This is a genomic window from Planomonospora parontospora, assembly GCA_014647935.1.
Lineage (GTDB): Bacteria > Actinomycetota > Actinomycetes > Streptosporangiales > Streptosporangiaceae > Planomonospora > Planomonospora parontospora.
Map to the genome: position 1 here is coordinate 112,300 of BMQD01000014.1, position 57,065 is coordinate 169,364.

General features: G+C 73.2%; 48 protein-coding genes and 1 tRNA gene (1 of these 49 running past the window's edge). 22 read left to right on the plus strand and 27 right to left on the minus strand.

Going from position 1 to position 57,065, the window contains the following annotated elements:
• The 4 genes from IEZ07_RS22020 to sp36 form a co-directional block, all read right to left on the minus strand.
• Positions 1-526, minus strand: partial view of an MBL fold metallo-hydrolase gene (locus IEZ07_RS22020; protein WP_191896455.1) — the 5' portion only. 266 nt of this gene lie to the left of the window's left edge; 526 of the gene's 792 nt are visible here — the first part of the coding sequence; it begins with the start codon at positions 524-526; the stop codon falls past the left edge of the window.
• A 76-nt stretch (positions 527-602) separates the two neighbouring features.
• A complete protein-coding gene (locus IEZ07_RS22025; RefSeq protein ID WP_191896456.1) occupies positions 603-1,430 on the minus strand; it encodes an NUDIX hydrolase in 828 nt (275 codons plus the stop codon).
• 148 nt (positions 1,431-1,578) lie between these two features.
• A complete protein-coding gene (locus IEZ07_RS22030) occupies positions 1,579-2,037 on the minus strand; it encodes a RidA family protein (RefSeq protein WP_191896457.1) in 459 nt (152 codons plus the stop codon).
• Positions 2,038-2,042: 5 nt separating this feature from the next.
• Positions 2,043-2,198, minus strand: a complete 156-nt coding sequence (gene sp36, locus IEZ07_RS22035) for a Sp36 family protein (protein ID WP_141703503.1) — start codon at positions 2,196-2,198, stop codon at positions 2,043-2,045.
• Between the two features lie 141 nt (positions 2,199-2,339).
• On the opposite strand from sp36, the gene bagA reads away from it, so the two are divergent.
• Positions 2,340-3,341 carry an ATPase BagA gene (gene bagA / locus IEZ07_RS22040; protein ID WP_191896458.1) on the plus strand — a complete coding sequence of 334 codons (1,002 nt, stop codon included), beginning with the start codon at positions 2,340-2,342 and terminating at the stop codon, positions 3,339-3,341.
• A complete protein-coding gene (gene bagB, locus IEZ07_RS22045) occupies positions 3,338-4,501 on the plus strand; it encodes an ATPase BagB (protein ID WP_068898051.1) in 1,164 nt (387 codons plus the stop codon). The genes bagA and bagB overlap by 4 nt, the downstream gene beginning before the upstream one ends.
• A gap of 175 nt (positions 4,502-4,676) precedes the next feature.
• Here bagB and IEZ07_RS22050 read toward each other — a convergent pair whose 3' ends face one another.
• Positions 4,677-4,973, minus strand: a complete 297-nt coding sequence (locus IEZ07_RS22050) for a WhiB family transcriptional regulator (RefSeq protein WP_068898049.1) — start codon at positions 4,971-4,973, stop codon at positions 4,677-4,679.
• Between the two features lie 299 nt (positions 4,974-5,272).
• On the opposite strand from IEZ07_RS22050, the gene IEZ07_RS22055 reads away from it, so the two are divergent.
• Positions 5,273-7,459, plus strand: coding sequence for a transglycosylase domain-containing protein (locus IEZ07_RS22055; RefSeq protein ID WP_307729033.1), 2,187 nt, complete (start codon positions 5,273-5,275; stop codon positions 7,457-7,459).
• Between the two features lie 207 nt (positions 7,460-7,666).
• Here the strand turns inward: IEZ07_RS22055 and IEZ07_RS22060 are convergent, their stop codons facing one another.
• Positions 7,667-8,122, minus strand: coding sequence for a GatB/YqeY domain-containing protein (locus IEZ07_RS22060; protein ID WP_191896460.1), 456 nt, complete (start codon positions 8,120-8,122; stop codon positions 7,667-7,669).
• Between the two features lie 92 nt (positions 8,123-8,214).
• Here IEZ07_RS22060 and IEZ07_RS22065 point away from each other — a divergent pair, with 92 nt between their 5' ends.
• A complete protein-coding gene (locus tag IEZ07_RS22065) occupies positions 8,215-9,138 on the plus strand; it encodes a metallophosphoesterase (RefSeq protein ID WP_068898045.1) in 924 nt (307 codons plus the stop codon).
• 32 nt (positions 9,139-9,170) lie between these two features.
• Positions 9,171-9,244, plus strand: a tRNA-Pro gene (locus tag IEZ07_RS22070).
• Positions 9,245-9,384: 140 nt separating this feature from the next.
• Here IEZ07_RS22070 and IEZ07_RS22075 read toward each other — a convergent pair.
• The gene (locus tag IEZ07_RS22075; protein ID WP_191896461.1) at positions 9,385-10,800 is read right to left on the minus strand and encodes an MBL fold metallo-hydrolase; all 1,416 of its coding nucleotides are present in this window, start codon (positions 10,798-10,800) and stop codon (positions 9,385-9,387) included.
• 51 nt (positions 10,801-10,851) lie between these two features.
• Positions 10,852-11,376: a DUF6789 family protein gene (locus IEZ07_RS22080; protein WP_204054598.1), complete on the minus strand. Its 525-nt coding sequence runs from the start codon at positions 11,374-11,376 to the stop codon at positions 10,852-10,854.
• A 202-nt stretch (positions 11,377-11,578) separates the two neighbouring features.
• On the opposite strand from IEZ07_RS22080, the gene IEZ07_RS22085 reads away from it, so the two are divergent.
• From IEZ07_RS22085 to IEZ07_RS22100, 4 genes are all read left to right on the plus strand, one after another.
• Complete coding sequence (locus tag IEZ07_RS22085; protein ID WP_191896462.1) at positions 11,579-12,778, plus strand: cytochrome P450; 1,200 nt, start codon at positions 11,579-11,581, stop codon at positions 12,776-12,778.
• A gap of 375 nt (positions 12,779-13,153) precedes the next feature.
• Positions 13,154-13,807 carry a hypothetical protein gene (locus IEZ07_RS22090; RefSeq protein ID WP_191896463.1) on the plus strand — a complete coding sequence of 218 codons (654 nt, stop codon included), beginning with the start codon at positions 13,154-13,156 and terminating at the stop codon, positions 13,805-13,807.
• A gap of 55 nt (positions 13,808-13,862) precedes the next feature.
• The gene (locus IEZ07_RS22095; protein ID WP_191896464.1) at positions 13,863-15,449 is read left to right on the plus strand and encodes an N-6 DNA methylase; all 1,587 of its coding nucleotides are present in this window, start codon (positions 13,863-13,865) and stop codon (positions 15,447-15,449) included.
• A 17-nt stretch (positions 15,450-15,466) separates the two neighbouring features.
• The gene (locus IEZ07_RS22100) at positions 15,467-16,078 is read left to right on the plus strand and encodes a restriction endonuclease subunit S (protein WP_239320608.1); all 612 of its coding nucleotides are present in this window, start codon (positions 15,467-15,469) and stop codon (positions 16,076-16,078) included.
• A 9-nt stretch (positions 16,079-16,087) separates the two neighbouring features.
• Here the strand turns inward: IEZ07_RS22100 and IEZ07_RS22105 are convergent, their stop codons facing one another.
• The 6 genes from IEZ07_RS22105 to IEZ07_RS22130 form a co-directional block, all read right to left on the minus strand.
• The gene (locus IEZ07_RS22105; protein ID WP_191896466.1) at positions 16,088-16,798 is read right to left on the minus strand and encodes a VOC family protein; all 711 of its coding nucleotides are present in this window, start codon (positions 16,796-16,798) and stop codon (positions 16,088-16,090) included.
• A gap of 162 nt (positions 16,799-16,960) precedes the next feature.
• Entirely contained in the window at positions 16,961-17,419 is a 459-nt protein-coding gene (locus tag IEZ07_RS22110; protein ID WP_191896467.1) for a carboxymuconolactone decarboxylase family protein, read from the minus strand.
• Positions 17,416-18,285 carry an RNA polymerase sigma factor SigJ gene (gene sigJ, locus IEZ07_RS22115; RefSeq protein ID WP_239320596.1) on the minus strand — a complete coding sequence of 290 codons (870 nt, stop codon included), beginning with the start codon at positions 18,283-18,285 and terminating at the stop codon, positions 17,416-17,418. The genes IEZ07_RS22110 and sigJ overlap by 4 nt, the downstream gene beginning before the upstream one ends.
• 152 nt (positions 18,286-18,437) lie before the next feature.
• Complete coding sequence (locus IEZ07_RS22120) at positions 18,438-19,667, minus strand: PucR family transcriptional regulator (RefSeq protein ID WP_239320598.1); 1,230 nt, start codon at positions 19,665-19,667, stop codon at positions 18,438-18,440.
• 264 nt (positions 19,668-19,931) lie between these two features.
• Positions 19,932-20,777 (minus strand): hypothetical protein, encoded by an 846-nt coding sequence (locus IEZ07_RS22125; RefSeq protein ID WP_191896469.1) that lies wholly within the window; start codon positions 20,775-20,777, stop codon positions 19,932-19,934.
• Between the two features lie 259 nt (positions 20,778-21,036).
• A complete protein-coding gene (locus tag IEZ07_RS22130) occupies positions 21,037-22,347 on the minus strand; it encodes an aspartate aminotransferase type Ic (protein ID WP_239320600.1) in 1,311 nt (436 codons plus the stop codon).
• Positions 22,348-22,496: 149 nt separating this feature from the next.
• On the opposite strand from IEZ07_RS22130, the gene IEZ07_RS22135 reads away from it, so the two are divergent.
• Complete coding sequence (locus IEZ07_RS22135; protein ID WP_191896470.1) at positions 22,497-23,426, plus strand: DUF4429 domain-containing protein; 930 nt, start codon at positions 22,497-22,499, stop codon at positions 23,424-23,426.
• A gap of 116 nt (positions 23,427-23,542) precedes the next feature.
• Here the strand turns inward: IEZ07_RS22135 and IEZ07_RS22140 are convergent, their stop codons facing one another.
• The 3 genes from IEZ07_RS22140 to IEZ07_RS22150 form a co-directional block, all read right to left on the minus strand.
• The gene (locus IEZ07_RS22140; protein WP_204054599.1) at positions 23,543-24,274 is read right to left on the minus strand and encodes an HNH endonuclease family protein; all 732 of its coding nucleotides are present in this window, start codon (positions 24,272-24,274) and stop codon (positions 23,543-23,545) included.
• A gap of 273 nt (positions 24,275-24,547) precedes the next feature.
• Positions 24,548-25,516, minus strand: coding sequence for a magnesium transporter CorA family protein (locus tag IEZ07_RS22145; RefSeq protein ID WP_153054310.1), 969 nt, complete (start codon positions 25,514-25,516; stop codon positions 24,548-24,550).
• Positions 25,517-25,602: 86 nt separating this feature from the next.
• The gene (locus tag IEZ07_RS22150; protein WP_191896471.1) at positions 25,603-26,655 is read right to left on the minus strand and encodes an NAD(P)-binding domain-containing protein; all 1,053 of its coding nucleotides are present in this window, start codon (positions 26,653-26,655) and stop codon (positions 25,603-25,605) included.
• Between the two features lie 91 nt (positions 26,656-26,746).
• Between IEZ07_RS22150 and IEZ07_RS22155 the strand changes: the two genes are divergently transcribed.
• Both IEZ07_RS22155 and IEZ07_RS22160 read left to right on the plus strand, forming a co-directional pair.
• Positions 26,747-27,262: a hypothetical protein gene (locus tag IEZ07_RS22155; RefSeq protein WP_191896472.1), complete on the plus strand. Its 516-nt coding sequence runs from the start codon at positions 26,747-26,749 to the stop codon at positions 27,260-27,262.
• Between the two features lie 406 nt (positions 27,263-27,668).
• Entirely contained in the window at positions 27,669-30,029 is a 2,361-nt protein-coding gene (locus IEZ07_RS22160; RefSeq protein WP_204054600.1) for an MMPL family transporter, read from the plus strand.
• On the opposite strand, the gene IEZ07_RS22165 is transcribed toward IEZ07_RS22160, so the two are convergent.
• Entirely contained in the window at positions 30,016-31,236 is a 1,221-nt protein-coding gene (locus IEZ07_RS22165) for a benzoate/H(+) symporter BenE family transporter (RefSeq protein WP_191896474.1), read from the minus strand. The genes IEZ07_RS22160 and IEZ07_RS22165 overlap by 14 nt on opposite strands.
• 120 nt (positions 31,237-31,356) lie before the next feature.
• Between IEZ07_RS22165 and IEZ07_RS22170 the strand changes: the two genes are divergently transcribed.
• Positions 31,357-31,917 (plus strand): helix-turn-helix domain-containing protein, encoded by a 561-nt coding sequence (locus tag IEZ07_RS22170; protein WP_239320602.1) that lies wholly within the window; start codon positions 31,357-31,359, stop codon positions 31,915-31,917.
• 70 nt (positions 31,918-31,987) lie between these two features.
• Here IEZ07_RS22170 and IEZ07_RS22175 read toward each other — a convergent pair whose 3' ends face one another.
• Positions 31,988-32,815 (minus strand): DUF4287 domain-containing protein, encoded by an 828-nt coding sequence (locus IEZ07_RS22175; protein WP_191896476.1) that lies wholly within the window; start codon positions 32,813-32,815, stop codon positions 31,988-31,990.
• Between the two features lie 243 nt (positions 32,816-33,058).
• Here IEZ07_RS22175 and IEZ07_RS22180 point away from each other — a divergent pair, with 243 nt between their 5' ends.
• Complete coding sequence (locus IEZ07_RS22180; protein WP_239320604.1) at positions 33,059-34,276, plus strand: MFS transporter; 1,218 nt, start codon at positions 33,059-33,061, stop codon at positions 34,274-34,276.
• Between the two features lie 147 nt (positions 34,277-34,423).
• On the opposite strand, the gene IEZ07_RS22185 is transcribed toward IEZ07_RS22180, so the two are convergent.
• The 4 genes from IEZ07_RS22185 to IEZ07_RS22200 all read right to left on the minus strand — a co-directional run bounded on the left by IEZ07_RS22185 (position 34,424) and on the right by IEZ07_RS22200 (position 38,927).
• Positions 34,424-35,521, minus strand: a complete 1,098-nt coding sequence (locus tag IEZ07_RS22185) for a winged helix DNA-binding domain-containing protein (protein WP_191896477.1) — start codon at positions 35,519-35,521, stop codon at positions 34,424-34,426.
• Positions 35,522-36,043: 522 nt separating this feature from the next.
• Positions 36,044-36,787: an MBL fold metallo-hydrolase gene (locus IEZ07_RS22190; protein ID WP_191896478.1), complete on the minus strand. Its 744-nt coding sequence runs from the start codon at positions 36,785-36,787 to the stop codon at positions 36,044-36,046.
• Positions 36,788-36,934: 147 nt separating this feature from the next.
• Positions 36,935-37,972, minus strand: a complete 1,038-nt coding sequence (locus tag IEZ07_RS22195) for a hypothetical protein (RefSeq protein WP_191896479.1) — start codon at positions 37,970-37,972, stop codon at positions 36,935-36,937.
• Positions 37,973-38,474: 502 nt separating this feature from the next.
• The gene (locus IEZ07_RS22200) at positions 38,475-38,927 is read right to left on the minus strand and encodes a hypothetical protein (protein WP_191896480.1); all 453 of its coding nucleotides are present in this window, start codon (positions 38,925-38,927) and stop codon (positions 38,475-38,477) included.
• 140 nt (positions 38,928-39,067) lie between these two features.
• On the opposite strand from IEZ07_RS22200, the gene IEZ07_RS22205 reads away from it, so the two are divergent.
• Both IEZ07_RS22205 and IEZ07_RS22210 read left to right on the plus strand, forming a co-directional pair.
• Positions 39,068-40,018, plus strand: coding sequence for a putative RNA methyltransferase (locus tag IEZ07_RS22205; RefSeq protein WP_191896481.1), 951 nt, complete (start codon positions 39,068-39,070; stop codon positions 40,016-40,018).
• A gap of 176 nt (positions 40,019-40,194) precedes the next feature.
• Positions 40,195-41,961, plus strand: coding sequence for a S9 family peptidase (locus tag IEZ07_RS22210; protein ID WP_191896482.1), 1,767 nt, complete (start codon positions 40,195-40,197; stop codon positions 41,959-41,961).
• A gap of 141 nt (positions 41,962-42,102) precedes the next feature.
• On the opposite strand, the gene IEZ07_RS22215 is transcribed toward IEZ07_RS22210, so the two are convergent.
• The gene (locus IEZ07_RS22215) at positions 42,103-43,644 is read right to left on the minus strand and encodes a PP2C family protein-serine/threonine phosphatase (protein WP_191896483.1); all 1,542 of its coding nucleotides are present in this window, start codon (positions 43,642-43,644) and stop codon (positions 42,103-42,105) included.
• 121 nt (positions 43,645-43,765) lie between these two features.
• On the opposite strand from IEZ07_RS22215, the gene IEZ07_RS22220 reads away from it, so the two are divergent.
• The 5 genes from IEZ07_RS22220 to IEZ07_RS22240 all read left to right on the plus strand — a co-directional run bounded on the left by IEZ07_RS22220 (position 43,766) and on the right by IEZ07_RS22240 (position 51,072).
• Complete coding sequence (locus IEZ07_RS22220; protein ID WP_191896484.1) at positions 43,766-47,395, plus strand: HAMP domain-containing protein; 3,630 nt, start codon at positions 43,766-43,768, stop codon at positions 47,393-47,395.
• 3 nt (positions 47,396-47,398) lie between these two features.
• The gene (locus IEZ07_RS22225; protein WP_191896485.1) at positions 47,399-48,031 is read left to right on the plus strand and encodes a response regulator; all 633 of its coding nucleotides are present in this window, start codon (positions 47,399-47,401) and stop codon (positions 48,029-48,031) included.
• A 250-nt stretch (positions 48,032-48,281) separates the two neighbouring features.
• Positions 48,282-49,970, plus strand: a complete 1,689-nt coding sequence (locus IEZ07_RS22230; protein ID WP_191896486.1) for an ABC-F family ATP-binding cassette domain-containing protein — start codon at positions 48,282-48,284, stop codon at positions 49,968-49,970.
• 83 nt (positions 49,971-50,053) lie between these two features.
• On the plus strand, positions 50,054-50,479 hold the full coding sequence (locus IEZ07_RS22235; protein ID WP_191896487.1) for a VOC family protein: 426 nt from the start codon (positions 50,054-50,056) through the stop codon (positions 50,477-50,479).
• Between the two features lie 11 nt (positions 50,480-50,490).
• Entirely contained in the window at positions 50,491-51,072 is a 582-nt protein-coding gene (locus IEZ07_RS22240; RefSeq protein WP_191896488.1) for a TetR/AcrR family transcriptional regulator, read from the plus strand.
• Positions 51,073-51,482: 410 nt separating this feature from the next.
• Here the strand turns inward: IEZ07_RS22240 and IEZ07_RS22245 are convergent, their stop codons facing one another.
• Positions 51,483-53,057, minus strand: a complete 1,575-nt coding sequence (locus IEZ07_RS22245; RefSeq protein WP_191896489.1) for an NYN domain-containing protein — start codon at positions 53,055-53,057, stop codon at positions 51,483-51,485.
• A gap of 205 nt (positions 53,058-53,262) precedes the next feature.
• Positions 53,263-55,821, minus strand: a complete 2,559-nt coding sequence (locus IEZ07_RS22250) for a sigma factor (protein WP_191896490.1) — start codon at positions 55,819-55,821, stop codon at positions 53,263-53,265.
• A 131-nt stretch (positions 55,822-55,952) separates the two neighbouring features.
• On the opposite strand from IEZ07_RS22250, the gene pyrE reads away from it, so the two are divergent.
• Complete coding sequence (gene pyrE, locus IEZ07_RS22255) at positions 55,953-56,489, plus strand: orotate phosphoribosyltransferase (RefSeq protein WP_191896491.1); 537 nt, start codon at positions 55,953-55,955, stop codon at positions 56,487-56,489.
• A 118-nt stretch (positions 56,490-56,607) separates the two neighbouring features.
• Here the strand turns inward: pyrE and IEZ07_RS22260 are convergent, their stop codons facing one another.
• Complete coding sequence (locus IEZ07_RS22260; RefSeq protein WP_191896492.1) at positions 56,608-57,042, minus strand: hypothetical protein; 435 nt, start codon at positions 57,040-57,042, stop codon at positions 56,608-56,610.
• Between the last annotated feature and the right edge of the window lie 23 nt (positions 57,043-57,065).

Consider the following 57,065-nt stretch of genomic DNA (forward strand, 5'->3'; position numbering starts at 1 on the left):
CCAGGGAGCGGAGATAGTCGGCCAGGTCGCCGTCGGGGGCGATCACGGTCGTCCCCCGGCCGAGCACGGTGTCCCCGGTCAGCACCGCCCGGTCCGCCGGCAGCCAGAAGCAGAGCGAGTCCGCGGAGTGGCCGGGCGTGCCCAGCACGCGCAGCTCCAGGTCGCCCACGCCGACCACGTCGCCGTCCCCGAGCCCCTCGTCGCCCAGCCGGTGCCGGGGGTCCAGCGCCCGCACCGGAGCCCCTGTCAGCTCGGCGAAGGCGCGCGCGCCGCCGCTGTGGTCGTGGTGCCCGTGGGTGAGCAGGATCGCGGTCACCCTGCGGTCCCGCAGGTGCGCCGTCACCCGGGCGAGATGCGCCTCGTCGTCCGGTCCCGGATCGACGACCAGCACCTCCTCCCCCAGGCCGACCACCCAGGTGTTGGTCCCGTCCAGGGTCATGGGGGACGGGTTGGGGGCCAGCAGGTTGAGCGCGTGCTCCGTGCCCGCCCCGTCGGGCCCCTCCAGCGGTATCCGCAGCCCGCTCATACGGTCTCCTCGCCCGAAGGCTCGGAGTCCGCATGCGCGGACGCCCTGCGCCCCCCGGCTCGCTCGCTCCGCCCGCTCACGCCGCGCCGAACCGGTAGCCGTCGTCGAGCACGATCTGCATCTCGCCGTCCACCTCCGCGATCCGCGGCATGAAGGTGACGATCTCCCGCTCGGCCGCGAGCACGTCGGCGACCTTCTCGTAGGCGGTCAGCTCGCTCAGCGTGCGGTGGGTGGGCGGCATCAGGAAGATCTCCCCCCCGGCCGCCTGCCCGATCGCGTCGCCGGGCCGTACCCAGACGACCTGGTCGGCCTCACCGCCGACGTCGCGGGTGCGCTGGCCGGGCGGGAGTGCGGCGACGAAGAAGCGGGTGTCGTAGCGCCTGCTCTCGACCTCCGGCGTGATCCAGTGCGCCCAGGGGCGGAGCAGGTCGGACCGGAGGACCAGGCCGCGCCTGCCGAGGAAGTCGGCGAAGGACAGGGTCCGGTCGATCAGCGCGAGCCGGTCGGCCTCCCAGTCGTCCCCGGTGGTGTCGTCCACGACGGAGGTCGGCGACGAGCCGGCCAGCAGCACGCCCGACTCCTCGAAGGTCTCCCGGACCGCGGCGCAGACGAGGCCCCGCGCGGTCCCCTCGTCCGCGCGGAAGACCTCGCCCCACGCGGCGGGCGAGGGCCCGGACCAGGCGACCGCCTGGTCGGCGTCGCGCGGGTCCACCGAACCGCCGGGGAAGACGTAGGCACCGGCGGCGAAGGCCATGCTCGCCTTCCGCCGGAGCAGGTAGACCTCGGGGCCCTCGCGGAGGAGGACCACGGTGGCCGCGTCCCGGGCCGGGACGGGCTCGGACCGCCCGGCCAGGATGTCGCGCGCGCGCTCGCCGAGCTCCCCGGGAAGCGGAATCCCACCCATGCCTGAACCTTTCACCCGAACCCGCCCGAACATTGCTCGGTTTTCGGGTCCATCATGTGGTACGGCCCGCTCCCGGGCAATCATCGGCCTCGTGCACGATCACCGACCTCCCGGGTGAGCGCCGGCGGACCTCCGTTCCGGGCGACCGTCAGCGGACCTCGGCGATCAGCTCGACCTCGACCGGCGCGTCCAGCGGGAGGACCGTGACGCCGACCGCGCTGCGGGCGTGCACCCCGGCCTCGCCGAAGACCTCACCGAGCAGCTCGCTGGCGCCGTTGACCACCTGCGGCTGGCCGGTGAAGTCCGGGGCGCTGGCCACGAACCCGACGACCTTCACGATCCGCACCACGTTCGACAGGCCGCCGGCCGCCGACGCGACCGCCGCCAGGGCGTTGAGCGCGCAGATCCGGGCCATCTCCCGGCCCTCCTCCGCGCTCACCTCGGCGCCGACCTTGCCGGTCGCCGCCAGCTTGCCGTCCACCATCGGGACCTGGCCCGAGGTGTAGACGTGGTCGCCCGACCTGACGGCCGGGACGTAGGCCGCCAGCGGCGGCACGACCTCGGGCAGCTCCAGGCCGAGTTCGGCCAGCTTCTCCTCAGGGGACACCGCGCCTACTCCTTCGGGCGCTTGAGGTAGGCCACCAGCTGCTCGGGGTTCGGCCCCGGCACGACCTGGACGAGCTCCCAGCCGTCCTGGCCCCAGTTGTCGAGAATCTGCTTGGTCGCGTGGACCAGCAGAGGCACAGTCGAGTACTCCCACTTCGTCATGCGAGACACACTAGCGAGACCTCCCCCCGCCGGGCGCCCCGGCGCGGCCCGCAGGGCCCGGCCGCCGCGCGAGGGTGTGAATCGCGTCCCAAACAACGGCCCGAGCGAGTCGCCAAGCAACCGTTGGGTAGCCTTCGAACTGTGAAAGCGCGCGACACCGACTGGGATGGGGTACGGCTTCACGTCGTCACCGGCAAGGGCGGCACCGGGAAGACCACGGTCGCCGCCGCGCTCGCCCTCGCGCTCGCCGCGGGCGGGCGGAAGGTCCTGCTGGTCGAGGTCGAGGGGCGCCAGGGGATCGCGCAGATCTTCGACCTGCCGCCGCTGCCGTACGAGGAACGGAAGATCGCCGTCGCGCCGGGGGGCGGCGACGTCCACGCGCTGGCCGTCGATCCCGAAGAGGCCATGCTCGACTACCTCGAGATGTTCTACGGCATGCGCCGGGCGGGCCGGGCGCTGAGCAAGCTGGGCATCGTCGACTTCGCCACCACCATCGCCCCCGGTTTCCGCGACGTCCTCGTCACCGGCAAGACGACCGAGGCGGTCCGGCGCAGGGGCAAGGAGGGCCGGCGGGTCTACGACGCGGTGGTGCTCGACGCCCCGCCGACCGGCCGGATCGTCCGCTTCCTGAACGTCACCAACGAGGTCGCGGGGCTGGCCAGGATGGGCCCGATCAAGAACCACGCCGACCTGGTGAACGGCGTCGTCGCCTCACCCGAGACCGCGGTGCACTTCGTCACCCTCCTGGAGGAGATGCCCGTCCAGGAGACCCTCGACGGGCTGGCCGAGCTGCGGGCGGCGGGCCTGCCGCCCGGCGGCGTCTTCACCAACATGGTCAGGACCTCGCTGCTGCCCGCGGAGGCCGTCGAGGCGGCCGCGGCCGGCCGCTTCGACCCGGACGAGCTGGCGCTGGGCCTCAAGGCGGCCGGGCTGGCCGACGGGGCCGACGCCGCCGCCGTGGCCTCGGCCCTCACCGAGGAGATCGTCGAGCACGCCCGCCGCACCGAGCTGGAACGCCAGGAGCGGGCCTCGCTCGACGCCGCCGGGCGGCCCCGCTACGAGCTGCCGCTGCTGCCGGACGGCGTGGACCTCGCCGGGCTGTACGAGCTGGCCGAATCGATCCGCACCCAGGGAGCAGCATGAACGAGCGGACCGGAGGGCACCGCACCGCCCCCCTGCTCGACCTCGACGCGATCATCGACGACCGCAACACCCGGATCATCGTCTGCTGCGGCTCCGGCGGCGTGGGCAAGACCACCACCGCGGCCGCCCTGGGGCTGCGCGCCGCCGAGCGCGGGCGCAGCGCCGTGGTCCTCACCGTGGACCCGGCGCGGCGGCTGGCCCAGTCGATGGGCCTGACCGAGCTCGACAACACGCCCCGGCCCGTCGCGGGCGTGACGGGCGAGGGCGAGCTGCACGCCATGATGCTCGACATGAAGCGGACCTTCGACGAGATCATCGAGGCGCACGCCGACCCGGAGCGGGCCCGGCAGATCCTGACGAACCCCTTCTACCAGTCCCTGTCGTCCAGCTTCTCCGGCACCCAGGAGTACATGGCGATGGAGAAGCTCGGCCAGCTCCGCCGGTCGGGCGACTGGGACCTGATCATCGTGGACACCCCGCCCTCCCGGTCCGCCCTGGACTTCCTGGACGCGCCGGAACGGCTCGGCCGCTTCCTCGACGGGCGGCTCATCCGACTGCTGACCGCCCCGGCGAAGGTCGGCGGGCGCAGTGCCTTCAAGCTGTTCAACGCCGGCTTCGGGTTCGTCGCCGGGACCCTGACCAAGCTGCTGGGCGCTCAGGTGCTCAAGGACCTGCAGACGTTCGTGTCCGCCCTGGATGCCGTCTTCGGCGGGTTCCGGGCGCGCGCCGACCAGACCTACCGGCTGCTGCAGGCCCCCGGGACCGCGTTCGTGGTCGTCGCGGCCCCCGAGAGGGACGCGATGCGCGAGGCCTCGTACTTCGTGGAGCGGCTGGCCGAGGAGCGCATGCCGCTGGCCGGGCTCGTGGTCAACCGGGTCCACCGCTCGCCCGTCTCCGGGCTGTCGGCGGCCCGCAGCAGCGCGGCGGCCGAGGACCTGGAGGCGCGGGGCGAGCACGAGCTGACCTCCGCGGTGCTGCGGCTGCACGCCGACCGCATGCAGCTGGCCGCCCGGGAGCACCGCGAGCAGGAGCACTTCGTCTCCGCCCACCCCACGGTGCCGATCGTCCAGGTCGCCGCGATGCCCACGGACGTGCACGACCTGGAGGGCCTGCGCGAGGTGGGAGAGCTCCTGGCCGGGCGGTGGCGCCCGGCGGCCTGACCCGGATCCGCCCGGGACCGCCCGGTCCGGTCTCGCACCGGGCGCCGGCACGCCGTTCCGCGCCGCAGGCGGGCGCGGAACGAACACGCACGGACCGGGCTCGGACGACATGGGTACGGCCGGCGGGCGGCGCCGGCCGTACGGGGTCGAAATCATGCCGGGGCGGCTCGCGGGCTCAGCCGGCGATCAGCTCGTTCGTCCGCTCGTACTCTTCCTTGGCCAGTTCCAGCAGGTCCCGCCAGGAGTCGACGTCGGGTCGCCGGCGCAGCAGCGCCCGGCGTTCCCGCTCGGTCATCCCGCCCCACACCCCGAACTCGATGCGGTTGTCCAACGCGTCGGCGAGGCACTCGGTTCGGACCGGGCACCCTCGGCAGATGAGCTTCGCTCGGTTCTGGGCAGCGCCCTGGACGAACAGCGCGTCAGGATCCGCACCCTTGCAGGCCGCGCTGGACGTCCAATCCGTGATCCACATTCGACCCCACTCCCCTTAGGTGGTCAGTCGTGACTTGGAGCCGACGGGCGCGGTCGTCGGGCTTCCGTATTCAGTTGCCGCAGAAAGAGAACGTACGCAATCAGACGTTCGGGCGGACAGACCCCGGCGGGACCAATTTCTTGCATGGTCATGGGCGGCCATGTGGCCGGGAATGACTAGTTACCTGTCCTTGATTCAAGGGAACGCCAAGCGCGAACGGTGTTCCGTTACCGTTCGAGCCGTCCACCCGACGTACTCTTGTTCTCGTGCAAGCTCAAGGCAAAGATCAGAAGTCGGCAGTGGGGAACGTCCTGCGGCTCGTCACCGCGGGCGCCGCCGCGGGGGTGTTGGTCGCTGCCATCGCGCTTCCGGCGATGGGTGGTGCGGGCGTGACGGTGAAGTCCGCCATCCAGGAGCTGCACCTGCAGCCGGAGGAGCTCAAGGAGCCCCCGCTGCCCGAGCGGACCGTCCTGCTGGACGCCGACGGCAAGCAGTTCGCCCAGTTCTACTACGAGAACCGCGAGTCGGTGAGACTCGACCAGATCGCCGACGTCATGAAGACCGCGATCGTCGCGATCGAGGACGACCGGTTCTACGAGCACGGCGCGATCGACCTGGAGGGCACGGCCCGCGCCGCCGTGCGGAACTTCTCCGGCGGCGGCGTCGTGCAGGGCGGCTCGTCGATCACCCAGCAATACGTCAAGCTCGTCCTGGTCAACAGCGCCGAGACCAAGGAGGAGCAGGCCGCCGCCCAGGCGCCCACCCTCGAACGCAAGCTCAACGAGCTGCGCTACGCGCTGGCCATCGAGGAGAAGTACACCAAGTCGGAGATCCTCGAGCGCTACCTCAACATCTCCTACTTCGGCGCGGGCGCGCACGGCATCCAGGCCGCCGCCAAGCGGTTCTTCGACAAGCCGGCCTCCAAGCTGACCCTGTGGGAGGCCGCCACGCTGGCCGGGGCCGTGCAGAACCCCAGCGTGACCGACCCCAACACCGGCAAGGCCGCCCGCGCCCGGCTGCTGGAGCGGCGCAACACGGTGCTGAACCGAATGACCGAACTCGGCAAGATCACCAAGGCGGAGGCCGAGGAGGCCAAGGCCAAGAAGCTCGGCTACAAGGACGTCCCGGTCCCCGGCGGCTGCGACGAGAGCCCCTACCCCTACTTCTGCCTCTACGTCCAGCACGAGATCCTCAACAACGAGGACTTCGGCAAGACCGCCGAGGCGCGTGAGAAGTTCCTCCAGCGCGGCGGCCTGACGATCAAGACGACGCTCGACACGCAGGCGCAGAAGGCCTCCGAGAAGGCCATCAAGGCCTACGTCAAGACCACCGACAAGCCGGTCGCCTCGCAGGCCATGGTCGTGCCGGGCACCGGGGCCATCAAGGCGATGGCCGCCAGCCGCAAGTTCGGGCAGAACAAGAAGAAGAACGAGATCAGCTACAACCTCGCCGCCGACGTGCTGCACGGCGGCGGCGCCGGGTTCCAGGCGGGCTCCACCTTCAAGCCCATCACCCTGCTCGCGGCCCTGGAGAAGGGCATGAAGCTGAACGACGGCTTCAGCACCGGTTCCACCTACCACGCGCCGAGCAGCAGCGCCTTCCGCGACTGCAAGGGCAACCGGGTCGGCGATCCCTCACATCCGGTCCAAAACTCCAGCGAGGGCGGCGGCGGCTTCAAGACCCTGACCACCGGCACCCTCGGCTCGGTGAACACCTTCTTCATGAAGCTGGAGGAGGTGGTCGGGCTCTGCGAGACCGTCAAGACGGCCCAGAAGCTGGGCATCAAGCGCGCCGACGGGCAGCCGCTGAAGGAGTTCGAGACCTTCACGCTCGGCACCAACGAGATGGACCCGGTCACGGTCTCCGCCGCCTACGCGACGATCGGCGCCCGCGGCGCCTACTGCAAGCCGATGGCCATCACCGAGATCCGCGACCGGAACAACAAGGCCACCTCCTACAAGCCGAAGTGCAAGCAGGTCCTGGACGAGGAGGTCTCCGACGCGGCCTCGCACATCATGTCCGGCGTGTTCACCAAGGGCACGATGAGCGGCGTCGGCGGCATCGGCCGCCCCGCGGCGGGCAAGACCGGCACCACCGACGACTACACCGCGGCCTGGTTCGCCGGCTTCACCCCCGACCTGGCCTCCGCGGTCAGCATCGGCGACCCGCGCGGCGCCTTCCAGCACGACCTGGTCGGCGTGACCATCGGCGGACGCTACTACTCCCACGTGTACGGCGCCTCGATCGCCGGGCCGATCTGGAAGCAGTCCATGATCGGCGCGCTGAAGGGCGTGGAGGCGACGCCGTTCACCCCGGTGAACATGGAGCGCTTCGGCGGCTGCTCCGCCGGCCGGTGCGCCCCGCCGCCCAAGAAGCCCGCCAAGGTCGACGGTGACGGCGGCGGCCGTGGCGGCGACGGCGGCAACGACGTGGAGTCCCCGGCGGACTGGGGCGGCGTGAACGGCGGCGCCCCGATCATTCCCTGACCGTCCACGGCGGTGACGTGAAACGAAGAGAGCCCTCCTCAAGGCCGGTGACGGCCGGGGAGGGCTCTCTTTCACGTTGTCGGCCCGAAGGCGCCTTCCGGGACCTCAGCCCGCCGGACGGGCCCGCACGGCCTGGCGCTCAACCGCCCAGGCGGGCCGTACGGCCTGGCGCTCAGCCCACCCGGACGGGCCCGTACGGCCTGGCGCTCAGCCCGCCAGGCGGGCCCGTACGGCCTGGGCCACCCGGCCGCCCTCGGCGCGCCCGGCGACCTTGGGGTTGAGGACCTTCATGACCTGTCCCATCGCCTGCGGTCCCGAGGCGCCGCTCTCCGCGAGGGCCTCCTCCACGAGCGCGGCGAGCTCGGAGTCGGAGAGCTGGGCCGGGAGGTACTCCTCCAGGATGGCCTGCTCGTCCATCTCGGCCTTCGCCTGCTCGGTGCGGCCGGCCCCGCCGAAGGCCTCGGCCGCCTCGCGGCGCTTCTTGGCCTCCTTCGTCAGCACCTTGACGATCTCGTCGTCGGTCAGCTCGCGGGAGGTCTTGCCCGAGACCTCCTCGACGTTCACCGCCGCCAGGGCCATCCGGATCGTCCGGGTGCGGATCTCGTCCCTGCTCTTCATCGAGGCCGTCAGATCGGCCTTCAGCTTGTCCTTCAATGCGCTCATGCGGTCCATCTTGCCGCCTCACCAGCCCGGTTGTATTCCGGGTTTCCGTCCGGCGGGCCGGATAGGCGGCCCGGCTCGGGCATGATGGAGGGGTGAGGAAAGCAGCCGCAGTGCCCCTGTCCCTGCTCGGCGCCGGCCTGGCCGGTCTGGCCTACGCCTCGGTCATCGAGCGCAACGCGTTCCGGCTGCGGCGTTTCGACGTGCCGGTGCTGGAGCCCGGACGGCGTCCGGTGCGCGTCCTCCACCTCTCCGACCTGCACCTCACCCCCGGCCGCCGGCTGCTCATCGAGTGGGTCCGCTCCCTGGGCGACCTCCGGCCCGATCTGGTGGTGAACACCGGCGACTCGATCGCCCACCCCGAGGCGGTCCCCGCCCTGCTGCACGCCCTGGAGCCCCTGCTGCGGCGCCCCGGCCTGTTCGTGTACGGCTCCAACGACCTCTACTCCCCGCGCCCCAAGAACCCCGCGCGCTACCTGTGGCGGACCTCCAAGGGCGACAACCGCCGCAACACGCCCGACCTGCCCTGGGAGGAACTCGGCGCCGGGATGGCGGCCGAGGGCTGGCTCGACATGAACAACACCACCGCCCGGATCAAGGTCGCCGACCTCGACGTGGCCGTGGGCGGCATCCACGACTCCCACATCGACCACGACCGCTACGACCGGATCGCCGGTCCCGCCCCCGCGGACGCCGACCTCCGCCTGGGCGTGATGCACTCCCCCGAGCCCCGCAACATGACCCGCTTCGCCGCCGACGGCTACCAGCTCCTGCTGGCCGGGCACACCCACGGCGGTCAGCTCTGCGTCCCGTTCTACGGTGCGCTCGTCACCAACTGCGGCATCGACCGGGCCCGCGTCAAGGGCCTGAGCCGCCACGACGCCGCCTACCTCCACGTCTCCGCGGGCCTCGGCACCAGCCCGTACTCCCCGGTCCGCTTCGCCTGCTTCCCGGAGGCTTCGCTCCTCACGCTCGTGCCGCGCCGCCGGGGTGGCACAAGCATCCACGAAGTCCGCTAGACTTTCCCAAGCACGAGCAAGACGGCGTGCACCGGGGTGTAGCGCAGCTTGGTAGCGCGCTTCGTTCGGGACGAAGAGGTCGCAGGTTCAAATCCTGTCACCCCGACGTTGCAGTGATTTCCCGAGGCCGAGGGCCCGATCGCCGGAGACGGCGACCGGGCCCTCGGTCGTTTCCTGTGGTGCTTCCCACGGTGCTTCCCTCCGCGGACCGTCAAGCGGCGCGGTGCGAGCGGCGATCACGTCGGGTCAGGCGGCGCGGTGCGCGGCATGGGCGGCGACCACGTCGGGGATCCCTGCGTCCGTCAGCACGACGGGCCGGTGGCCCTCCCCGGCCAGCAGGGTCGCGGCGATGGAGGCCCGGCGGCCCGAACCGCAGGCGACCAGCACGGGACGGTCCCGGTCGAGGTCCGCCGGGACGCCCTCGGTCACCAGGTCCGGCAGGAAGCGTTCCACCGCGCCTTCCAGCCGCGCCGCCTTCCGCTCGGCGGGCATCCGCACGTCGAGCACCTGCGCGCCGGGCAGGGCGAGATGCCGGAGGAAGGCGGACAGGTCCACGAGCGTGAAGGTCTGCGTGGCCGCCGGGCCGAGGTCGCGGACGACGCCGCGGACCTCGTCCATCCCGATCCGCGCGAGCTGGACGACCTCCTCGGTGACGTCCTGGTCCCGCTCCGCGACCAGCACGATCGGCGTCCGGTACGGCAGCAGCCACCCGGCCCAGCTGCCGAAGTCGTCGCCCGGCTCGATCCCGACGGATCCGGGAAGGGCCCCCTGGGCCTGCGCCCTCCGCGGGCGGACGTCGACCGCCCGCGCCTCCGCGGGCACAGCGGTGGCAGTGAGCTCGGGAACCCTCGGCGAGGGCATCGGCGGCACGCCGAGGGTGTTGGCTCTGCCCATGTGCCGGTAGAACGCCGGGATCGGCATCGGCTCGGCGAGCAGCGCGTCGGCGAAGGCCTCCGCGGCGTCGGCGGCGCCCGTGGAGACTCCGTCCGCGGCGCCCGTGGAGGCCCCGGACGCCGCGGAGGCCGTGCGGCCGGTGGCGAGGGCCAGCAGCGGGTTGCCGGTGAGCTCCGCCCCGATGGTGGAGGTGTGCCGGCCCGCACCGGAGGACGTGCAGAACGAGCCCTCGCCGTGGGTGGGGAACAGACCGGTCTGCGGGGGCAGGGCCGCCAGTCGGCGCAGCGAGCCGCACTGCAGGCGGGCCAGGGTGCGGGCCCGCTCGGGGCCCAGCAGGTCGGGGCGGCCGGCCGAGGCCACCAGCAGGCTGCCCCCGGAGAAGAGCGCCGCCGGCTCGCTGTCGGCCAGCACCAGGTAGCTGGTGTGCTCGGGGGTGTGGCCCGGAGTGTGGATCGGGCGGACCAGCAGGCCCCGCCCGCCCGCGAGGTCCTCCAGGTGGAAGGCGGGGGTGTGCCGGTAGGCGGCCGCCGCGGCGGCGGGCAGCACCAGTTCGGCCCCGGTGCGCAGGGCGGCCTGCTCGGCGCCCGAGACGTAGTCGTTGTGCAGGTGGGTCTCCAGCACGAACCGCAGTTCCACGTCCCGCTCGGCGACGACCCGCAGGAACCGGTCGACGTCGCGCTGGGGGTCGACGAGCACCCCCACGCCCTCGTGGACCAGCAGGTGGCTCTGGTCGCCCAGGCCCGGGGTGCGGAACGACACGATCTCCATTTCCCCGCCTCCGCTCGGTCGGCGCACGGCCCCCGACGGGGCCCTACGGGTTCATACCCGGGAAAGGCCGGGAGGACCTGCGGAAACGGAGGCCTGCGGGGCCGTGCCGGGCCCGTCGTCCCCGCACCCGGCGCGGTCCCCGCCGTTCATCCGGTTCAGCGCGAGAGCGAGCGCCGCGCCGTACACCGCATGGGCCGTGCCCATCACCAGGGGGCGCCCCGGCCGGTCGCGCGGGATCGAGGGCAGGATCCCCAGGCGGGGCACCCAGCCCGCGTAGCTGCCGACCCAGATCCCCAGGGCGTAGACGACGCCCAGCGGCGGAGCGATCCGCCGCCCGCGGGAGAGCAGGCCGTACACCGCCCCCGCGCCGGCGCCGAACCCGAAGTGGGCGATCGCGCCCAGGACCCCCTCGCCGGGCTTGGAGCGGTGCCGGTGCCCGGGCAGGGCGGCGCGGACGATGCGCTTGGGCGGCTGGTCGCCCATCAGCCCGGCCTTCTCCCCGGCGACCATCACCACGCTCATCACCGCGGTGGCGAGCACTCCTCCTGCGGCTCCTCTGACCAGGTTGCGCATCATGACGGGCGAATGCCCCCGTCCCGGCGGGGAAAACCGGCGTGCGCGCACCGCCCTGGGCCCGGCGGCTCCGCCCGGTGGCCGGTGCCGCCTCGGGCCCGGTGCCGCCGCCCGACCGGGACCCGGCGGATCCGGGGGTGGCTCTCCGCCGGGAGGGCCGGGAAGGCTCCTTCCCGGCCGGGGGTTCCGTTGATACGGTCGATTGATGTCGGACGCCGCGCAGTTCCCGTTCGCCCCCGGGCCGCACCAGGGCCCTCCCACCGAGTACGGCCGCCGCCACCGCGAGGAGCCCCTCGGACCGGTCGAGATGCCCAGCGGGGACCGCGCCCTGCTGGCCGTACGGTACGACGACGTCGCCACGGTCCTGAGCGACCCGCGCTTCTCCCGGGAGCTCGACTATCCCGGGGCACCGCGCTTCCTCCCCGGGTTCGACATCGCCGACGCGCCCGGCAGCATCATCTCCATGGATCCGCCGCGCCACACCCGGCTGCGGCGCCTGCTGTCGGGGACCTTCACCCCCCGGCAGATCGGGGCGTGGCGGCCCCGGGTGCGCGCGGTCGCGCACCGGCTGATCGACGGGATGCTGGAGCAGGACGGCCCGGTCGACTTCGTCTCCGGCTTCGCCTTCCCGCTGCCGGTCCAGGTGATCTGCGACGTCATGGGCGTCGAGGACCTCGACGTCGAGCGGGTCCGGGAGTGGTCCGACGCCGCGCTCTCCACCTCGGCGCTAACCCCCGACGAGCAGATCGCCGCGATGATCGAGTTCGGGGCCTACATCGCCGAGCTCATCGCCGCGCACCGCCTCGCCCCCGGTGACGGGCTGCTCACCGCGCTCATCGAGGCCCACGACGAAGGCGACAAGCTCGACGAGGAGGAGCTGATCCGCATCACGCTCGGGCTCTTCCTCGCCGGTCACGAGACGACGGCCTCGGTGCTGTCCCGCGCCCTGCTCCGGCTGCTGGGCCCCGGCGGCGAGTACGCCCGCCTGGTGGACTCCCCCGAGCTGGTCGCGCCCGCCGTCGAGGAGCTGCTCCGCATGGAGGAGCCCGGGGACGTCGGCCTGCTCCGCGTCGCCACCGAGGACGTCGAGCTCTCCTGCGGCCGCGTACGGCGGGGCGAGGCCGTCATGGCCCCGCCCTGCGCGGCCAACCACGACCCCGCGGTCTTCCCCGAGCCCGACCGCTTCGTCATCGGCCGCGACGGTCCGGGGCATCTGGCGTTCGGCCGCGGCGCCCACTACTGCCTCGGCGCGAACCTGGCCCGCCTGGAGCTGATCGAGGCGCTCGCCGTGCTGACCGAGCGGCTCCCCGGCCTCGCCCTGGCCGAACCGGCGGACGCCGTGCCGTGGACCACCGGGCACATCGTCCGGCGTCCGGAGCGGCTCCCGGTCATCGCGAAACGATGAGCACCTGACCGGCCGGGACCTCCGGCGGGAGTGAGACCACCGCCTCCGCCGAACCTGCCTTCGCCCGGCAGCTTCCTCAAGGTCCTCCGACGGATGGCGGGCGTGCGCGGTGACAGGACGAGACCCCGCACACGGATGGCCTTAACAGTTTTTTGTATTGCTATACGCTTGAGTGTACAGGGAGGAGCGGGTACTGTGATCCCTGCAGCGGAGTTCTCTTCGGGGCGGCGAGCTCATTCGGCCGGGCCGACCAGGCTGACGCAGAAAAAGCCGTGCCCCGGGCAGCATGCGAAGCAGAGGCGGACCCGGGGCGTACGTCTTGAGTGTACCCACCGGCGCCATCCCCCCACAACGGATACTTCCAGGAGTGTCATCGTGAGTTCTGAGCTGCCCGAATGGTCAAGACGGGCCTTCTCCGAGCCCCGTCTGAAGCCTTATCTGGACGCCTGCCACGGAGACCGTGCGCGAGCCTGGCGCCTGTACCGCTGGAACATCGAGATATCACAGGCCTTCTACGGCTCTCTGCACTGCCTTGAGGTCGGTCTGCGGAACGCCGTACACGATAGGCTCCTGGAGAGGTACGGCCGCGCCGACTGGTGGGAGGCCGCGCCGCTGAAGAAACACGACGCGGGCAAGGTCGCGAAAGCCCGAGACGACCTGCGACGCAAAGGGGTCGGTCACCCCACGGCCGACGACGTGGTCGCAGAGCTGTCCTTCGGCTTCTGGGTATCCCTGCTGAGCAGTTCCTACGACCGCCATCTGTGGGTTCCCTCGTTGCACCGGGCCTTTCCCCACTACGCGGGCCGCAGGTCCGCGCTGCGTGACAACTTTCAGACCATGGTGCTGCTCCGCAACCGGATCATGCATCACGAACCCATCCACCATCGGCATCTGCCCGCCGACCATGCCAAGATCTACCGGCTCCTGGGTTACCTCGAGCCCGAGGTCGTCACATGGTTGCAGGGCTTCGACCGGGTACCGGAGATACTCGGTCGGAGACCGGGGGGCGAAGGCGGCGGCCATGCCTGACGGCCACCTGTCCCGGTCCGACATCGCACGGCTGGCCGAGGTGCGACGTCCCGCCGTGACCAACTGGGCACGCCGCCATCAGGACTTTCCCAAGGCGGTGAACCTCGGGGGAGAGGAGCTTTTCGAGATCCGTGCCATCACCGCGTGGCTGGACGAACGGACGATCCCGAGCAACGCGCGCGTGGCAGGAGAGCGGGCGGGTTCGACCTACGGTGAACGCTTCCGCAGGAACCTCGCGGCATCAGCCGGGGAAGGATCCCCCGGACCCTCACCTGGAACACCGGAGAGCGTTTCCTCCACCGGGTCGAACACGACGGACTCCTTGTGGGAGGACCTCCTGAGACTGCGCGGCCCGGTGGACGTGCTCCGCTACCGGAACCTCGTACTCGGCCTCGTCTACCTGCGGTCCCGGAACGCGGACGGATGGGCCGCCGCCCGTCGTGGCGCCATCAAGGGGATCGAGCAGGCCGTCCCGGCACTGGAGGACAGGTCCCCTGAGGTTCACATCGCGCTGCGAGACCTCCGGGCGAACGACCGGACCGCCCGGCAGCTCGCGGACATCGCCGCCATCGTCGACCGTTTCGCCGGCGAACTCGGTGAGGCCGAAGCCTTCCACGTGCTCCTCGGCCGTTTCGCCACGCTCGAAGGCCGCCGCGGTGGTGAGTTCCACACTCCCGAATCCGTGGTGCGCGCCCTGGTCCGCTTCTCCGCGCCGGACATCGCACGAGAGGTCTACGATCCCGCCTGCGGAACGGCCGAGCTCCTCACCGCAGCGGCGATCCACGCCCGGGGGACGAACGACCGCACGTCCTTCCAGGTGCACGGCACCGCGTTGAACGCCGAGTCGCTCGCGCTGGCCCGCATGAACCTGCAGCTGCACAGCGCAGACGCAGAACTGCGCATCCAGCCGGCTCATGCCCTGTGCGGCGCGACCCATCCACACGGCCCATTCACCTGGATCATCACCAATCCGCCCTTCAACATGGGCGGCTGGTGCCCCGACGGCCCTCAGGACCACGGGACCTGGCTCTACGGACCGCCGCCGGCGCACAGAGCCGACTTCGCCTGGCTGCAGCACGTGGCCGGGCTGCTCGCGTCCGGTGGACGGGCAGCCGTTCTCATGGCGCTCAACACCGCCTTCTCGCAGAACCCGAGAGAGAACGTGATCCGATCCCGCATGGTGGAGGACGGCTGCGTCGAAGGCGTGATCGTCCTGCCTCCCCGGCTCTTCCACTCAACGGACGTCGCCGTCGGCATCTGGCTGCTGGCCCCTCCAGGCACGCGTCGGAACGAAGCACTCCTCATCGATGCCTCCGGCATGGGGCGAACGGTCGGCCGCACCCGTCGGGAACTCACCGACGCGGACATCGAGGCGGTGGCCGGCACCGTCGACGGCTGGCGGCGGGGAGAAGGCACCGGCGATCGCCTCGGATCGGCCGCCGCAGTGCCACTGGAGACGATCCGTCGGCACGGATACAACCTGAATCCCCGGAAGTACACCGGGACTGCGACCGGCGCATCCGGTGGAGGACGAACGGTCGAGGCCCTCCGGTGGGAGCTGGAGCGCCTCGACAGGCTGGCGGCGGTGGTCGACGTGCGGATCGAGCGCGAGATGAGGAACCTCGGATGCCCCGGTCGCTGACGGGAAGGCTCCCTGAGATGTGGCGGGAGGTCCCGCTCGTCGACGTCTGTGAACTGAGGGCGGGGGCGAGCACTCCGGCCGACTCGGGCGGTCCTGTCCGCGTGGTGAAGCCGAGGAACGTCACGGACGGCAGGCTGACGGGGACTCCCGACGGCATCACCGAGGAGTCCGCCGGGAAGCTGGGCCGTTATCGGCTCGCGTCCGGGGACATCGTATGCGTGCGGACCGGCGGCGTCGGCAGACATGCCCTGGCGACCGCGGAGCACACGGGATGGATCTTCGGAACGGGCATCATCAGACTGCGCCCCGGTGAGGACGTCGACCCGCTCTACCTCAACCACTATCTGAGCCATCCGTCCGTGCAGGACTGGTTCAGACGCAACGTCGCGGGAACCGCCGTCCCGAGCATCAGCACCGGAGCCCTCGGCACGCTTCCGGTCGCGCTTCCTCCCATGCGCACGCAGAAGTCGATAGGCCGAGCACTCGGCGCCCTGAACGAGAAGATCGCGATTCACGAGCAGATCTGCCGAACCACCGCTGAGCTCCGCGACGCGCTTCTCTCCCGTCTGCTCTCCGGGGAGTCGGGCCCACCCGGCGAACATACGGGGGACGACGGTGCCTGCGCGTGAACGGCCAGGTCAGTCCCTGCCCTGCCAGGTCGTCACGCAGGCCTCGTTGCCCTCCGCGTCCGCCAGCACCCAGAAGGACGGGGCGCGCCCGTCGGACAGGAGCACGCCGCCGGCGGCCAGGGCCGCCTCGATCCGGCGGGGCGCCTCGTCGTGCGGGACGGACACGTCCAGGTGGATGCGGTTGCGCTGCGGGCGGGCCTCGTCCATCTGCTGGAACCAGATCGCCGGGCCGTGGCGGAACGGGTCGACGAGCGGGTCCTCCGGGCCGTCCGCGCCGGCCTCGTCGACGTAGCCCATCACCGCCTTCCAGAAGGGGCGGATCCGGGCGATGTCCAGCGCGTCGATCGCGATCTCGACCAGCTGCACCGAGCGCGGCTCCGGATCGTCGACCCCCGGTGAGAGCCGCAGGCCGAGTTCCCGCACGACCGCGGAGATCCGGCCGGCGAGCTCCACCTCCTCGGAGGTCACCGTCGCCGCGGCGAGCGACTGCAGCGTGAGCACCAGCCGGTCGCCGCGCACGTCCATCCAGAGACCGCCGTCGGCCCCGTCGCCGGCCGCCTCCGCCACGCGCGCGGCGACGTCGGCCGCCCGGCGCAGCGAGGGCACCCGTACCGTCGTCTGCAGGGCGCCCAGCACGTACCGCCACCCCGCCTCGCCGACGGCCTCGGAGATCTCCCGCCTGCTCGGCCTCTCGGCCGTGTTCTCACCGTTCTCCGTCATCCCGGCATGATCGCAGAGACGGCCGCCGTCCGGGAGGCCGTGCAGGGGGCGACGGGGCGGTCGGTGCGCCGTCCGGGGGGCGACGGGGCGGTCGGTGCGCCGTCCGGGGGGCCGTGCGGAGGGCGGCGGGCCGCCGGTCCGCACGGGGCGATCGGTGCGCCGTCAGCCCTGCCGGTACGAGCCCGCGATCTGCCGGGTGGTCACGCAGATGCGGTTCCACGCGTTGATCGTGGCGATCGCCACGACCAGCGCGGCGAGCGTCTTCTCGTCGTGGTGCCGGGCCGCCTCCTCCCAGACCGCGTCGGGTATGGCCTCGCCCCGGTCGGCCAGCCGGGTGGCCTCCTCGGCCAGCGCGAGCGCCGCCCGCTCGGCGTCGGTGAAGTACGGCGCCTCCCGCCAGGCCGCCACCGAGAAGAGCCTCTCGTCGCTCTCCCCGGCCTTCTTCGCCTCGTGGGCGTGCATGTCCACGCAGAACCCGCAGCCGTTGATCTGGCTGGCGCGCAGCTTCACCAGTTCCAGCGTGGCGTGCGGCAGCGTGCTGGTGCGCAGGAACCCCTCCAGGCCCAGCATCGCCTTGTACGCCTCCGGAGCCAGTTCTCCGACGTTCATCCGTGCCTTCATCGGACTCTCCTCAGTTTCTCGGGATTCATCACGGTGTCGATCTCGGTGATCCGGCCGTCCGCCACGGTCAGCCCCATCACCCCGATGAGGTCCTTCCCCTGGAAGCGGAGCAGACCCGGCCGCCCGTTGACCGTGGACGGCCGCAGGCGGTGGCCCGCGCCGAAACGCTCGGCCACGCCGAGCACGAAGCGGGCCACCCGGTCCGCGCCGAGGATCGGCCGCCGGGCGGCTCTGACCACCCCGCCGCCGTCGCTGCGGAGCACCACGTCCGGGTCGAGCAGCGCCAGCAGGGCGCCGAGGTCCCGGCCCGCCGACGCCTCGGCGAAGGCCTCCACCACCCTGCGGTGCTCGGCGGTGTCCACGTCGAACCTGGGCGCTCGGGCCGAGACGTGCCGCCGCGCGCGGGCCGCCAGCTGGCGGCAGGCCGCGGGCGTGCGCCCGACCGCCTGGCCCACCTCGTCGAACGACAGCCCGAACACGTCGTGCAGCACGAACGCGGTGCGCTCGGCCGGGCTGAGCGACTCCAGCACGACCAGCATCGCCAGGCTCATCGACTCGTCCAGCGTCACCCGCTCGGCCGGGTCGGCCTCCTCCACCACGGGTTCGGGCAGCCACGGCCCCACGTACTCCTCCCGGCGCACGCGCGCCGAGCGGAGCACGTCCAGCGCCAGCCGGGAGACCGTCACCACCAGCCAGCCGGTGACGTCCCGGATCTCCGTCCGGTCGGCCCGGACCAGCCGCAGCCACGCGTCCTGCACCACGTCGTCGGCCTCGTCCACGGTGCCGAGCAGCCCGTAGGCCACCCCCACCAGCCGGGGCCGGATCGCGTGGAACTCCGCCGCGAGCCCGTCGAGATCGTTCTTCACGTCATGAGGACGGGGCAGCCCCCGATCGTGTGACATCCGAAACCCGCCTCCCGATCCCGTACCGGATCCGATGCTCGCATCCGCGGCGCTCCCGGCGGTCCGAGGCGGGAGGGCGACGGGTCCGGTACGGGACCGGGCTCGACCGGAGGCGGTCAGCTGCGGCCGGGAAGGGGCCTGGCGCGATCACCGCTCTTCCCGGCGCGCAGCGCCCAGGCCCGCAGGACGGCCTCCAGCTCGAACCGGCCGTCCGGGTCCTTGAGCTGGTCGGCGAAGAGTTCCACGGCCTGGCGCAGCCGGTATCGCACGGTCTGCGGATGGATGTGCAGCCGTGCCGCGGCCTCGTTGGCGTTGTAACCGCTCTGCAGCCAGGCCAGCAGCGTCTCGGCGAGCCGGTCGCGCTGGCCGGGCTTGAGTCCGCGCAGCGGGGCGAGCCGCGTCCGCTCCATCAGCTGGATCAGCGTCTCGTCCCGGAAGATCATGATCGCCGACATGTGGTCGGACACCCTGATCACCGCGTCGGAGGCGAGCACGCCCCGGCGCGCCAGGTCCAGCGCCCGTACGGCCAGCCGCAGCGAGAGCGCGCCCTCCCCCGTCCTGACCGCGGGACCGGCGGCCACGGTCCAGTCGGAGAGCAGGGGGCGCAGGAGAGCCTGCCGGCCCGGGCCGTCCGGGTCGGGCACCACCAGGCAGGGGTCGGAACGGTCGAGGTCGGCGAGCACGTCGGGCGGGAGGCCGGGCCTGGGCAGCTCGCCCGGCCTGCGCGGGGCCAGCGCCACGCAGGCCAGCGTGCGCGGCGGCGTCCAGCCGACCGACCGGGACAGGTCCTCCACCGCCCGCGCGTCGGGCGGCGGGTCGGCCACCAGCAGGTTGAGCAGCCTGCGGCGGCGCAGTTCGAGCTCGCCCGCCGCCCTCGCCTGCGCCTCCGCGTAGCCCTCGGCCGCCGCCGCGGCGATCTCGTCCAGGTAGACCAGGATCGCCTCCCCGATGTCGCACATGCGCTGCCGGGAGAGGTCCAGCCGCTCGGACTCGGTGGCCAGCCTCCGCCAGGCGACCCGGGCGCAGATGCGCAGCGCGGACTGCAGGGAGTCCAGCGGGCGGCCCTCGCTCGCCTCGCCTCCGCCGATCCCCCGGTAGACCTCCAGCAGCCGGGTCCGGCTCACCCTCCGGTCCCCGACCCGGTTCACGAACCCGGCGAGCGCCTCCTCCACGGCCCGCCGCACGATGCGCGCGTAGGCGCCGCTCGGCCGGGAGTACTCCGGCACGCTCGCCCGGATCTCCCCGATCATCTCGTCGGCCAGGTCGTCCAGGTAGGGCCGGAACACCTCGGCGAACTCGCGGGGGATGTCGGCCGGCGGGCGTTCGACGTCATGGACAGCGGACACGGATGCCTCCCGGCTTCGGACGTTACCCCGGAGTCAGGAGGGCGTCTCCTGGCACCGGCGCACATTCCGCCCGGCGGCATCGCTCACGTCCGTGACAACTTTTCCGCCCGGCGGCGTCCCTCACGTCCGTGACGACGTTCCCGGCGGCCCTCACTTCGGTGACGGTCCTCCGTCCCGGCGGCGACCCTCCCGTCCGTGACCGCCTTCCGGCCCGGCTTCTCCCGGGCCTCCCCGGCTTCTCCCCGATCCCCGGCCGGGCCGCCCTCAGGCCTGGACGGGCGCGGCGGGATCGGCGGATCCCCCGGGGCCGGGGGATCCGGGAGGCCGGGCGGACCCGGAGGCCCGGGCCGCGCCGTCGAGCGGTGCGCCGGACTGCCAGGCGTGCTCGAACTGCTGCAGCCAGTAGGCGTACCAGCGGGGGCTGTTCTCCCTGGTGAGCTCCAGATGCATGCGGGAGGCGGTCGAGGTGTCGCGGAACCCGTGCGTCTCGACGATCACCTTTCCGTGCGCGGTGTCCGGGTCCAGTGCGATGAGGCTGAACCCGGGACTGTAGGGCAGCAGCCGCGCCCCGAAGTCGCCCTTCACCTGCCAGCGGCCCATGGTCCGCAGATGGCCGACGGTGGTGCGCACCGCGTCGGGCAGCCGCTGCACGGGCACGTCGACGGAGTCGTCGAGCTGGGCCGAGGCGATCCCGACCGCCGCGGTCTCGGCGGGATCGAGGACGAGCACCCGCAGCGTGCCGTCCGCGCGGGAGAGCACGGTGCTCCGCAGCAGCTCGCAGGTCTGCGGCGAGAGGAGGTTCACCGCCGAGGGCGCGAGGATCCGCACGTCCCGCGCCTGGCGGAAGCGGACGTGCAGCGGGACGTGCTCGTAGGCCGAGCGGTCGCCCAGGAGGTCGTCCTGCCTCTGCGCGGGCTCGGGAGGCACCGCGACCCGGTAGACGAGCAGGCCGATCCCGGCCAGGACGACGGTCCACTTGAGGTCGTCGGGCAGCACGTCGCCGATCGTCGACAGGACCGCGAAGACCACGGTGACGGCGGCCACGGCGTACACGTCCAGATTGCGGCGCGCCTTGATGTCCCCGGCGACTTTGCGGAACCCGACGGCCATAGTCCCGTCCCTCCGGCTCGAACCACCCGTGACCTCTTGATCCAAGGATGTCCCATGGATCACCGCTGCGCCGCGGCGTTCCCGCCTCTTCTCCGGAGCAGGCGGTGGAGCGGTTCCGGCGGAACGGCCTGCAGACCGCTCCGCCGGAACCCGCAACGGAGCGGCCGTACCGCCCGGCACCCCGGGCGGTACGGCCGGCGAACCGCCGGAGGGGCTTCCCGGCGGCGTGCAGCGGGGAAGCCCGGCGGGCGGCCGCGCGTCAGCCGGCCGCCTCCAGCAGCTTCTCGGTGGCGACGAGCCGCACGCACACGGTCAGACCGGCGATGGCGAGCTCCAGCTCCTCCGGTTCGGGGTAGCTGGGCGCGATGCGGATGGTGCTGTCGCGGGGGTCCTTCCCGTACGGGTGGGTCGCCCCGGCGGGCGTCAGGGCGATGCCCGCCTCGGTCGCGCGGCGTACCACCTCGCGCGCGCAGCCCTCCAGCACGTCGAGGCTGACGAAGTAGCCGCCCGCCGGGCGCGACCAGGTGGCCAGGCCCGTGCCGCCCAGCTCCTTGCTCAGGATCGCCTCCACCGCGTCGAACTTCGGCCGCAGCAGCTCGCGGTGGCGCTCCATGTGCGCGAGCACGCCGTCGGCGTCGCGGAGGAACTCCGCGTGGCGGAGCTGGTTGATCTTGTCCGGGCCGATGGTGCCCTTGCCCAGGTTGCCGATCAGCCAGGCCACGTTGTCCGGGGAGGAGCCGAAGAAGGCGACCCCGGCACCGGCGAAGGTGATCTTCGAGGTGGAGCCGAAGACGAAGGCCCGGTCGGGGTTGCCGCTCTCGGCGCAGAGCGCCAGCAGGTCGGCGATCTCCACGCGCTCGTCGGTCAGGTGGTGGACGGCGTAGGCGTTGTCCCAGAAGATCCGGAAGTCCGGGGCCGCGGCCGGCATGGACGCCAGGCGGCGCACGGTCTCGTCGCTGTAGCAGGCGCCGTCGGGGTTGCTGTACTTGGGCACGCACCAGATGCCCTTGATCTGGGCGTCCTCGCGGACCAGGCGCTCCACGACGTCCATGTCGGGACCGTCGGCGGTCATCGGCACCGGGATCAGCTCGATGCCGAATCGCTCGCACAGGGCGAAGTGCCGGTCGTATCCGGGCACCGGGCACAGGAAGGCGATCCTGGGCTCGTCCGCCCACCGGCGCTCGGCGCCCGGCAGGCGGCTGAGCAGCGCGTGCACGACGGAGTCGTGCATCAGCGTGAGGCTGGAGTTGCCCGCCGCCACCAGCTGCGCCGCCGGGACCTGCAGGAGGCCGCTGAAGATCTCTCTGAGCTCCGGCAGGCCCTGCAGACCGCCGTAGTTGCGGGTGTCGGTCCCGTCGGCGGCGCGGTGGCCGCCCGAGGGCAGCGTCAGCAGCGCCTCGGCGAGGTCGAGCTGGCGCGGCGACGGCTTGCCCCGCGTGAGGTCGAGGGAGAGGCCGCGCCGGACCAGCTCCTCGTAGTCGCGCCGGGCGCGGTCGCGCTCGGCGGTCAGCTCCGCGGCGTTCAGAGCCGGGGAGGGGGAAGAGGCCGAGGAGGTCACCGAGGAGGTCACGAGGGTTCCTTCGCCTGCCGGATCGGGAGTGGAATGGAATTGAAAGGATAGAAGACCCGCCGTCGCACCGGGGTGCCGGGTTCGGCGGCGATCACCTCCCCGGGCCCGGCCTCGGCCCGAGAAGTCCGCTTCTGCATAAGATCGGGCATATGGCGGAGGTCATGGGGCGGGACGGGACGTGGACGTTCGACGGGGAGATCCTGCGGATCGTGCCGGGCCGCGACCGGGGGGTGCACAAGCTGCGGCAGCTGCTCGGCGAGGTGACCGTACCGCTGGAGGCGGTGGCCGGCGTCTCCCACGAGCCCGGAAAGAAGGGCGGGCGGCTCCGGCTGCGCCTGCGTGAGGGCGCCGACCCGTTCAACCAGGCCGCGCGCGGCCGCATCCCGGACTCTGCCGATCCCTACCAGCTGGCCGTCGAGCCCGACCGCACCGGCGTCGCCGACTACTTCGTGGACGAGGTGCGCAACGCCCTGGTCATCGACCAGGTGCCGGACGGGCCGGTCTCCCGCTACCTGATGCCCGGCCCGAGCGTGCCGCTGACGGCGTCGGCGGGGGACGGGACCGCGACGTTCGACGGCGAGTCGGTCCGCCTGGAGTGGAGCTGGGCGGTGGAGTCGACCAAGAAGTCCGCCGGTTCGCAGCGGATCGCCCTGTCCGAGCTGACCGGCGTGGAGTGGATCCCGGCCGCCGGTCTGGAGAACGGGCACGTCCGCTTCCACGTCCGGGGCTCGGTGCACCGGCTCGCCCCCAAGTACGACCCGCACTGCCTGGTGCTGTGGGGCATGGACAAGGAGACCCGGACGATCGCGCTGCTCGTCGCGGCCGTGCTCGCCCGGCTGCCGCACCCGTCGGCCCCCGCCGAGCCGCCCGCCGCGGAGCAGGCCGCCCTGACCGCGGGGACCGCCCCCGCCGGAACCGGCGGAGGTCCGGCGGGGGAGGCCGGGAACGAGGGCGACCGGCCGGACGACCACGACGCGCTCCTGCGGCGCCTGCGCGAGCTGGGCGGCCTCCACCGGGACGGCGTGCTCACCGACGAGGAGTTCGCCCAGGCCAAGCAGGCGATCCTCCGGCGCTTCTGATCCCGCCGACTGCCGGTCCACCGGCCCCGGCCCCTCGACTGCCGGTCCACCGGCCCCGGCCCCTCACGCCTCGCCCCGGCCCCTCACGCCTCCTTCACGGCGCCTCCGCCCCGCACTCAGCGGCACTGGGCGAGCATGGCGGCCTTGTCGGCCCGCGTCACCGGGAGGCCGTACTTCAGGGCGACCTGGGCGAACCGGACGACGTAGGCGCAGCGGACCGTCCGCCGGGGCGGGAGCCAGGCGGCCGGGCCGGACCCGCCCTTGGCCTCGTTGGCGTCGCCGTACACGGGCATGAGGTTGAGCGGGTCGTTGGCGATCCGTTCCCGCTTGGCCCTGGACCAGCGCGAGGCGCCCATCCGCCACTCGTAGGAGAGCGGGACGACGTGGTCGACCTGGATCTCGTCCGCGCGGCGCTTGCTCCAGCGGATGACTCTGCCGGTGTAGGGGTCGCGCAGGTCCAGCTCGACCACTTCGCACCGCGAGCCCCTGCGGTAGCGCACGTTCTCACCGTCGCGGGCGAGCAGGTCGTCGCGGGTCCGGCAGCCGTTGCGCGCGTACGGCACGCCCGCGGCGGTGTCGGCCCAGTTCTCCCCGAACCGGGCCCGCGAGTAACCGGCCTTCGACCCCATCGACGCGGTCCTCAGCCGCTTGATCAGCCGCACCGCCCTGGCCCTGTCGCCGCCGGTGACCGGCGCCAGACCCGGCCTGACGCCGTCGGGGTTCTGCAGGGGCGCGGCCCGCACCGCGCCGCCGGAGGGCGCGGTCGCCGCCCCGGTGTCCTGCCGCGCCACCACCGCGAACATCACCGCGCCGGCCAGGAAGGCGGTGACCACTCCCCGCGTGCTCACCCATGCCCTCCGAAGACCGTACGCCGACCGGCACTCCACCGATTCCCGGATCCGGCGCCGCCGACACGGCGGCGGCCGGGAACGGCCACCGGCACGCGTCCCGCCGGAGCCGCCGGGTGCCCTGCGGATCGTACCTCCGGCACGCCCGGCGGATCATCGGAGCCGTCCGCACTCCGGCACGCCCCGCGTACCACCGGGGCCGCCCGCGCTCCCGGAGCGTCCGGCGGCCGTCCCGCCGGAGCCTGCGGCGCTCCCCGGAGCGCCCGGCGGCCGTCAGAGCCAGTCGCGTCTTCTGAACGCCCGGTAGAGCAGGGCCGTGCCCGTGACGATCAGGGCCGTCGAGACCCAGAAGCCCACGGGCTCTCCCGAGCCGGGGTAGGGCACGTTCTGCCCGTAGAAGCCGGTGATCAGGGTGGGCACCGCGATGATCGCGGCCCAGCTGGTGACCTTCTTCATGATCTCGTTGAGCTTGAAGCCCTGCTGGTTCTGGTGGGCCTCGCGGATGTTGCCCACCAGCTCCCGCAGGGAGTCGGTCCACTCGGCGGCGCGCAGGATGTGGTCGTAGACGTCCTGGTAGTACGGGATCAGCACCGGGTCCACCGTTTCCGGGCCCCGGCGGAGCAGGGTGCCGACGACCTCCCGCATCGGCATCGCCAGCCGCCGGAACTGCACCAGGGTCTTACGGAGCTCGAACGTCTGGCGGTGGCGGACGCGCAGGTCGCCGTCCACCCCGTCGAAGAGCTCGTCCTCCAGCTCCTCGATCCGGTCGTCCAGCGGCTGCAGCACCTCGAAGTAGCCGTCCACGATGTGGTCGAGCAGGCCGTGCAGCAGGTAGGCCACGCCGTACCTGGCCATCGCGGCGTTGGCGTCCCAGCGCCGGAGCACGCCCTCGATGTCGAAGCCGGCCCCGTCCCGCACCGTGACCAGGGCGTTCTCCGTCACGAAGACCGACAGCTCGGTGAGCTCGATCCGCCCCTCCACCAGCCGCGCCGCGTAGACGGTGATGAACAGGTGGCTGTCGTAGGTGTCGAGCTTCGGGCGCTGGCGGTCGTGGAGCGCGTCCTCGACGGCCAGCTCGTGCAGGCCGAGCTCCTCGCTGATCTTCGCCAGGTCCGCGGCCGTGGGCGCGCAGAGGTCGAACCACACGACGGCGCCGGGCTCGGCGACGCACTCCGACACGTCGTCGATCGGGAAGTTCTCCCGCACCAGGACACCGTCGCGGTACAGGCGGGTGCGATCCATCACGCCAGCCTAGCCAGCCGGAAAGTCCCGGATGCCCGGTCGGCCCGATCGGACCAAGGCCCGATCGGATCAGGCGGTCCGGCCGGTCAGGCGGCCAGCGGTCCGGCGAGGAGCCGGCGGACGTGCCGGGCGACGGTACGGCCGGCGCGGTTGGCCCCGATGGTGCTGGCGGACGGGCCGTAGCCGGTGAGCAGGACGCGGGGGTCGCGGACCGCCACGGTGTCCTCGACCCTGATGCCGCCGCCCGGCTCGCGCAGCCCCAGCGGAGCCAGGTGACCGATGGCCGGCCGGAAGCCCGTGGCCCAGAGGATCACGTCGGCCTCGGCGGACCGGCCGTCGTCCCAGACGACGCTCTCGGGCACGATCCGGTCGAACATCGGGAGCCGGTCCAGGACGCCGGCCGCCATGGCCGCCCGCACCCGCGGGGTCACCGGGTAACCGGTCGCCCCCACCACGCTCCCCGGCGGGAGCCCGGCCCGCACCCGGGCGTCCACCCGGGCGACGGCCGTACGGCCCGCCTCCTCGTCGAACGGCCCTTCGCGGAAGACCGGGGGACGGCGGCTGACCCAGGTGGTCCCCGCGGCCACCTCCGCGATCTCCATCAGCAGCTGGACCGCCGAGGCCCCCGCCCCGACCACGACGACCCGCTCGCCCGCGAACTCCTCCGCGCGGGTGTAGCCGGCGGTGTGCAGCTGCCGTCCCCGGAACGTCTCCTGCCCGGGGTAGCGGGGCCAGAAGGGCCGGTCCCAGGTGCCGGTGGCGTTGACCAGGGCCCGCGCGGACCAGTCGCCCGCCGCCGTCTCCACCGCCAACCGCCCGCCCGCGCCCTCGCGGACCGCCCGCACCTCCACCGGCCGCCGCACCGGCAGGCCGAAGGTCCGCTCGTAGGCGGCGAAGTACTCGGAGACGACCTCCGACGACGGCCGGGCCGTGTCGGCGACGCCCAGCGGCAGCCCGGGGAGGTCGTGCACGCGGTGCGCAGCGCCCAGGGTCAGCGACGGCCAGCGGAACTGCCAGGCGCCGCCGGGCCGCGGGGAGCGGTCGAGCACCACGTGGTCGATCCCGGCCCTGGTCAGGAAGTAGGAACTCGACAGACCGGCCTGACCGGCTCCGACCACGACGACGTCGATGTCCACCATGTCCGGGTAAAACGCGGAGGGGCAGGCGAATAATCCGGCGCCCCCCGGGCAGCAGAGATCTCGCAACATCCGCAGCCGAGATGAGGTCACGATGATAGTGCTGGGACTTCTCCTGATCGTGCTCGCGGGTGCGGCCGTGATCGCGGTCTCCTGGGACGAGGCCGCCACATCCACCGCCACCGCGTCGTTCACGGTCTTCGACCGCACGTTCCAGCTCTCGCAGCTGGAGTTCTTCTTCGCCGGGGTCGTCACCGGCGCCGTCCTGCTGCTCGGCATCGCGCTGATGCTGGCCGGCATGCGCCACGCCGCCGCGCGCCGCCGCCGGCTGCGCGACTCCCGGATGGAGGCGCGTGACCGCGTCGCCCGTCTGGAGGAGGAGAAGCGCGAGCTGGAGCGCAAGCTCCAGGAGAGCCCCGACCCCGCCGCCACCGCTCCGGCCACCGCTCCGGCCACCGCGCCCGCGAGCCGGGACCGCGACCGTGACGGCGTGGACGACCGGGACGAGCCCACGGCCCCCCACCAGAGGGTCGACGTCCCCCGCCAGTCCGGCCACTCCACCGACCAGCTGGTCGCCGGCCGCCACGAGCGCACCTCGCACCACCGGTAGGCGCCGGAGGCGAGGGCGCGCCGGTCCACGACCGAGCACCGCCGCAGTGGACGCACCGGTCCGCGGCGGCACCGCCACCGCGAGCGCGCCGGGTCCGCCCGTCCGCCCGCAGACGACTCCGCCGGTACGGCTCCGCGCCCCGTACCGGCGGAGTCGTCTGCGCGACGCCCCGTACCGGCGGAGTCGTCTGCGCGACCCTGAGGTCCGGCGCCTCCGCCCCTGATCTTCCCCCGTCCCCGGGCCGGGGTTGTCCCCTAGCCCTGCGGGTGGACCCGCCCGGCCCTACTACCCACGGAGGACGACCCCGGAGACGGTCTGCACGGCCGATGCCCGGCCCCCTTCCCGCTCCTAGTTTCGATCTCGGAAGAGAACGAGCAGGGGAGCCGGAATGGCACGCCGTAGGAACATGGCAGCGTCGATAGGCGGATGGAGCGCGCGTCACCGATGGGCCGCGCTGCTGATCTGGGTGGGGTTCGTGGTGACGGCGACCCTGGTGGGCAACGCCGTCGGGACGCAGAAGATGGAGCCCTGGGAGGGCGACAGCGGGGATTCCCGCAAGGCCGCGACGGTGCTGGCGGCGGCCGGGTTCCCGGACGCCGCCGGGGAGAGCGTGCTGATCCAGGCCCGCGGCTCCGCGGTTCCGGCCGACTTCCGTCAGGCGGCCGGGGACGTCCGGGAGGCGGTGCTCGCCACCGGCCGGGTGGAGAACGTGCGCACGCCGTACGACCCCGAGGCCCCCGCGCCGGTCAGCGCCGACGGGCGCTCCGCGCTGGTGACGTTCGACATGAAGGGCGAGCGCGCGACGGCCAAGGACCGGGTGAAACCCGTGATCGACGCCGTGGCGCAGGTCCAGAAGGCCCATCCGGACCTGCGGATCGACCAGGCGGGCGACGCGAGCTCCGGTCTGATGATCGGTGACGCGCTCGCCGGCGACCTGGTCCGCGCGGAGCTGCTGTCGGTCCCGCTGACCTTCGGCATCCTGCTCGCGGCCTTCGGCGCGCTGCTGGCCGCCGTCGTGCCGCTGGTCGTGGCGTTCACCGCCTACCTCGGCTCGCTCGGCCTGCTCGCGCTGACCAGCCAGTTCCTGCACGTCGACTCGGCCACCACCAACCTCATGCTGCTGATCGGCCTGGCCGTCGGCGTGGACTACTCACTGTTCTACATCCGCCGGGAGCGCGAGGAGCGGGCCAAGGGCCGGGGCCGGGAGCGGGCGCTGGAGATCGCCGCCGCGACCTCGGGACGCGCGGTGCTCATCTCCGGCGTCACCGTGATCGTCGCCATGGCGGGCATGTTCCTGACCGGCAACGGCGTCTTCATGGGCTTCGCCCAGGGCACGATCCTGGTGGTCCTGACCGCGATGATCGGCTCGGTCACCGTGCTCCCCGCGATCCTGTCCCTGATCGGGGACAGGATCGAGGCGCGGGTCGTGCACGGCGCGGTCCGCAAGGTCACCGGCCGCACCTGGCGGCGCAGGCTCGGCGGGCGTGAGGGGGGCGGGCGCGTCTGGAACGCGATCCTCACCGGGGTGCTGCGCCGCCCGGTCGTCTCGGTGCTGCTGGCCGGGGCCGTCCTGGTCGGTCTCTCGGTCCCGGCGTTCGACCTGCGCACCGGCGAGGCGGGTCTGGCGGACCTGCAGGGCGACTACCCGGTCGTCGACACGCTGCGCCGCATCGGCACCGCCTTCCCCGGCGGCCAGGCGCCCGCCGTCGTCGTGCTCAAGGCCCGCGACGTGACCGCGCCCGAGGTGCAGCGGGAGATCCAGCGCTTCAAGGAGCGCGCCTTCGCCACCGGCGAGGCCGTCGAGCCCTTCGGCGTCAACGTCAACCCGGACAGGACGGTGGCCGCGGTCTCCGTCGGCCTGGTGGGTTCCGGCGCGTCCGACGAGGTCTCCGAGCACGCGGTGCGCACGCTGCGGGAGCGGGTCGTGCCCGAGACCGTCGGGCGGGTCACCGAGGCGTACGTCCACGGCGCCGTGGCCGGGGTGATGGACTTCAACGCCCAGCTCGGCCGTACCGTGCCGCTGGTCTTCACCTTCGTCCTGCTGCTGGCGTTCCTGCTGCTGCTGGCGTCCTTCCGGTCGCTGGTCGCGGCGGTGACGGCCATCGTGCTGAACCTGCTCTCGGTGGCCGCGGCCTACGGCGTGCTGGTCGTCGTCTTCCAGTACGGCTGGGGCGAGGACCTGCTGAACTTCGAGTCCACCGGTTCGATCGTGAGCTGGCTGCCGCTGTTCCTGTTCGTGATCCTCTTCGGGCTCTCGATGGACTACCACGTGTTCATCCTGAGCCGGATCCGCGAGGCGTTCGACCGGGGCATGCCCACCGAGCAGGCGGTGACCCACGGGATCAGGACGACCGCCGGGGTGGTGAGCAGCGCGGCGTTCATCATGGTCGGCGTGTTCGCCATCTTCGGCACGATGTCGATGCTGAGCTTCAAGGAGATGGGCATCGGCTTGGCCGCGGCCATCCTGATCGACGCCACGATCGTCCGGGCGGTGCTGCTGCCCGCGACGATGAAGCTGCTCGGCGACGCGAACTGGTACCTGCCGCGCTGGCTGAACTGGCTGCCCGTGCTGGAGCACGAGCCCGAGCCCGAGCCCGAGGACGGCGACACCGACGGGACCGGCGGGCCCGGCCGTCCCGGTCAGGGCGGCGGTTCGGACGGTGACCGGGACGGCGGCCCGAACGGTGGCCCGGACGGTGGCCCGGACGGTGGCCCGGACGAGCCCGACCCCCGCCCCGGTCGGCACCTGCCGGTCACCGTCGGCTGATCTCTTCGGCCGATTCTTCGGACGGCTCCCCGGACGGCTCCTCCGGTACGGCCCCGGGAGCCGTCCGGCGGTGGTGCAGCAGGGTCGTCAGCCCGCCCGCGACCAGACCCCAGAAGGCCGCGCCCACCCCGAGCAGCGTCAGCCCCGACGCGGTGACCACGAAGGTGACCACCGCCGCCTGGACGCGGTCGGGGTCGGCGACGGCCGCGGTGATCGCGGAGGCGAGGGCGCCGAGCAGGGCGAGCCCGGCGACGGCCTCGACGAGCACCGGCGGGGAGAGCAGGACGAGGGCCGTCGCCAGGCCGGCTCCGACGCCCAGGACGACCATCGAGACCCCGGCCGTGACGGAGGCGATCCACCGGCGGCCGGGGTCGGGGCCCGCGTCGGGTCCGGCGGCCAGGGCCGCGGTGATCGCGGCCAGGTTCACCGCGTGGCCGCCGAAGGGGGCGGCCAGGGCGCTCGCCGCACCGGTGCCGGCCAGGACGGTGCGCAGCGGCGGGCGGTAGCCGTACCCGGCGAGGACCGCCATGCCCGGCACGTTCTGCGCGGCCATGGTGACCAGGAAGAGCGGGAGCGCGATGCCGACCATCGCCGAGGCGCTCCAGGACGGCACGGTCAGCTCGACCACCGGGCGCGCGTCCACCGCGCCCAGGCCCGGACCGGTCAGCGCGATGGCCGCGACGGCGGCCAGTAGGGCCCCCGGCACCGCCCAGATCCGCGCGAACCGGCTGAGCAGCGCCCAGACCAGGACCACGGGACCGGCCACCGCGGGCACCTCGACGAGCGCCCGGACCGGCGCGACGCACAGGTTCAGCAGGACCCCGGCCAGCATCGCGCCGGCGATCGGGGCGGGGATGGACGCGATCGAGCGGCCGAGGGGAGGGAAGAGGCCGGCGACGGTGAGGAGCACCCCGCAGACGGCGAACGCGCCGACCGCCGCCGGGAAACCGCCCTCGACCGCGCCGGTTGAGACCAGCAGCGCCGCACCCGGCGTGGACCAGGCGACACTGACCGGGATGCGCAGCCGCAGGCCGAACCAGATCGCGGTGGCGCCGGCGGCGACGCAGAGCGCGAGCAGGCCGGAGGCCGCCTGAGCCTGGTCGGCGCCCACCGCCCGGAGCCCGGCCAGGACGACGGCGAAGGAACTGGCGAAGCCGACCAGGGCGGTCACCACCCCGGCCAGCACGGGCTGCAGCAGGCGATTCATCTCGTCCCCTCACGTCCCCGCGGCGTCCCCGGGACGCTCCTACGACGCCTCCGGAGCGTCCCGTCGACGCCTCCAGGGTGTTCCGTAAACGGAACGGGCGTCATGCTGCACGATAGCCCCATGAGGTCCGACGCGCCAAACCCCCAGCCCAGGGCGGACACCCCCACGACCGACATGCCGGACGTCGGACGGCGGATCCGCAGACTGCGAGAGGAGCGCGGCCTGTCCCTCTCGGAGCTCGCCCGGCGCGCCGGGATCGGCAAGGCGACGCTCTCCGGCCTGGAGAACGGCACCCGCAACCCGACCCTGGAGACCCTGTGGGCGGTCACCGCCCAGCTGGGCGTCCCCCTGGCCGCCGCCGTCGGCACCGGTCCCGTCGCCCACGGCGCGGCCGTGCAGGGCGTGCTGCTGGAGGTCTTCGAGGAGGAGGGCGCCACCTACGAGCTCTACCGGCTCGTCGTGCCGGCGGGCACGTCGCAGACCTCGCCCGCCCACCCGGAGGGCGTCACCGAGCATCTCACCGTCTTCACCGGGACGCTGCGCGCCGGACCGGCCGGCGCTCCCCTGCTGGCCGGGCCCGGCGAGCACGTCTCCTGGCGTTCCGACGTCCCGCACACCTACGCCGCCGGGGACCAGGACGTCCACGCGGGCCTCCTGATCCGCTATCCCCGGCGGCCTTGACACCGGCCGCCGGGGACCCGCCCCGACCGCCGGACCTCGGCCATCGGGGACCCGCCCCGGCCGCCGAGCCTCAGCCTTCGAGGACCTGCTTCAGCACGGTCACGCGTTCGCGCCAGAAGGCCTTCATCGCGGCGGCCGACCCGGCGTCGGGGAGCTTGCCGTGCTGGAGGCTGATCTGGGTCCGGTCCGGCCCTTTCGCCACGAGATGCACCGTGACGGCGGCCCGGCCCTCCCAGTCGGCGGTGACGGACCGGCCGGGCCGCGCGGTCCGTACCCGGAAGGGGGCCTCCGGCAGCCATCGGGCCCGCAGGGCCTCGTCGGTGAACGCCGCGGTGACCCGTTCGGCCGGGACGGCGACGGTCTTGCTCGCACCGACCGAGAAGTCCCCGCCCCGCCGCTGTCCCGGCAGTCTGAGACCCCGCGCCTGCTCGTAGGCGACGGTGACGCTCTGCGCCCACCAGCCGGCCACCCCGTGCTCCTCGACCAGCCACCGGGCGATCTCCCCGTGCGAACGGTCCACCGCGCCCCAGCCGTCCAGCAGCGCGAACCAGTCGCCGCGCGAGCGGCCGGTCGCGGCCGCCATCGCGTCCCCGGAGACCGTCTCCTCGTGGGAGGCGGCCGCGGCCTCCTCCGCGGGCCCCGCCGGGGGAACAGCGGCCTCGCTCGCGAGGTCCGCCGGCACGCCGGCCGCGAGAACAGCGGCCTCGCCCGCGAGGTTCCCCGGCTCCCCGCTCGCGGGAACGGCGGCCGGCACGCCGGGATCGGTCTCGGAAGCGACGGCCGGCACGCCGGGCGCACCGGGGCGGGGGACGAGGTTGCGGCGGGCCGCGGAGTAGCTCTCGCCGGTCTTGGCCATGCGGGTGCGGACGCGGCTCTTGAAGGACTTGTTGCTGGTCATCCCATGCTCCCTGGACACGGCGTCGCGCCGGGACCCACGCTCCCGCCGCCCCGCCGGATCTGGGGCACGTGCAACCGGCGTCCCGAGAACTCCAGGGTCCCCTCTACCCCCGCGAGCCGGTGGCGTGGGCACCGGTGAAGGGGGTCGGGCGCGGGACCGCGCCTCCTCCGAATGTACCCACCGACGTCGCCCGCGGCGACCCCCCGACCACACCATAAAGTTCGCAAAAGTAATATTCGGGTCATGACGCCACGATCCAAAGCGATGCTCTTCTGGGTCACCGGCGTCATCGCCTACGTCATCGCCGTCTTCCACCGCCAGTCCCTCGGCGTCGCGAGCCTGGAGGCCGCCGCCCGGCTGGGGATCGGCCCGTCCGGGCTCTCCCTCCTCGCCATGCTGCAGCTCCTGTTCTACGCGGGGATGCAGGTGCCCGTCGGCGTCCTGGTCGACCGCCTCGGTTCCAAGCGCATGCTGGTCATCGGGGCCGCGGTGATGACCTGCGGCGAGCTCGTCTTCGCCTTCTCGTCCGGTCTGCTCCCGGGCGCCGCCGGACGGGCGCTGATCGGCTGCGGCGACGCGATGACGTTCATCAGCGTGATCCGCCTGGTCAGCCTCCACTTCCCGGCCCGGCGCAACCCGGTGATGGTCCAGCTCACCGGCATCATCGGTCAGCTCGGCGCACTCGCCTCCGCGGTCCCGCTGATCCACTCCCTGAACGCGTACGGCTGGACGCCCACCTTCCTGGGCGCGGCCGGGCTCGGCGTGGCGGCCGTGGTCCTGCTCCTGGCGGTGCTGCGCGACTCCCGCCCCGCCGGAGCGGCCGGGCAGGCACCGGGGCTGCGGGCGGCCTGGGCCGAACCCGGCACCCGCCTGGGCATGTGGACGCACGCGGCCACCCAGTGCTCGGCCGCCGCGTTCCTGCTGCTGTGGGGATATCCGTTCCTGGTCCAGGCGCAGGGGCTGGACCCGTCCACGGCGGGCGTGCTGCTGTCCGCGCTGACCCTGTGCGGCATGGCCTGCGGGCCGGTGCTCGGTTACCTCGCCGGGCGGTTCCCGTTCCACCGCTCGTGGCTGGTCCTCACCGTGATCGGCACCACCGCCGGGGCGTGGACCGCGGTGCTGGCCTGGCCGGGACGGGCCCCCCTCTGGCTGCTCGCCGTACTCGTGGTGGCGCTCTCCGCCAACGGCCCCGGCTCGATGATCGGCTTCGACTACGCCAGGACCTTCAACCCCGCCGACCGGATCGGCGCGGCGAGCGGCATCGTGAACGGCGGCGGCTTCGTCGCCTCCATGTCGGTGATCGCCCTCGTCGGCGTCGCACTCGACCTGCACGGCGGGACCGGGCTCGACGCCTTCCGCTGGGCGTTCGCCGTGCAGTATCCGTTCTGGCTGCTCGGCGTGGTGCAGGTACTGCGCTACCGGACGATCACCCGCCGCCTGCTCGCCGCCCGCGCCTCCTAGACGGGCGAGTCCGGAGTCCGGGCAGAGGTCGTGGGAGACAAGTGCCCCACCGGATGGACCGTGCGCTCCGATCGACGCCGTCACCGCAGGCCACGGCCTGTGTCTCCACGCTCCGCCTCGGTTCAGTGCACCACCGGTGGCCGGAACTCAGGGGGACGCGTCAATCTGCACGCGGTCACTGTCGTCGTCGGACAGGAACGACGCCAGCGACCGTCCCTCCTCGGCGACGGCGGCGTGGTCGGATCGGGAGAGGCGGCGCAGCGGGGTGACGATCACGGCGTCCGCCTCGGTGGTCCAGGTGGCGGCGACCCGGCCGTCCACCAGCACCACGCGGGCACCGGCGACCGACAGACCGCGGTGGGCGTCGTCGACGATCCGGGTGCGGTCGTGGTAGCCGAGGAGCGCGTTGTCGAACGCCGGCAGGAACCGTACCGGGACGGGTGTGTCGGGGTCGGGACGCGGCGCGTCGGGAAGGTCCAGCAGCTCGCGGCCGCGCTCGTCCCGGAAGGTGACGAGTTCCCCCCGCATCGCGGATACGGCGGCCGGCAGTCCCGCCAGGCCGCACCAGGCACGCAGGTCCGCCGAGGCCGCGGGGCCGAACGCGGCCAGGTAGCGCCGTACCAGCGCCTGGCCGACCGGGTCGGAACCGTCCGCGGCCGGCGGGTCGATCTCGCGCCCCAGCCAGGACGAGAGCAGGACGTTGCGCACACCCGCCCTCGTACGCCACAGCCCACGCGGCGGCAGCTGCGCCATCGGGAGGAGCGCGGCGACCAGCATCTCCCCCAGCGCCCGCCGTCCCGGTGCCGGCCAGCGATCGGCGAGCGCCCCGGCGAGCTCACCCATCGAGCGGGGCTCGCCGTCGGCCATGACCGCCCGGCCCGCCGCCGCGAGCTCGTCGAGGTCCACTTCGTCGAGCTCGTGGCGGTACGTCCCGAGCACCCGCTGGCGCAGCATGGCGTCGTGGCGGGCCCGCCAGGCGAGCGCGTCCTCTGCGGTGAGGAGGTGGACGGTGCGGCGCATGAGGTGGGTGCGCACCACGCTCCGCCCGACGAGCAGGCCCGAGAGCGTCGCCGGGTCGAACGCGCGCAGCCGGGTCCAGAGCCCGACGAACGGCTCCTGTGGTTCCTGCGCCTGCAGCCCGCCGAGGTGCGCGACGGCGTCGCGCACCGGTATGTCGGCGCGATCGAGCAGCAGCTGCCGGGCCAGCGTCGCGCGGTTGAGCGCCCGGGTACCGAGCACGGTCATCGGTCTCCCCCGCGATCTCCTCGGACTCGCCTCACGGTCACGCCGCTCCCCTTCGGCTCGGCTTCCGGCCACCGAGCGTTTCGCGCAGGATGTCCGTGTTCCCCGCGTGCCCCGCGTGCCCCGCGTGCCCGGCGTGCCCGGCTTGCAGGCCGGCCCGTCCGGCGTCGAATGCGGATCGGGGCGTGGCGATGCAGGCGTTCACGATGTTCTGAGCCTTCCTGGAGCTGCGGTCATCCGGCATGGGACGACACTCGCAGAGGTAGCGGCCGGCCATTGTCCGCTTCTCCGGGCGAGCGGTCATCAGGAGTCACGGATCGATCGAGAGCGGGGTTCTCAGGACGGGTCCGTCATGGCGGTGGCGATGAGTTCCACCTCGAACCCGTCCGTGTCCTCCAGAACCGTCGTCCTCCAGAACCGTCGTCCTCCAGAACCGTCCAGGAGGACCGGCCCTCCCGGGATGCCGCCGCCCGATGGAGCCGGCGACGGCGGCCCCCAGAGTGGAGCCGTCCGGGATCGCGGCGGTCAGGACAGGGAGGTGAAGGGCTCCGCGAAGTGGGCGGTGGCGATCAGCCCGCCCTCCGCTCTGACCCGGTCCAGCACCTCGGCACGGGTCCGCGCGGCGAGCTCAGGATCGTCGTCGTAGAGGTAGGGCACCCCGGGGTCGGCGAGCTGGACGGGATGCAGCACCAGGTCGCCGGTGAGGGCCAGGCCGCCCACCCGGACGATCTGGTGGCCGGGAGTGTGCCCCGGCGCGTGGACCACCCGGACGCCGGAGGACAGGTCCGCGTCCCCGTCGACCACCCGGACCCGTTCGCCCAGCGGGCGGACCACATGGTCGAGGACCGCCTCGGAGGCGGCGGCGATCTCGGCGCGCTGGAGCACGTACCCGGCGTTCGGGAAGACCGGCGCCCCACCCGCCACCGCCCCGCCGGCGTGGTCGCTGTGCAGGTGCGTGATGACCACGGTGTCCACCTCCTGCGGCGTGGTCCCCACCCGGGCGAGCTCGGCCGCCAGCGCCCCCGGGACAGGGGCCCAGCTCGCCGCCGGCCCGTCCTGCGGCCCGATCCCGGTGTCCACCAGGACGGTACGGCCCGCCGCGCCGCGCAGCAGGTAGCAGTGGAAGTGCAGGGTCCACTCCCCGTCGTGGTGGCAGCCGCCGGGGAACATCTCCGGCAGCGGCCGCCGGATCGCCTCCCCCATCGGGCCGACGGCGTCGCACAGCGGGATCACCTCGACGCCCGCGACGGTCATGGGCTGGTGCGGCATCCGGTCTCCCTTCCAGGAACGGGCTGCCGGTGTCACGGTGGCAGCGGGTGTGACGCACCGCCGGCCAGGCCGCGTGCGAACGATCGGTTCCTTCTACCGCATCGGCGCACCGTTCCACCACCTCGTCGGCGTCCGCGGCCGGTGCGGTCAGTCCGCCCGGTACACGACCGGCTCCCCTTCCCCGCCTGGATAGACCATGACCAGGATCTCTCCGGGGACACCCGGCTTCCCGCGGTCCGCATCCGCCGCCCCTCTCCGGACGTGCACGCGGACGCGGTAGCGGCCGGGGCCATCGGAGGTGAGCCGGGGCAGGAGCGGCTCACCGTCCACGAAACGCAGATCGCCGAGCGGGCTCAGGTAACCGACCTCCTCGACCCGGTCCCAGCCTCCGGTCTCCACCGGAGGACGCCTGCCGTACGCCTCACCTCTCAGGCAGACGGCTCCCGGCCCGCGCACGGCGGTGACGACGACCGCTCCGGTGGTCGCTCCCACCACCCCGTTCTCTCCCGCCTCCGCGCGGGCCCCGTCCAGAAAGAGCGGCTCCTTCGACAGGATCCTCTCGTGCAGGAGGAGGGCGGATTCCGTCCCGGCGTCCGTGGAACCGCGCCCCACCGGTTCGATCCGGGGGCGGTGCGGCGGCAGCCCGTCGCAGGCGGCGCCCCGCCCGGTCCCGGCCCACACCGCGTCCTCCGCCTCCCGTACGGCGGGGCAGACCGGATACAGCAGGTCCAGGATGGGCCGGATCGTATCGTCGGCCACCGCCCGCACCCCGGTCGCGTGGACGTCGCCGCCGTGCCTGGTGGCCGTCTCACACAGATGGCGGGCGTTGGCGGCCAGCTCGCGGTCGGGCATCGCGAGGAGGGGTCCGCCGCCCCGGTCCTCGCGCGCCCCGCACATGAACAGGTCCCAGCCGGACGGCGGCTCCCGGATCTCGTCCGGGGAGAAGGAGCAGTCCGGCACGGTGACCCTCCCCGGGGGTGTGTCGCCGCCGGACAGCAGGACGACCGCCAGCACGACCGGCACGGTCAGGAGCGTCCGCGGGGTCCGGCCGCGCCGCCGTACGGCCCGCCGCCCGGAGCGGAGCGCGGACACCATCAGCACTGCCGCGGCCAGCTGGCAGAGGTCTCCTCCGATCTCGGAGTGGAACGACGCCTGCGGCCCCCACCCCCCCCGTGTGCCCTTCAACCGCGTCCGTCAGGAAGAGCAGGGGCCGGAGGCCGTACACCAGGACCAGCATGGTGGCGAGGAGGCCGGTGAGCACCCGGCCCGTCTTCGGCCTGCCCAACCGAGCGGCGAGGAGGCATGCCCCGAGGCCGAGCAGCACGTACGGCGCGGCGCCGAGGGCGAAGACGGGACCGTCATGGATGTACCGGCCCAGCCGGCCGGCGATCAGGTAGCCGTCTCCGGGGTACGTCAGGACCATTCCGTAGACGGCCGAATCACCGTGTCCCGTGGCCGAGGAAAGCGACTCCCCGATCTCCACGTAACCCAGGCAGGCGGCCGGAACCACCGCCCACAGCAGGGCGGCGGCCCAGAGCATCCATGATCGTCGCGTCACGCCGGGCGACTCTAACGGGGCGCGGCGACGGTTCCGTCACGGCCGCACCCGAGACCACGGCCGCACCCCAGAGCACGCCGTAGCCCGGGGCGCGGTGACGACGGCCCCGGGGTCACGGGCGGCGCCCGCCTACTGCGGCCAGCCGGCGACGGTCGAGGCCTTGATCACATCGGTGTGGCACCCGAAGATCGCGTTGGTCCTGTAGCTGACCAGGCAGACCCGCACATCCACCCGGTCGACCTCGCCGTCCGACGACAGCTTGAAGGCCGCGCCCTTCGAAGAGCAGGTGTAGCGGACCTGCGACCAGCCGGTGCCGCCGCTGACGTAGTGGAACCGGGCGCGCACGTAGCCGCAGTGGCCGCTGTGCCGGTCACGGTCGCGGAGGGTGCCGGAGACGACGAACCGCTCGGAGTCGAAGTCGCTCAGCCAGACGTCGGCCTTGGCGTATCCGCCGTGACCGGCCGCGGACTGCACGGGACCCCAGTGGTGGACGGGGGCCGCGGCGGCGTTCGCCGTCCCGGCCGACCCCCCGGCGAGCACGAGCGCGAGCAGACCGGCACCGATGACAGTTCTCTTCCTCATGGGTCACATGTGTACCGGTCGTCGCTTGAAACCCTCTTGCACGCCACTTGTCACCTATCGACCGGACAGTCCATGACGAGGAACCGCTCGGCCGCAGGAGCAGAGACCAACCGTGCCGCCGGGGGCGGGATGATGGAGGGATGCTGGCCGACATCGTGGAGTTCCTCGTCTGCCCGGTCTGCGGGGATCGGATGGCCCTCGGTGAGCGGGTGCTGCGCTGCCCGGCCGGGCACGCGTTCGACGTCGCCCGGCAGGGATACGTCAGCCTGCTGACCGGCTCGCAGGCCCCCGGGACGGCCGACAGCCCGGCCATGGTGGCGGCCAGGGACGCCTTCCTCGGGGCGGGGCACTTCGACCCGCTCGCCGACGCGGTCGCGGACGCCTGCCGTACCGCGGTGGCGGCGAGGACGACGGGACCGGGGGACGCCGAGACGGGATCGGCGGAGGCGGGGGCGGATGCGGGGCCAGTGGTCGCGGACGCGGGGCCGGGGACGACCGGCGCGGACGCGGGGGCGGGGCCGGTGGTCGCGGACGCGGGGGCGGGGACGGGGTACTACCTGGCCCGGGTGCTCGACCGGCTGCCCGGCGCCGTCGGGATCGCGCTGGACGTCTCCAAGCACGCCGTCCGGCGGGCCGCGCGGGCCCATCCCCGGCTGGGCGCGGTGGTGGCCGACGTGTGGCGGCCGCTGCCGGTCGCGAGCGGCGCGGTGGACGTGCTCCTCAACGTCTTCGCGCCGCGCAACGGCTCGGAGTTCGCGCGGATCCTGCGCCCCGGCGGCGTGCTCGTCGTCGTGACCCCCACCGTCCGGCATCTGGAACCGCTGGTGGACCGGCTGGGCCTGCTCTCGGTGGACGAGTCGAAGGAGCGCCGGACGGCCGAGAGCCTCGGCGGCCGGTTCACCGCCACCGGCCGGAGCGTCCACGAGTTCTCCATGCGCCTGCGCCGCGCCGACGTCGAGGCCGTGGTGGGCATGGGCCCGAGCGCCTGGCACGTCGACACGGAAGTCCTGCAGAGACAAATCACAGAACTACCGGATACAAGTACGGTGACCGCTTCTTTTCATATTTCTACCTTTAAGTCACACCCATGATCAAGAGCGTTACTTGACAGTCACCTTCGTATCACATGTAACTTAAGTGGCATTTAGTCCGAAATTACACACGTTCATCAAGCAAACTACTGCCGGAGGCTACATACTGGACGGCAACCCGGCGGGCCCGCGCCCATGTCCGCGCGAGCCGATGCCTTGACGGAGGGACACGCCATATGAAGGCGGAGGAACGCTGGCAGACCAGGTTCCGGGCGCCACGCGTGACACTGCCCGTCTGGGCGCGGCATGCCCCCGCCCGCGCCGTGTACCGCAGCAACGCCTCCGGCGCCTGGGAGGTCTACGCCTGGGACCGCGCGGAGGGCGTCGTGCGCCAGGTGACCGCGCGCCCCAAGGGCACCTCGCACGGCACCGTCGACCCCGCCGGCCAGTGGATCTGGTGGTTCGCCGACACCGACGGCGACGAGTGGGGCGGCTGGATGCGCCAGCCCTTCACCGGCGGCCCCGACGAGCCGGTCGACCTCGGTCCCGGCCACCCCGCCGGGATCGCCCTGGCCGCGACGGGTGACGCGGTGATCGGCCTGGCCCGGCCAGGTCAGGGCTTCACCGTCTACGTCGTACGGCCCGGCTCCCCCGCCCGGGTGGTCTACGAGCACACCGAGGCCGCCTCTGTGGCCGCGGTCTCCCTGGACGGCTCGCTGATCGCAGTCAACCACAGCGAGCACGGCGACACCAGGCACCCCTCGCTCCGGGTCCTGCGGCAGTCCGGCGAGACCGTGGGCGAGCTGGGCGACGGCCTCGGCAGGGGCGTCGTCGGCCTGCGCTTCGCCCCCGTCTCCGGCGACCGGCGGCTGCTCGCCCTGCACGAGCGCCGGGGCCGCCGGGAGCCGCTGGTCTGGGACCCGGTGAGCGGCGAGCAGCGGGAGATCTGGCTGCCCGACCCCGGCGAGATCACCGCCGACTGGTACGCCGACGGCCGGTCCCTGCTCGTCGTCCGGGCCAACCGCGGCCGCACCCACCTGCACCGCTACGACCTGGCCGGAGGCGTGCTGGCCCCGATCGAGACCAAGCACGGCGTGATCGACGCCGCCGCGCCCCGGCCCGACGGCTCGGTGGAGTACTCCTGGTCCAGCGGCGCCCACCCGCCGGTGATCCGGTCGAGCAACGGCCAGGTGGTGATGAACCACGGCGGGCCGTCCTCGCCGCCCTCCGTCCCGGTCGAGGACGTGGACGTGGACGGGCCCGGCGGGCGCGTGCACGCCCTGGTCTCCCGGCCCGAACGCGGCGCCGGGCCGTACCCGACCGTCTTCCTCCTGCACGGCGGGCCCACCTCGCAGGACGACGACTCCTTCCTCCCGCAGGTGGCGGCCTGGGTGGACTTCGGCTTCGCGGTCGTGCGGGTCAACTACCGGGGCTCCACCGGGTACGGCTCCGCCTGGCGGGACGCGCTGGCGGGCGACGTCGGCCACATCGAGCTGGCCGACGTGACCGCCGTGCGCGAGGCGATGGTGGCGCGCGGCCTGGCCGACCCGGAACGCCTGGTGCTGGCCGGGTCGTCCTGGGGCGGCTACCTCACGCTGCTCGGGCTGGGGACGCAGCCCGGGACGTGGGCGGCGGGCGTCGCGACGGTGCCGATCGCCGACCACCTGGCGGCCTACGAGGACGAGCCCGAGTCGCTCCGGGCCTACCACCGCGCGCTGCTCGGCGGCTCGCCCGCCGAGCAGCCGGAGCGCTACGCGCACTGCTCGCCCATCACCTACGTCGACCGGGTCGAGGCGCCGGTGCTGATCCTGGCCGGCGAGAACGACCCGCGCTGCCCGATCCGCCAGATCGAGGCCTACGTGTCCCGGCTCGCCGCGCGCGGGCACGAGCACGAGGTCTACCGGTACGGCGCGGGCCACGGCTCGCTGGTCGTCGCCGAGCGCATCGCCCAGATGGCCGCCCAGCTGGACTTCGTCCGCAGGCACGTGAAGACGGACGCCTGACCTCCCGCCCGACCGCCCGGACGGTCATCCGGGCTCCCGGACGCCCGCCGGACCTCCCGGCCGACCTCCCGGCCGACCGCCCGTCCGGAGCCCGTCCGGAGCTCGGACGGGCCCCGGGACCGGCGGGCGCGGACGGCCTGCTCAGCGGGCGCGCAGGACCACGATCGCCATGTCGTCCGCGCTCGGCTCGGTGGTGAACTCCTGCACCGCCCGGCGGATCCGCGCCGCCACGGCCCCCGCGGACAGGCCCACGCACTCGGCGAGCAGCCTGGCCAGGCCCCCGTCGTCGTCGAGCAGCCGCTCACCCTGGCGCCGCTCGGTCACCCCGTCGGTCACCGCGAGCAGCACGTCGCCGTGGTCGAGGTGGACCAGGTCCGCCTCGAAGTCCACCTCGGGGAAGACCCCCAGCAGCGACTGGGAGGTCACCACCGGCTCCACGACGCCGCTGGGCTTGAGCCGCAGCGCCTCCGGGTGCCCGGCGGAGACGAGCCGCAGCTCCAGACCCGTCGGCACGGGCCGGATCTCCCCGTGGAGCAGGGTGAGGAACCGGGCCCGGTCGCCCTCCTCCAGGATCGCCTGGTTGAGGCGGCCCAGGACGGCGGCGACGCCGTACCCCTCGCGGGCGAGCAGGCGCAGCGTGTGGCGGGCCAGGCCGGTGACCGCGGCGGCCACCGGGCCGGTCCCGCAGACGTCGCCGACCGCGAACCGCCAGGACCCGTCGCCGGCCGCGAACAGGTCGTAGAAGTCTCCGCCGACCTCGTTGGTCTCCCCCGCGGGTTCGTAGACCACCGCGTGGTCGAGTCCGGGGATCTCGCCGGGGTCGTCGGGCGGGAGCAGGCTGCGCTGCAGGGCCCGGTTGGCCGCGGCCTGCTGGGCGTAGAGCAGGGAGTTGTCCAGCGCGAGGGCGGCGCGGCGGCCGATGTCCTCGGCGTACTGCATGACGTCGTCGGCGAAGCGGTCGGGGCGGCCCAGGCACATCGCGCCGAGCGCGCGCCCCCGCGCCAGGAGCGGGACGGTCAGCACGTGGGAGTCGCCGAGCTGCGTCGAACCGCCGTCCTCGGGGACGCGGCTCCCGGCGAGCACCTCGCGCAGCTCGTCGATGCGGCCCTCGTCGGCATGCCACAGGTAGGCCGGGCGCTGCGGCCCCCCGCCGTCGGCCCAGATGAAGACCGCGCACCAGGTGGCCAGCCGGGGCACCGCGATCTGCGCGATGATCGCGGGCACCATGTCCGGGTCGAGCGTTCCGGCCAGCAGGTCGCTGGCGTCGGCCAGGAAGCGCAGCCAGACCGGCCCCCGCCCGGAGTCGTCCTCCTCGGCCCACTCCGTGGTCACCTGGTCGCGGGAGCCGGGCAGCGGCAGCCGGGCCCAGTGGGTGCGGTGCTCCGGGCCGAAGGTGACGCCCCACTCCTCCACCGGCACGACGGGCGCGCCGGGATGCGTCTCCGAGGCGCTCTTCTGCCGCACCTCCACCTGCACCCGGTCGCCGAGGTGGGTCCACACGACCTCGAACGGCACGTCGGCGACCTGAGCGGCCAGCTCTCCGGACAGCTGCTCGGCCATGGACAGGACGGACGCGGCGGCCCAGGCGGTCATCACCTCTCGGGTGAAGCGCCTGACCTCGGAGACGGCGGCGTCTCCCGGCGTGAAGGACGCGGCCAGGAGCGCGCGTGGAGCGGTGGTCATTGTTCCCTGATTACCACACTCCATGGTGACGTGGGGTAAAACGAAGGCGGGACCGGGGCTTGCGCATCGTGACAGACTGGGATGACCCGAGGCTGCCCCCCTCGGGATTCAAGGAGGTCTCATGACCACGGCCGACACGATGCCCGACGCCGAGGAGCGCCACTACAGCGAGTCCGACCTGCGACCGCTTCTGGAGACGCTCTTCGCCTGGCGCGACGGCGACTTCCGGCGCCGCGTGCCCTACGCCCCCGACGGGATCCTCAGCGAGATCCGCCTGCTGCTCAACGAGGTCGCCGACCGCCGCGAGCACCTGGCCAACGAGCTGATGAGGGTCCGCCGCGAGGTGGTCAAGGAGGGCCGCTTCGGCGAGCGGCTGACCCCGGGGCCCGGCGTGGGCGCCTGGGCCGAGAGCGTGCACTCGGTCAACGACCTCATCGAGGCCCTGTCCGGTCCGGTCAGCGGGGCGGCCGACGTGATCGACGCCGTGGCCAAGGGCGACCTGTCCCGCCGGATCGACCTGGACCGCGGCGCCCGGGGCGAGGTGCGGCGCCTCGGCAAGGCGATCAACGGCATGGTGGACCAGCTGTCCCTGTTCACCTCCGAGGTCACGCAGGTGGCGCGCGAGGTCGGCACCGAGGGCCGGCTGGGCGGCCAGGCGCAGCTCCGGGGCATGTCGGGCAGCTGGCGCGACCTGACCGAGGCGGTGAACGCCATGTCCACCCGCGTCTCGGCCCAGGTCCGCGACATCGCGCTGGTCACCACCGCGGTGGCCAGGGGCGACCTGAGCCGCAAGGTCACCGTCGACGCGGTCGGCGAGATGCTCGAGCTGAAGAACACCGTGAACACCATGGTCGACCAGCTCTCCGCCTTCGCCGAGGAGGTCACCCGGGTGGCCCGCGAGGTCGGCACCGAGGGCCAGCTCGGCGGCCAGGCGCAGGTCCGGGGCGTCTCCGGCGTCTGGAAGGACCTCACCGACAACGTCAACGTCATGGCGGGCAACCTGACCACCCAGGTGCGGGCCATCGCCGCGGTCTCCACGGCCGTCGCCCAGGGCGACCTGTCGAAGAAGATCACCGCCGACGCGCAGGGCGAGATCCTCCAGCTCAAGGACACCCTGAACACGATGGTCGACCAGCTGTCGATGTTCGCCGACGAGGTCACCCGGGTGGCCCGCGAGGTCGGCACCGAGGGCCAGCTCGGCGGCCAGGCCCGCGTCCGCGGCGTCTCCGGCGTCTGGAAGGACCTCACCGACAACGTCAACTCGATGGCCAACAACCTGACCTACCAGGTGCGCAACATCGCCGAGGTCACCACCGCCGTCGCCCGGGGCAACCTGACCCGCAAGATCGACGTCAACGCCCAGGGCGAGATCCTCGCCCTCAAGACCACCATCAACACGATGGTCGACCAGCTGTCGTCCTTCGCCTCCGAGGTCACCCGCGTGGCCCGCGAGGTCGGCTCCGAGGGCAACCTCGGCGTCCAGGCCCAGGTCGAGGGCGCCGAGGGCATCTGGAAGCGCCTCACCGAGAGCGTGAACGACCTCGCCGGCCGCCTCACCACCCAGGTCCGCGCGATCGCCGAGGTCACCACCGCCGTCGCCCAGGGCGACCTGACGCGTTCGATCACCGTCGACGCCGAGGGCGAGATCGGCGAGCTGAAGGACAACATCAACACGATGGTGTCCGTGCTGCGCTCCACCACGACCGCCAACCAGGAGCAGGACTGGCTCAAGTCCAACCTGGCCCGCATCTCCCGGCTCATGCAGGGCCACCGCGACCTCATGGAGGTCGCCAAGCTGATCATGAGCGAGCTGACCCCGCTGGTCTCCGCCCAGTACGGCGCCTTCTACCTCGCCGAGCCCGCGGGCGACCACGACCTGCACCTCATCGCCGGGTACGGCACCCGCCCGGGCTCCGGCCCGCGGCAGCGCTTCGCCACCGGCGAGGGGATCGTCGGCCAGGCCGCACTGGAGGGCAAGCGGATCATCCTGCGCGACGTCCCGGACCGCTACCTCACCGTGGGCAGCGGCCTCGGCCGGTCGGCGCCCGCGCAGATCGTGGTGCTCCCGGTCCTGTTCGAGAACCAGGTCCTCGGCGTGCTGGAGCTGGCCTCGCTCTACGAGTTCAGCGAGGTCCACCACGACTTCCTGGTCCAGCTCGTGGAGACCATCGGCGTCACGATGAACACCATCATCGCCAACTCCCGGACCGAGGACCTGCTCACCGAGTCCCAGCGCCTCACCACCGAGCTGCGGGAGCGCTCCGACGAGCTCCAGCGCCAGCAGGAGGAGCTGCGCCGCTCCAACGCCGAGCTGGAGGACAAGGCCGCGCTGCTCGCCAAGCAGAACCGCGCCATCGAGATCCAGAACTTCCAGATCGAGCAGGCCCGCCGCACGCTGGAGGAGCGCGCCGAGCAGCTCGCGGTCTCCTCGCGCTACAAGTCCGAGTTCCTCGCCAACATGTCCCACGAGCTGCGCACCCCGCTGAACAGCCTGCTGGTGCTGGCCAAGCTGCTCACCGAGAACGCCGAGGGCAACCTCACGCCCCAGCAGGTGGAGTTCGCCAAGACCATCCACGGGGCCGGGTCCGCGCTGCTCCAGCTCATCAACGACATCCTCGACCTGTCCAAGGTCGAGGCCGGGCGCATGGACATCCACCCGCAGCAGATCTCGCTGCCCAAGCTCGTCGACTACTTCGAGGCCACCTTCACGCCGCTGGCCCAGGACAAGGGCCTGTCGTTCGCGGTCGAGGTCGAGCCGTCGGTCCCGCAGGAGCTCCGCACCGACGAGCAGCGCCTCCAGCAGGTGCTGCGCAACCTGCTCTCCAATGCGATCAAGTTCACCCCCAAGGGCGAGGTACGGCTCCGCGTGCTCTGCGCACCGCACGGCGTCGCCTTCGTGGACGAGACGCTGCGCGGTGTCGACGGCATCCTGGCCTTCGAGGTCGTGGACACCGGCATCGGCATCGCCGCCGACAAGCTGGAGGTCATCTTCGAGGCGTTCCGGCAGGCCGACGGCACCACCAGCCGCAAGTACGGCGGGACCGGCCTGGGCCTGTCCATCTGCCGCGAGATCGCCCGGCTGCTCGGCGGTGAGATCCACGTGATGAGCGAGGTGGGCCGGGGCAGTTCCTTCACCCTGTACCTCCCGCCCGCCTACGCGGGCCCGCTGGCCTCGCGCGACGGCGGGGCGGCGACGCCGAGCGCCGTCCAGCAGCCGCCGATGGTCATCCCCGGCGAGCTGGAGCGCGCTCCCGAGCTGCCGGAGGCCCCGGTGGAGGAGAGCCCGGCCGTCCCGGACTACCCCCCGGCGGACGGACCGGTGTGGACGGGCGGCGAGGACCCGCTCGCCGGCGCCAAGATCCTCATCGTGGACGACGACATCCGCAACGTCTTCGCGCTGACCAGCGTGCTGGAGCGGTACGGCTCCACGGTGGTCTACGCCGAGAACGGACGGGAGGGCATCGAGCAGCTGGAGCGCAACGAGGACGTCGCCCTGGTCCTGATGGACATCATGATGCCGGAGATGGACGGCTGGGCGACCACGTCGGCGATCCGCCGGATGCCGCAGTTCGCCGATCTGCCGATCATCGCGCTTACCGCTAAGGTCATGCAGGGGGACCGGGAGAAGAGCATCTCGTCCGGTGCCTCCGACTACATCCCCAAGCCCGTCGACGTCGACCGCCTGCTGGAGCGCCTGCGCGGCTGGCTCACCCGCGGGCGGGCGGCCGACGACCTCCGTGAAGGTGCATGATCGATGCCGGACCGCGCCAAGATCCTCCTGGTCGACGACAGGGAGGAGAACCTGATCGCCCTCGAGGCCATCCTCAGCTCACTCGACCTGATCCCCGTCCGGGCCAAGTCGGGTGAGGAGGCGCTGAAGGCGCTGCTCAGCACGGAGTTCGCGTTGATCCTGCTGGACGTCCGGATGCCCGGCATGGACGGGTTCGAGACCGCCTCCCACATCAAGCGGCGCGAACGCACCCGGAACATCCCGATCATCTTCCTGACCGTGGTCGACAGCGCCCCGGACTACGCCTTCCGCAGCTACGCCGCCGGGGCGGTCGACTACCTCACCAAGCCGTTCGACCCGTGGGTGCTCCGGGCCAAGGTGGCGGTGTTCGTAGAGCTCTACAACATGAACCGCCGCCTGACCGAGCAGGCCTCCATGCTCCGCGAGCGGCTCAGCGACGAGCTCCCGGCGGGCCGGAACGGTGACCAGGCCGCCGTGCTCCCCGAGCTCTCCCGCCGCCTCGCCGCCGTCGAGGACGAGCTCACCCGGGTTCGCGAGGCCGCCCGCAAGACCGACGACCCCGCCCTGGCCGGGTCCCTGTCCGACCTGACGGACCGCCTCAAGCACCTGCGCGCGGGCCTCGACGCCCTGTCCTGAGCCTCGGCCGGGTCCCTTCCGGGTGGGGGGTCCGGATAAGCGGTCGATTCACGGATGTCGGCTTGTTAGCCTGGGGCCGTGCAATATCTGTTCTTCCTCTGACGGGGACCCGTCCAGCCCGCCCTTCGCGCCCGTAGGCCGAGGCGACGGGCTGTTCGCCGTTTCCATCGGCCGATCGGCCGCCCGTCAGTGACCGAGAGCGTCTCCGTCCACCCGTCCGGGGGACGAGTGCGCCTCCGCAGGAAGAGACATGACCAGCACCGTAATCCTGCCCGCGCGTGCCCACGCGCAGCTCATGGCATCCGAGATCCACATCAGCCGCGGTGGCCGCAAGGTCCTCGAAGGCGTCGACCTGACGGTCTCCCCCGGTTCCCGCTGGGGCGTCGTCGGCGAGAACGGCCGGGGCAAGTCCACACTGCTCCACATCCTCGCCGGGACCCTGCCGCCGGACTCCGGGAGGGTTCATCGGGTCGGCACGCTCGGGACCGCCGAGCAGGAGATGGCCGCCGGCGGCGGCCGTACCGTCGGCGACCTCGTCGACTTCGAGCTCGCCGACGTCCGTGCGGCACTGCTCGCCCTCGACCGCGGCGCCGCGCACCTGGCCGAAGAGCGGCCCGGCGCCGCCGAGGAGTACGCCGTCGCGCTCGCCGCCGCCGAGACGCTCGACGCGTGGGACGCCGACCGCCGGGTCGACGTCGCGCTCGAAGCGCTCGGTGCCGTCACCGACCGCTCCCGGCCGCTCGACGAGATGTCGGTGGGTCAGCGCTACCGGGTACGGCTGGCGTGCCTGCTCGGCGCGGAGCGCGACTTCCTGCTGCTCGACGAGCCGACGAACCACCTCGACCAGGACGGCCTCGAGTACCTCACCGCACGGTTGCGCGGCATGTCCGGCGGGGTCGTGCTGGTCAGCCACGACCGGGCGCTGCTGTCCGACGTCGCCACGGCGGTGCTCGACCTCGATCCGAGCCGTGACGGGCGGCCCCGCGTCTACGGCGGCGGATACGCGGGATACCAGGAGGGCCGGCGGGCCGAGCGGGACAGGTGGGAGGAGGAGTACGAACGGCAGCGGGCCGAGCACTCCCGCCTCACCGAGGACCTGGCCAGGGCGCAGGACCGGCTCGTGACCGGCTGGCGCCCCGACAAGGGCACCGGAAAACACCAGCGCGCCACCCGCGCACCGGGCCTCGTCCGGTCCGTCAACCGGCGCCGCGACGAGCTGGAGGAGCACGCGGTCACGGTGCCCGAACCTCCGCTGCGGCTGCGGGTGCCCGACCTGCCCGGGCGTCCCGGCGCCCTCCTGCTCCAGGCCGCCGGGATCACCGTCGCCGGGCGTCTCGACCGGCCCGCCACGCTCGTCCTCGGCTCAGGGGCACGGCTGGTCGTCGGCGGGCCCAACGGCTCGGGCAAGTCGACGCTGCTCTCCGTACTGGCCCGTCGGCAGGAACCGTCGACCGGGACGCTGCACGTCGGCCCGGACGTGCGCGTGGAGCTGCTGGCCCAGGAGTCATCGCCGCCGGCCGGGAGGCGGGCCCGCGATGTCTACGAGGTCCGACTCGGACGGCTCGTCGGCCGGGGAGTCCTGCGGGATGCCGATGCCGTCCCGCTGGAGTCGCTCGGCATCCTCGCCCCGGCGGACCTGGACAGACCCGTGGGGGAGCTCTCGATGGGGCAGCGGCGCCGCCTCGACTTGGCCATGGCACTCGCCGCCCGCCCGCACGTCCTCCTGCTGGACGAGCCGACCAACCACCTCTCGATCGCGCTCGTCGACGAGTTGACGCAGGCTCTGGATGCGACCGGTGCGGCGGTCGTGCTCGCGACCCACGACCGGCGGCTCCGCCGCGACGTCGCCCACTGGCCCGCCCTGGCCCTGAACGGCGCGCCGTCGCGGCTCGACGAGCCTCAAGGGCTCCGAGGAGTCGGCACCGCTCCCGCCGGATAGATCCGTCCCTTGACTAATGACCTCAGGTCAATAATATTGACCTGAGGTCATTAGGGCTTTTCGATCCACGAAAGGGGCTTTCCATGTCCGTGTTCACCGGAGTGCGCCACATCCATCTGCGGGTGAGCGACGCCGAGCTGGCCGCCGCCTTCTACGGACAGGCGCTGGGGATGCGCCGGATGGTCGACAAGTTCGACGGGAAGATGATCATCCTCGGCACGCCCGGAGGAGGGGACATGTTCACGGTGAGCGAGGAGACCGTGCCCGTCGAGTTCGAGGCGGATCGGGAGCGGGTCGGCAAGATCGGTGGGCTCGACCACTTCGGCTTCGAGGTCGCCGATCTCGGGCGGTTCGACGCGGCTCTGGAACAGGTGCTCGCCGCGGGCGCCGTACTGGTCAACCGGGAGACGATCCCGCCCGGCATCCCGTCGGCGTTCCTCCGCGACCCCGACGGCTACGTCTTCCAGATCTACGCCTTCCCTCCCGAGGTGAAGCAGGCGATGCCCTAACCTCGACAGGTGTGAACCGACCCCGTACCCGCCGCAGGCTGTCCCCGGACGAGCGCCGCACCGAGCTGATCGACGCCGCGATCCGCGTGCTGAGGGAGCAGGGCGAGCCGGCCAACCGGGCCGTCACGGTGACGGCCGAGGCGGGTACGGCCAAGGGCACCTTCTACGTCTACTTCCCCTCCTGGGAGGACCTGCTGGTCGCGGTGCACGACCGACTGATGGACGATTACAGCGCTCCTCTGCGGGAGCGGCTGGCCGCGGAGGCCCCGCAGGACTGGCGCGCGGTCCTGGACGGGGAGATCGACCGCTTCGTCGACTTCACGGTCGGCTGCGGAAAACTGCACGGCGCGGTCTTCCACTCCTCCGTCGTGCCGGCCCCCGCAGGCGACGAGCACTCGGCCACCGGACTGCTCTCTCGGATCATCCGCCGGGGTGTCGAGGAGGGCGCGTTGCGGCAGGTGGACCCGGACGTCGCAGCCGGCCTGCTGTTCGCCGCACTGCACGCCGCAGCCGACGCGGTCGCCGCCGGAGGGGACCGGACCCGCTGGTGCGGGAGCCTGCGCGAGCTCACCGGGAACTGGCTGGCACCCTGACCTCAGGGCCGCCGCGTCGACGGCGTCAACAAGGATCCGGTGCTCCCGGCAGGGCTCCCTGCGGCGACCGGCCCTGAGCTCCTTTCCGGCAGGATGGCTTCAGCTACGGCGACCCGCCCTGAACCGGACCCGTACCGCTCGCTTCAGCGCCGGCGAGAACGCCGGGCGGCCGGAGAGCGAGACGCTACGGCCCACATCGGTACGGCGCAGCAGCGGTGCACGGGGGCGGGCCGGTGGTCCTGGCGGCGTATAAAGCACCGAACCCCGCGCGCCCGAGTCCAGGCCGGAGGCCGGAAACCACCAGAGTCCGGCTGCGACGGCCGCCAGGACCACCGGCCCGCCCCCGTGCGAACCGACACCGGCCACCACGAACCGCCCGCAGCCCGGAAGGACCGGCCGCATTTCCGCGGTCAGTGGCGAGCGCGCTCCAGGGCGTCCCAGAAACCGCGGCGCAGGGCGTGCCGGACCTCGTCGTGCAGGAGGAAGTCGATCGGCAGCGAGGAGCCCTGCAGGAGGCGGGCCTCCAGGTCGGAGGGCATGCGGGGTTTGCGGGCCAGGACGGCTTCGAGCCACAGGGCCGGGGCGTCCTTGGCCACGGACTCGCCGAAGTCGTGGCCCTCCTTGTGCGCCGCCTTCACCGCGTCGGCCAGCGTGGTCGTACCGCCGGCCGCCGCGTTGACCGACACGGGGGCGGCCTGCGGGCCGGTGTAGGGCCCGATGGGCTGCGGTTGCGCCTGCGGCTGGGACTGGGAGGCCGTGGGCTGCGGTCCCGTGTAGGGGGTGGGCAGCTGGTAGCCCGGCGCCCCGCCCGTGCCGCCGGCGTTACCGGAACCGTACGGCGGGACGGCGGGCATCGAACCGGTCGAGCCGTGGTGCGGTCCCGGCTGCGATCCCGAGGAGGCGGCGGAGACGGCCGGAGCCGGAGAGGTGGGCGGGGACTCCTGGGCGTAGCCCGGGTAGGCGGGCTGCGACGGGCTCCCATGGGAAGGCCGGTTCTGCGGCGCGGCGCCGTCCGGGGAGACGCCTCCGGACGGAGTCCCGCCGGCCGGGGGGACCCCGTTGCCCGCGTCATGGCCGTGCCCGCCACCAGACCCGCCACCAGACCCGCCACCGTGCCCGCCGCCGTGGCCGGCGCCGTTGCCGGACGGCATGCCCCGGTGCGACGGCACTCCGTTGCTCGGCGTGGCCCCGCCGTAGTTCAGCGGCGCGGAACCGTCCGGCGACGTCCCGTTCCCGGAGGAGGCGACCCCGTTCGCGGCGGCGGACCCGTTGCCCGCCACCGCCTCGTAGCCGGGCCGGACGCCGTTCCCGGTGGACATCCCGTAACCGGAGCCGGGGGAGATCTCATAACCGGCGCGGGATCCGTTGCCCGGGGGGACCGCGTGGCTCAGCGCCACGGCGGCGCCCGCGGCGCCCAGGGCCCCCGGGGCGGAGGAGGCCTCACCGGCCCCGGAGAGCAGGCTGACGTATGGCCGCAGGTGACCGCCGCCGATCTCGATCAGGTCGTCGCACTCCTGGCGGAGTGAGCGGGACACGCCCCAGCCCCCGTCGGCGGCGATGTGCACCAGCGTCACCCGGATCCCCAGGTCCTGCGCGTCGCAGACGACCTGGGTCAGGTCCTCGTCCCCGCTGATCACGACCGCGTCGCAGATCGCGTTGTTGCGGGCGAGCGTCATCAGGTCGCGGTGGACCTGCGCGTCGACGCCCTCCCGGCGGCCGGGCCGGATGCGCGAGAGCCGGAGCTTCAGGCCCGGGATGTCGCCCAGGGTGTCGTGCTCGGGGGTGTGGCGGCCCTCGACAGTCGCCTCGTACCAGTAGCAGCGGAGCAGCGGCAGGCCGGTGCGCTCCCGGCACAGCTCGTTGAGCAGCCGGAGCAGGCCGGTGTAGTCCCACGAGACGGCCTCGCGATGCCGGGTCCCGTGCGCGGCCATCGCTCCGTCTGCCAGCAGGTAGCCAGCGTCCACGAACAGCGCGCAGCGATCCACGCGACACCGCCCTTCCTACGTCGCCCGGCCCTACGGCTCGGACACGCTTGAAAACGCCCCGAAAGGCCGGACAGGTGGGCCTTCTCCAGGGTAGTAAAGCAACGGAGCCGCTGAGGGCGAATCCCCACGATTCCACCCGCAACCGACCGCCCGCCGGAGCGTTCACGCCGACCGTACCAGTTTGTCCCTTTATAGAGGCCGTTCATCACGAACGGGTCTGCACCGTCACGGCCGCCGCCCCGAACAGGACCGAGTCCCGGCGGGTGCTCAGCCTGAGCACCGGATTCCGCCCCAGGACGGCGTGGAAGCGGTCGACGTCCACTCCCGGCGTGAGGTCGACCCCCACCGACCCCGTGGACGAGCCGTCGAAGGGGTTGTCGGGGTTCCGGTCGCCGCCCTCGGGCCGGAGCGGGCCCGCCCCCGCGCTCACCCGGTCGCCGCGGAGATCGGCGTCGCCCTCCCAGGCCACCACGTCCAGCTGCGCGGGCCCGGCCCCGCGGGCCAGCCCGTCGAGCGGCAGGCGCACCGGCGTGCCCGCCCCGACCAGGACCGCCGTGTCGACGACCACGGCCTGGCCGTACGGCCGGCGCGGGTCGGCCGCGACGACCACCAGACTCCAGCCGGCGTGCCGCGAGACGCCCGCCCGGAGGGGGACGTCGGCCACCCAGTACTTGCCCCGGAGCCTGCGCACCAGCCCGGTCACGTCGGCGAACGCCTGATATGCCCGGCCGGACGGCAGCACCCGCTCGACCACGTTCGTGGCGCTCACCTGCGTGTAGCCGGTGCTCCCCGGGGCCCTGAACTTCACCCGCCCGGCGGCGGGCGCGCTCGCCGACCAGTAGAGCCCGGCCCAGACGACCCTGCCGCGGCCGGGCAGGTCCAGCCGGGCGGCGCTGGAGCTCTTCGTCGACGGGTCCCCGTCCCGGTCGAAGAGCCGCATGGGCGCCTGGTCGTTGTCGCGCTCGTCGCCGTCCCGCGACCGCACCGCCCGGCACATGCGGCCGGTGGGCGCCCGGGTCAGGAGGGTGTTGCCGATCGCGGCGGTGACCACCCTGCCCTCGGCGGCGAAGCGGGCCGGGGCCCCGAAGGCCCGCACCCCGCTCTCCGACTCCGCGCTCACCGGCTCGCCCCCACCGCCGACCCGGAGCGAGAGCGGCACGTCCAGGGCCGCCGTCGGCGCGGCTTTCACCCGGAGGAAGACCGAGGTCGCCTGACCGGGGGCCAGCGGGCCGCGGGCGCAACGCACGTGCCGGCCCGCGGGCCGGCAGGACCACCCGTCCACCGTGCCGACGGACCCGCCCGCGGCGGGCCTCGCCCGGCTCCCGCCCGTCAGCATCGTCACCCCGTCCGGCAGGCCGATCCGGGCCACCACTTCGCGGCTCCCGCCCAGGCCCGCGTTGCGCAGCCGTACGGCCACCATGCCCGGCTGGGCCCTGACCAGCGCGCCGAGCACCTCGATCCCGGCGACCAGGCGCGGGACGGCCGTCCCGATCCTCCCCCGCTGGTGCGCGGGGCTCGGCGCCTCGCGGGGCGCGGCCCGCACCGGCCGGGCGGGCGCCGGAGCCCCGGTCCGCGCGCTCCCGGAGGGCGGCGCGGTCACGGGCGGCCGCGGGCTCCCGGGGGCGCGGGAGGTCGCGGGAGCGTGCGACGGCTCCGCCGGGGGCGCCGTGGAGGGCCGCGGCGGCACCGGCGTGCTCCCCTGCGAGGCCGCCGAGGGCTCCGGCCCGGCGGGGAGGGGCTCGGGCTGCGCGATGATCGGCGGCGGTGTAGGCACCGGGACGGATCCCGGGGCCGGCCGGAGGAGCGCCGGGTCGCCGGAGGTCACCAGCACGAGCGCCGTCGCCGTGCCGAGCGCGATGACGGCCGCGCTCGCCGCGACGGCCTGCTGCCGCCCGCGGGAGGCGCGCCGCGCCCAGCCCGCCGCGCCGCCGAGGGCGCCGAGGCCGGTGACGAGGCCGCACCCGGGCGCGCCGCCCGACTTGCCCAGCGCCGTGAGGTATCCGTCCAGGACCGGTCCGGCGATGAGGGGACCGACGATGACGCGCAGGCCCCGGTCGACGTCGGTCAGCTCCATGAACACGGCCCGGCAGTCGGTGCAGTCGTCCATGTGCCGGTCGATGAGCCTGGTCTCCCGCTTGACCAGGCCGCCCCGGACGTAGGCGCCCATCTTCGACAACGACGGGCGGCACCCCTTCCGCGGCGTTCCGGACAGGTGCACCTTCAGGCAGGCCTGGCGCAGCCCCTCCTTCGCCCTGCCGACGAGCTCGGCCACCTCGTCGGCGGGGAGCCCGATCAGCGGGGCGACGTCGACGGGCCCGGACTTCTCCACCTCGACGTGCCAGAGCAGCGACTGCCAGCGCTCGGGCAGCGACAGGAAGGCCCGGGCGACCAGCGAGCGCTCCAGGCCGATCAGCGCCGGGTCGACGAAGGGCACCCCTGGGTCGAACAGCTCCGCCTCCCCCTTGGGCACCTCGCCGCTCGCGGTACGGCGCCGCTCCCGGTCGTAGACCGTACGGCGGACCGCGGTGAGCAGGTGCACCCGGAAGGCCTCCTTGGGGCCGCCGCCCCGCCGGGTCAGGTCCAGGATCCTGGTGAACGTCTCCGCCACGACGTCCTCGGCCTCGGCCGCGCTCCGGACGAGCTGCCGGGCCAGGGCGCGCGCCGCCGGCGCGTGCCGTTCGTAGAGGCCGCCGTAGGCCGCCGCGTTCCCGTTCCGGGTCGCGGCGAGCAACTCGGCGTCGCCTTGAGACGATTCAACACTCATTGTGACCTCACGATTACCTACAGTCGTCGCGCCCATACATTCCGCAGTCCGCACGACGGCTAAACCGAAGTCGCGGCTTTGCCTGCGACCGGGTCGGAGGCGCCGCCGGGGGCGGCCCTAACCTTGGTGTCATGAGCGATCGTGAGAACCTGCTGGCCGAGATCAAGAGCAAGGGCGTCGTGCACGGCCGCGTCGTGCTGTCCTCCGGCAAGGAGGCGGACTTCTACGTGGACCTGCGCCGGGTGACCCTCGACGGGAGGGCGGCTCCGCTGGTCGGCCGGGTCATGCTGGATCTCACCGCCGACCTCGACTACGACGCCGTGGGCGGACTCACCCTGGGCGCGGACCCGGTGGCGACGGCCATGCTGCACGCGGCGGCGGCGCGGGGCCGCGCGCTCGACGCGTTCGTGGTCCGCAAGGCGGCCAAGGCGCACGGGATGCAGCGCCGGATCGAGGGACCGGACGTCGGCGGGCGGCGGGTGCTGGCGGTGGAGGACACCTCCACGACCGGCGGGTCGCCGCTGACCGCCGTGGAGGCGCTCCGCGAGGCCGGCGCCGAGGTCGTGGCGGTCGCCACGATCGTGGACCGGGGGGCGGCCTCCGCCATCACCGGGGCCGGCCTGCCGTACCGCACCGCCTACACGCTGGAGGACCTGGGCTTGTCCTGAGCCGCCCCGAGACCTCGGGATCCCAGGGTTCCGTGGTCGCGGGATTCCGGGGTCCCGAGGTTCCGGGATCGTGGCATTCCGAGGTTCCGGGGTCGCGGAAGCCGGGAGAGCAGCGTGCCTACTCCCGGACGGCCGTGAACTCCTGCCGCCCCCCGGCCCCGCCCGGGGGGCGCACGACGCCGTTCACCCGGACGCGGACCGTGGACGCGTCGGTCAGCACGACGTCCACCTTGTCGTCGAAGGCCTGCGCCTGCTCGCCGCGGGCCATCTCCCGGTTGAGCAGCACGTCGCCGCCCGCCACCTTCAGGAAGACCGTGGGGCAGTGCTCCTCGGCGCACTCGACGAGCACCGTGGGGACCCGGGCGGGCGTGGCGGAGGGGGCTCCGGTCGCGGGGGCGGGCGCGGAGGCCGAGGCGGAGGACGCGGGTTCGGAGCCGAGCGCGCCGATCAGCGACCTGCCGCCCAGCGCGATCAGGAACAGCAGGGCCAGCACCGCGAGCCCGGCGAGGGCGAGGCGGGCGATGCCCATCGGGTCGGACCTGTGGCGTCCCACACATTGGAGGGTAGCGGCAGGAG

Bases quoted from the DNA above. Each gene is read 5' to 3' on its own strand.
- IEZ07_RS22025 (WP_191896456.1), bottom strand. From the start codon at position 1,430: ATGGGTGGGATTCCGCTTCCCGGGGAGCTCGGCGAGCGCGCGCGCGAC.
- sp36 (WP_141703503.1), bottom strand. From the start codon at position 2,198: ATGACGAAGTGGGAGTACTCGACTGTGCCTCTGCTGGTCCACGCGACC.
- bagB (WP_068898051.1), top strand. From the start codon at position 3,338: ATGAACGAGCGGACCGGAGGGCACCGCACCGCCCCCCTGCTCGACCTC.
- IEZ07_RS22050 (WP_068898049.1), bottom strand. From the start codon at position 4,973: ATGTGGATCACGGATTGGACGTCCAGCGCGGCCTGCAAGGGTGCGGAT.
- IEZ07_RS22060 (WP_191896460.1), bottom strand. From the start codon at position 8,122: ATGAGCGCATTGAAGGACAAGCTGAAGGCCGATCTGACGGCCTCGATG.
- IEZ07_RS22075 (WP_191896461.1), bottom strand. From the start codon at position 10,800: ATGGAGATCGTGTCGTTCCGCACCCCGGGCCTGGGCGACCAGAGCCAC.
- IEZ07_RS22080 (WP_204054598.1), bottom strand. From the start codon at position 11,376: ATGATGCGCAACCTGGTCAGAGGAGCCGCAGGAGGAGTGCTCGCCACC.
- IEZ07_RS22085 (WP_191896462.1), top strand. From the start codon at position 11,579: ATGTCGGACGCCGCGCAGTTCCCGTTCGCCCCCGGGCCGCACCAGGGC.
- IEZ07_RS22100 (WP_239320608.1), top strand. From the start codon at position 15,467: ATGTGGCGGGAGGTCCCGCTCGTCGACGTCTGTGAACTGAGGGCGGGG.
- IEZ07_RS22105 (WP_191896466.1), bottom strand. From the start codon at position 16,798: ATGACGGAGAACGGTGAGAACACGGCCGAGAGGCCGAGCAGGCGGGAG.
- IEZ07_RS22110 (WP_191896467.1), bottom strand. From the start codon at position 17,419: ATGAAGGCACGGATGAACGTCGGAGAACTGGCTCCGGAGGCGTACAAG.
- IEZ07_RS22125 (WP_191896469.1), bottom strand. From the start codon at position 20,777: ATGGCCGTCGGGTTCCGCAAAGTCGCCGGGGACATCAAGGCGCGCCGC.
- IEZ07_RS22135 (WP_191896470.1), top strand. From the start codon at position 22,497: ATGGCGGAGGTCATGGGGCGGGACGGGACGTGGACGTTCGACGGGGAG.
- IEZ07_RS22145 (WP_153054310.1), bottom strand. From the start codon at position 25,516: ATGGATCGCACCCGCCTGTACCGCGACGGTGTCCTGGTGCGGGAGAAC.
- IEZ07_RS22150 (WP_191896471.1), bottom strand. From the start codon at position 26,655: ATGGTGGACATCGACGTCGTCGTGGTCGGAGCCGGTCAGGCCGGTCTG.
- IEZ07_RS22155 (WP_191896472.1), top strand. From the start codon at position 26,747: ATGATAGTGCTGGGACTTCTCCTGATCGTGCTCGCGGGTGCGGCCGTG.
- IEZ07_RS22160 (WP_204054600.1), top strand. From the start codon at position 27,669: ATGGCAGCGTCGATAGGCGGATGGAGCGCGCGTCACCGATGGGCCGCG.
- IEZ07_RS22165 (WP_191896474.1), bottom strand. From the start codon at position 31,236: ATGAATCGCCTGCTGCAGCCCGTGCTGGCCGGGGTGGTGACCGCCCTG.
- IEZ07_RS22170 (WP_239320602.1), top strand. From the start codon at position 31,357: ATGAGGTCCGACGCGCCAAACCCCCAGCCCAGGGCGGACACCCCCACG.
- IEZ07_RS22175 (WP_191896476.1), bottom strand. From the start codon at position 32,815: ATGACCAGCAACAAGTCCTTCAAGAGCCGCGTCCGCACCCGCATGGCC.
- IEZ07_RS22180 (WP_239320604.1), top strand. From the start codon at position 33,059: ATGACGCCACGATCCAAAGCGATGCTCTTCTGGGTCACCGGCGTCATC.
- IEZ07_RS22185 (WP_191896477.1), bottom strand. From the start codon at position 35,521: ATGACCGTGCTCGGTACCCGGGCGCTCAACCGCGCGACGCTGGCCCGG.
- IEZ07_RS22190 (WP_191896478.1), bottom strand. From the start codon at position 36,787: ATGCCGCACCAGCCCATGACCGTCGCGGGCGTCGAGGTGATCCCGCTG.
- IEZ07_RS22200 (WP_191896480.1), bottom strand. From the start codon at position 38,927: ATGAGGAAGAGAACTGTCATCGGTGCCGGTCTGCTCGCGCTCGTGCTC.
- IEZ07_RS22205 (WP_191896481.1), top strand. From the start codon at position 39,068: ATGCTGGCCGACATCGTGGAGTTCCTCGTCTGCCCGGTCTGCGGGGAT.
- IEZ07_RS22210 (WP_191896482.1), top strand. From the start codon at position 40,195: ATGAAGGCGGAGGAACGCTGGCAGACCAGGTTCCGGGCGCCACGCGTG.
- IEZ07_RS22215 (WP_191896483.1), bottom strand. From the start codon at position 43,644: ATGACCACCGCTCCACGCGCGCTCCTGGCCGCGTCCTTCACGCCGGGA.
- IEZ07_RS22220 (WP_191896484.1), top strand. From the start codon at position 43,766: ATGACCACGGCCGACACGATGCCCGACGCCGAGGAGCGCCACTACAGC.
- IEZ07_RS22225 (WP_191896485.1), top strand. From the start codon at position 47,399: ATGCCGGACCGCGCCAAGATCCTCCTGGTCGACGACAGGGAGGAGAAC.
- IEZ07_RS22230 (WP_191896486.1), top strand. From the start codon at position 48,282: ATGACCAGCACCGTAATCCTGCCCGCGCGTGCCCACGCGCAGCTCATG.
- IEZ07_RS22235 (WP_191896487.1), top strand. From the start codon at position 50,054: ATGTCCGTGTTCACCGGAGTGCGCCACATCCATCTGCGGGTGAGCGAC.
- IEZ07_RS22250 (WP_191896490.1), bottom strand. From the start codon at position 55,821: ATGAGTGTTGAATCGTCTCAAGGCGACGCCGAGTTGCTCGCCGCGACC.
- pyrE (WP_191896491.1), top strand. From the start codon at position 55,953: ATGAGCGATCGTGAGAACCTGCTGGCCGAGATCAAGAGCAAGGGCGTC.